This is a genomic window from Stenotrophomonas sp. RIT309, from assembly GCF_000632045.1.
In the GTDB taxonomy this organism is placed as follows: domain Bacteria; phylum Pseudomonadota; class Gammaproteobacteria; order Xanthomonadales; family Xanthomonadaceae; genus Stenotrophomonas; species Stenotrophomonas indicatrix.
The window spans coordinates 1-56,655 of the sequence record NZ_JFYS01000018.1 but is presented as its reverse complement, the minus strand read 5'-3'; the positions used below and the strand labels follow the sequence as shown (position 1 = coordinate 56,655).

The following is a 56,655-nucleotide window of genomic DNA, read 5'->3' as shown; positions in this document are numbered from 1 at the left end:
TAGCGTGCCAACTTTATTTCCTTTTCCATCAATGAGTTGAACATGTGTCGCTACTGTCCGGGTGTCCGCGGACACCTTTCCGGACACTTTCATTAAGCGGACAGGAGGGGGCTGGCGGACACGCAGGCTAGAATGCGGCGACCGTCTTCAAGGAAATGCGTGACATGTGTGGAATCGTGGGTGCGATCGCCGGGCGCGACGTGGTGCCGCTGCTGATCGAAGGACTGAAGCGACTGGAATACCGCGGCTACGATTCCTCCGGCATCGCCGTGATCGATCAGGCCGAACGGCCCGAGGTGCGCCGCGTACGCCGCACCGGTCGTGTCTCGGAGATGGCCACTGCTGCCGAGGCTGAAGGCTTCAACGCCAGCCTCGGTATCGGCCACACCCGCTGGGCTACCCATGGTGGTGTCACCGAGGCGAACGCGCATCCGCACATCAGCCATGGCGTGGCGCTGGTGCACAACGGCATCATCGAGAACCATGAGGAGCAGCGCGAGAAGCTGCGCGCGCTGGGCTACACCTTCGAGTCGCAGACCGACACCGAAGTGATCGCCCACCTGATCCACCACCATCTGAAGAAGGGCGATGACCTGCTGGTGGCGCTGCAGCACACGGTGAAGGAACTGACCGGTGCCTATGCGCTGGCCGTGGTCAGCCGTGCCGAGCCGGAACGCTTCGTCTGTGCCCGCATGGGTTGCCCGCTGCTGGTCGGGCTGGGCGAGGGCGAGAACTTCGTGGCGTCCGATGTGTCGGCCGTGCTGTCGGCCACGCGCAAGGTGATCTTCCTGGAAGAGGGTGACACCGCCGAGATCCGCCGGGATGGCGTGAGCATCTTCGATGGCAACGATCAGCCGATCGAGCGCGATGTACATCTCTCCGATGTCTCGCTGGCATCGCTGGAGCTGGGCCCGTACCGCCACTTCATGCAGAAGGAGATCCACGAGCAGCCGCGTGCGCTGGGCGACACCATCGAAGCGGCGATCGATGCTGGTGGCTTCCCGGCCGAACTGTTCGGCAAGAATGCCGAAGCGGTGCTGTCGGGAATCGAGGGCGTGCAGATCCTGGCCTGTGGTACCAGTTACTACTCGGGCCTGACCGCGCGCTACTGGATCGAGGCCATCGCCGGCCTGCCGTGCAGCGTGGAGATCGCCAGCGAATACCGCTATCGCGCCGCGTATGCCAATCCGAAGCACCTGATCGTGACCATCTCCCAGTCCGGCGAAACGCTGGATACGATGGAAGCGCTGAAGTACGCCAAGTCGCTGGGGCACACCCACACGCTGTCGATCTGCAACGTGCCGGAAAGCGCAATTCCGCGCGCCAGCGAACTGGTCTGCTACACCCGTGCCGGCGCCGAGATTGGCGTGGCCTCGACCAAGGCGTTCACCACCCAGCTGGCCGCGCTGTTCCAGCTGACCGTGGTGCTGGGCAAGCTGCATGGCCGCGTTGATGCCGCACAGGAAGCGGACTACCTGGAGCAGCTGCGTTTCCTGCCGGGCAGCGTGCAGCATGCGTTGAACATGGAACCGCAGATCGCCGCATGGGCCGAGCGCTTCGCACGCAAGAGCAGTGCGCTGTTCCTCGGCCGTGGCCTGCACTATCCGATCGCTCTGGAAGGCGCGCTCAAGCTGAAGGAAATCTCGTACATCCACGCCGAGGCCTACCCGGCCGGCGAGCTCAAGCACGGGCCGCTGGCGCTGGTGGACGAGGACATGCCGGTGGTGGTGATCGCACCCAACGACAGCCTGCTGGAGAAGGTCAAGTCCAACATGCAGGAAGTGCGCGCGCGTGGCGGCGAGCTGTTCGTGTTCGCCGACCAGGACAGCAACTTCAACGAGTCCGAAGGCGTGCACGTGATCCGCACCCCGCGCCATGCCGGCGTGCTCAGCCCGGTGGTGCACACCATCCCGGTGCAGCTGCTGGCGTACCACACCGCGCTGGCGCGCGGCACCGACGTGGACAAGCCGCGCAACCTAGCCAAGAGCGTTACGGTGGAGTAACACTCGGATCCATTGGATGCTGCATGCGAAAGGGGCCCACGTGGCCCCTTTCGTTTACGACGCTGGCGCTGCCAAGTGGGACAGCTGCCGGGTTTTCTGTCCGCAGTCGGCAGCAGGCAATCAATCTTTAATGCGCGACATCGCCTGTATTCAGCGGCGGTTTCAGCCGCGGTGCCATTCTCTGGATCGTCAGTTGGTTCCTACGACGAACTGTCCCATCGATGCCGCTAGTGACCGATGGTCGCAGTCGTAGAATCGAGTTGACCGAGATCCGGGTTGAGCCGTTGAACCCCCTCGTTCGTGTTGCAGCACGACGTCTGCCGATCCATTCCAAGCGGCAGGTGGGTGCGCCAGACGTGCACTGAAAGGTCTGTTCCCGGGGAGGGGGCGAATCGGCAGAGCACACTTTTTTGACTTGAGTGACCTGCACCAGGAAACAAGAATGAACGTCCGCGAGCTCCTGCAATCCAAGAAAGAAGCTGTCATCACCATCGACACGGAAGACACGATCGGTGCCGCCGCGCACAAGATGAGCGCGAATAAAATCGCCGCACTGGTAGTGATGAAGGATGATGCGCCGTTCGGCATCATTTCCGAAAAGGACATCGTCCGCAGCCTGGCCGATGATGGCCCGCAGGCCGGTCGCCGGGTGATTTCCAGCCTGCCGTCCACCGGCCTGGAAGGCATTGCGCCGGACGCCACGTTGAAGCAGGCCATGTCCCTGATGACCTACTCGCGTCGTCGCCACCTGATGGTCACCGACGGCAGCAAGCTGGTCGGCATCCTCAGCCTGGGTGACATCGTGAAGAACCTGCTGGGCGAGCTGGAGCTGGAAAAGGCCGTGCTGCAGGACATCTACATGGCGGCCCACTGAGGCCTGCGCTGTGTGATGAAACGAAGCCGGGCATTGCCTGGCTTCTTCGTTGGTAGCGCCGGGCCATGCCCGGCGAGCGCGTAGCGCAGGAATCAGAAGCTGACCTTCACCGAATCGGCGCTGTAGTTCGCCGGGCCGTGGTAGACGACCTCGATGTTGTTGCCATCCGGATCGAGCACGAAGGCGCCGTAGTAGCCGGGATGGTACGGGCGCTCGCCGGGCGCGCCGTTGTCCTTGCCGCCAGCCGCCAGCGCTGCGCTGTGGAAAGCATCGACGGTGGCGGTATCGCGTGCCTGGAACGCCAGATGGTGGCGACCGGTCAGCTGGCCGGCAGCGGCCTCGCTGCTGGCGCTGGAAATGAACAACTCGTCGGCCCAGAAGTAGTCATCGCCTTCGCCGGCCACCGGGATGCCGATCGTGTCGAACACCGCCTGGTAGAAGCGGCGGCTGGCGGCCAGATCGCGTACGACCAGCTGGATGTGGTCGATCAATCGCCCGCGGTGCAGTTCCATCGTTTCCATACGAACCTCGCAAAAAAGGGGGACGGAGTCGGTAGCGCCGGGCCGGGCCCGGCGAGCGCGCAGCGCGGCCTGCTCAAGGCCGCCGGGCATGGCCCGGCGCTACCGGAATTGTGCCCCTTTCTGGGTCAGGCGTTGGCGATGATCTCGACCCAGTAGCCGTCCGGGTCCTTGATGAAGGCCAGGTTCTTCATGCGGCCGTCGGTCAGGCGCTTCTGGAAGGTGACGCCCAGTTCTTCGAAACGCTGGCAGGCCGCTTCGATGTCCGGCACCGACACGCAGATGTGGCCGAAGCCGCGCGGGTCGCTGTTGCCGTCGTGGTAGACGGAGCCTTCCTGGTTCTCGGTGCCATGGTTGTGGGTCAGTTCCAGCACGCCCGGCAGGCCGGCCATCCACAGGCGGCGGGTGTTGTCATCTTCCGGTACTGCGGTGCCGGCCGGTACGTAGGCCAGGAAGTACAGGCTGAACTGGGCTTCGGCGAAGTCGCGCTTGTCGATCAGCTGGTAGCCCAGCACGCGGGTGTAGAAGTCCAGCGAGGCGGTGGCGTCCTTGACCCGCAGCATGGTGTGGTTGAAGACGAAGCCGGTGGTCTCGGCCGGGGCCTGGGTGGCGACGCCGGGGACATCGCGCAGGGCGGGAATGGTCATGGGGGAGGTCCTTCAGACAGGGCCGTTGCCGGCCGGATGGGTGTCATTCTACGGGCCGGCAGCTGACGGCACCGCGACGTACAATGGCCGGATCGCACCGTTCCGTCCTGATGACCATTGCCCGCCATGTCGCAGCGTGAATGGGTGGCCGCCGCCATCCGCAAGATCGAAGCCGATTTCAACCGTTCCGCCGATACCCACCTGATCCCGCTGGCGCTGCCCGGGTTCGAGGGCATCGAGGTGTACCTGAAGGATGAATCGAGCCATCCCACCGGCAGCCTCAAGCACCGGTTGGCGCGTTCGCTGTTCCTGTATGCGCTGGCCAACGGCTGGCTGCGTGAAGGGCGGCCGGTGATCGAGGCCTCCAGCGGCTCCACCGCCGTTTCCGAGGCCTACTTCGCGCGCCTGCTCGGCCTGCCGTTCATCGCAGTGATGCCGGCCACGACGTCGCCGGAGAAGATTGCCGCGATCGAGTTCCACGGTGGCCGCTGCCATCTGGTCGAGCGCGCCTGCGACCTCAACTGCGATTCGGAAAAGCTGGCCCGCGAAACCGGCGGCCACTTCATGGACCAGTTCACCTATGCCGAGCGCGCCACCGACTGGCGTGCCAACAACAACATCGCCGAATCGATCTTCAAGCAGATGGCCGAGGAGCCCAGCCCGATTCCGGACTGGATCGTGTGCAGCCCCGGCACCGGCGGTACCGCAGCAACGCTCGGGCGCTACGTCAGCTATCGCCGGCATGACACCCGCATCCTGTGTGCGGACCCGGAAGTCTCGGTGTTCTACGATGGCTACCAGGCTGCCCTGGCCGGCGGCAACGAGTGGCGCGACATGACCTGCAACGGCGGCTCAAGGGTGGAAGGCATCGGCCGGCCGCGGGTGGAGTCCAGCTTCATCCCGACCAGTGTCGATGCCATGGTGAAGGTGCCCGACGCCTTGAGCCTGGCTGCGATGCGTCATGTCAGCCGCCAGCTGGGGCGCCGCGTCGGTGGCTCCACCGGCACCAACTTCATTGGCGTGCTGCAGGCCGCGCAGTGGATGCGCGAGGCCGGCCGCCAGGGCAGCATCGTCAGCATCCTGTGCGACAGCGGCGATCGCTACGCGCACAGCTATTACGACCCGGCCTGGTATGTGCGGCAGGGAATCGATGTGGACGCTGCCGACGCGCAGGTAGCGGCGGCGGTGGCCGGGCAAGGCCTGCCTGGATTGCCGTGGTGCAGTCTGGAAGCGCTGTAAGCCCGTCAGGCATCCGCCGGGCATGGCCCGGCGCTATCAGGACAGGTCGGCAGCGCCGGGCCATGCCCGGCGAGCGCAGCGGCGCATTGGATCGCGCTCAATACCCGGCGGCCATGAAGGCATCCAGTACCGCATCGCGCAGCGCGTCGGGCAGGGCCTCGATCTCCACGGCGCGGTCGTCCAGGTGCAGGCGTGGGTCCAGGCTGCTGGCCCGGCCCTGGGCCAGAGCCTGCAGCCACAGCAGCACGCAGATGACGAATTCGCGCTCGTGGCCCAGCCGCACCTGGCTGGCACCGCGCTCGATCACTTCAAAGGGATACCATTCCTGCTCGTCGCTGAACCTGCCGCCTTGGCGCTGCAGTGCCTGCAACTGCTGCAGGTGGCGCGGCGCATCATCGCCCGCATCGCACAGTGCGGCGATCCAGGCCAGTTCAGTCGGGCTGGCCGACAGCGCCAGCGTTGGTGAACGTACTGCGGATGGAGCTGGAGCCAGACCTTCCATGTGGGGCCTCCTCGACACGTTCCGCTGCGGTCTCCCCCGCGCCGCAAGCTTCAGCCGGCGGCCGTAAGGCCGACGTGAACAATGGCCCGCCGCCCCTTGTCTGCCGGCCCGGCCAGCGCCATATCGATCTGGCTGCCCGCGCTGCCGGGCCCGTACTCTGGAGACCTGCCGTGACCGTTGCCAACCCCCTGCTCGATTTTTCCGGCCTGCCGCGCTTCGAGGCGATCCGCCCCGAGCATGTGGCGCCGGCGCTGGACGTGCTGCTGGCGCAGGCCGAAGCGGCGGTCAGCGCTGCCGAGCAGGTGCAGCCGGTAACCTGGCAGACCTTCGTCACCCCGCTGGACGACGCCACCGAACGCCTGTGGCGCGCCTGGGGCCTGGTGGGCCACCTGCAGGGCGTGGTCAACACGCCGGAACTGCGTGAGGCCTACAACAGCAACCTGCCGCGGGTGACCCGCTTTGCCAGTGCGCTGGGCCAGAATCTGGCGCTGTATCGCCAGTACCAGGCGCTGGCGGCCAGCACCGAAGCGGCCGGTTTTGATGAGGCGCGCCGCAAGGTGCTGGACAACACCCTGCGTGATTTCCGCCTCGGCGGTGCTGAACTGGATGCGGACGCGCAGCAGCGTTTTTCCGCCATCAAGGAGGAACTGTCGGCGCTGTCGGCGAAGTTCTCGCAGAACGTGCTCGACGCCACCGATGCGTGGTCGCTGATCGTCGAAGACCCGGCGCGCCTGGCCGGCGTGCCGGACGATGTGAAGGCTGCTGCACGCGCCGCTGCGGAAAAAGACGGCAAGACAGGCTGGAAGCTGACCCTGCAGATGCCGTGCTACCTGCCGGTGCAGACCTGGGGCGAGGACCGCGACCTGCGCGAGATCCTGTACCGCGCCAGCGCGCAACGCGCCTCCGAGTTCGGCGACGATGCGCTGGACAACGGCGGCAACATCGATCGCATCCTTGCACTGCGTGCCGAGCTGGCCGCGCTGCTGGGCTTTGATTCCTACGCCGACTATTCGGTGGCCACCAAGATGGCCAGCGACCCCGCCGAAGTGCTGGGCTTCCTGCGTGACCTGGCCGCGCGCGCCAAGCCGTTCGCCGCCAAGGACCGCGCCGAGCTGGAGCAGTTCGCCCGCGAGCATCTCGGTATCGACAGCCTGCAGGCCTGGGATCTGGCGTTCGCCGCCGACCGCCTGAAGCAGGCGCGTTACAGCTACTCCGAGCAGGAAGTGAAGCAGTATTTCACCGAACCGAAGGTACTCGGCGGCCTGTTCTCGGTGATCGAGCAGCTGTACGGCCTGCGCGTGCAGGAAGACAGTGCGCCGGTCTGGCATGAGGACGTGCGCTTCTTCCGCCTGGTGGATGCGCAGGGCGCCCTGGTCGGCCAGTTCTACCTGGACCTGTACGCCCGCGAGGGCAAGCGTGGCGGCGCGTGGATGGATGACTGCCGCAACCGCCGCGAGCGCGCCGATGGCAGCGTACAGACGCCGCTGGTGTACCTGGTGTGCAACTTCGGCCGTGGTGCCGATGGCAAGCCGGCAACCTTCAGCCACAATGAAGTGACCACGCTGTTCCATGAAATGGGCCATGGCCTGCATCAGCTGCTGACCCGCATCGGCGAACTGGGCGTGGCCGGCATCAACGGCGTGGAGTGGGATGCGGTGGAGCTGCCCAGCCAGTTCATGGAGAACTTCTGCTGGGAATGGGACCACCTGCAGGGCATGACCGCGCATGTGGAAACCGGCGAGCCGCTGCCGCGCGCGCTGTACGAGCGCATGCTGGCCGCACGCAACTTCCACAGCGGCATGGCCACCGTGCGCCAGTTGGAATTCGGTCTGTTCGACATGCTGCTGCACAGCCAGTTCGAGGCGGCGCAGGACAGCGTGCTGGCACTGCTTGAGCGGGTGCGTGCGGAAGTGGCGGTGAACCATCCGCCGAGCTGGAATCGCTTCCCGCACCAGTTCAGCCATATCTTCGCCGGTGGCTATGCCGCCGGTTACTACAGCTACAAGTGGGCCGAAGTATTGAGCGCCGATGCCTACGCCGCGTTCGAGGAAGCGCCGCAGGCGCTGGCCGCGACCGGCGCGCGTTTCCGCGACGAGGTGCTGTCGCGCGGCGGCAGTCGCCCGGCCGCCGAGAACTTCAAGGCCTTCCGCGGCCGTGCGCCGCAGATCGACGCGCTGCTGCGCCATTCGGGCATGGCGTAAGCAGGTTGCCGCCGTAAACGCAAAAAAGGGCAGCGCTCCGGTAGCGCCGGGCCATGCCCGGCGAGCACGTAGCGCGGCGTAGGAAAGCCGCCGGGCATGGCCCGGCGCTACCGGGGCGTCCCGCTTTCAATCGGCGTAGATCATCTTCCGGGTCATGCCGCCGTCGACGATGAAATCCTGGCCGGTGCTGAAGCCGGACAACGAGGACAGCAGGTACACCGCCAGTGCGCCGATGTCCTCGGGTTCGCCGACGCGGCCAACCGGATGCTGGGCGTGGTCGGTGGCCGAGTACTGCGGCACGTGCCGGCGTGACGGCGCCTGCCAGGCATCGGTGCTGATCCAGCCGGGGCTGATGCTGTTCACCCGCACCGCCGGTCCCGCACTGATGGCCAGCGCATGGGTGAAGGCCACCAGCCCGCCCTTGGCCGCAGCGTAGGCTTCGCTGTGGGCCTCGGACTGCCAGGCGCGCGTCGATGCGATGTTGATGATCGCGCCTGCGTCGGCCGACAACGCCGGCAATGCGTGCTTGCTGCACAGGAACGCGCCATGCAGCGATGACAGCCGGCGCTGCCATTCTTCCCAGTCCATGTCCTGCAGCAGGGTGCCGTGCGGCCCGGCGATGCCGGCATTGTTGACCAGGCCGTCGATGCGCCCGAAGCGTTGCAGGGCCACTGCGATGAAGTCGCGCACGCTGCTTTCGTCGGTGATGTCCAGCCGCTGGAACGCGGCATCATCGCCGCGCTGCCATTCGGCCAGGCAGGCCTGGCCCGCCTCTACGTCCAGATCGCCGATCAGCACACGGCCGCCGGCCCCGAGCACCGCCTGGGCGATGCCGCGGCCGATGCCGTTGGCACCGCCGGTGACCAGCACCACCCTGCCGTGCAGCGGCGCAGCCGGCCAGGTGGCAATCGGCGGCACCGTGCTCATGACAGGTCGTCGCCGCGCAGGCGACGGTGCCAGCCCTCGACACCGATCCGGTCCAGGGTCTGGATGTTGCGCTCGACGATCACGTCCGGGTCCGGGTAGACATCCACCGCGCGTGCCACGCTGTCTTCGCGCAGCAGGTGCAGGGTGGGGTAGGGCGCGCGGTTGGTGTAGTTGCTGGCGTCATCGGCGGCGACGCCATCGAACTGGTAGTTCGGATGGAAGCTGGCCACCTGCAGGATGCCCTGCAGGTCCAGCGCCTCGATCGCCGCATCGGCGTTGTCGAGGAAGTCGTTGTAGTCGAGGAAGTCGGTCAGCACCTGCGGGTGCACGATCAGGGTGGTATCGATCTGCTCGGCCGGCGTGTCGCGCAGCAGCACCAGTTCTTCGGCCAGTTCTTCCACCAGGGCTTCGGGTGTGGTCGCGTCGCTCAGCACGATGCGGACCTGGTCCTTCACGTACACCGCCTTGGCGAACGGGCACAGGTTCAGGCCGATGACGATGCGCTCCAGCCACAGGCGGGTGGCGGCGATCGGGTCATCGGTGGGCAGGGGGGTGTCGGTCATGGCGGGCGCATCGGCTGGCGGGGGTGGCCATTGTAGGCGGGCCGCTGCAGGGGCGCCGTTCACTGTGCAGGAACTGGACAACGGCGATGCTGGAAATTCCCATTGATTCAATCCCTTGCCGATATCACGCCAATGGCCGATTGCCGACGCTGCGGGCCAGGCGTGCAATGGCGGCACGACACAGGAGGACTTTTCATGACTGCATCTTCCCCATGGCTGCCGGACGCACTCTGGTCAGGCGCCTTCTTCGACGGTCAATGGAGCGCCGCTGCACAGCGCCAGCCGGTGATCGAGCCCGCCACCGGGCACTCGCTTGGCGAAATCGGCCTGGCCGATGCGGCGCAGGTCGCACGTTCGGCGGCCGCTGCGGCGCAGGCGCAACAGGCATGGGCGGCAGCGCCGTACGAACAGCGCGCCGAGGTGCTGCGCAAGGCTGCACGCCTGGCCGAAGAAAACATCGATACGCTGGTCGACTGGCTGGTCCGTGAAAGTGGCTCCACCCGCCTGAAGGCCGGTTTCGAAGCCAAGGTGACCATCAAGGCGCTGCATGAGGCCGCCGCGCTGCCTTCGCGCAGCGTGGGTGAGATCCTGCCGTCCGAACCTGGGCGGCTGAACCTGGCGCGGCGCCGTCCGCTGGGTGTGGTGGGGGTGATCTCTCCGTTCAATTTCCCGCTGTACCTGGCGATGCGCGCGGTGGCGCCGGCGATCGCGCTCGGCAATGCCGTGGTGCTCAAGCCGGACCCGCGCACGGCGGTGTGTGGTGGTGCGGTGATCGCACGCCTGTTCGAGCAGGCTGGTCTTCCGCAGGGTGTGCTGCAGATGTTGCCCGGCGACGGCGCCGCCGGTGCCGCGCTGACCAGCGACCCGCATGTGGCGATGATCCAGTTCACCGGCTCGACGGCGGCCGGACGCAAGGTTGGCGAAGCCGCCGGCAAGCACCTGAAAAAGGTGTCGCTGGAGCTGGGCGGCAAGAACGCGCTGATCATCCTTGACGATGCGGATCTCGACCTGGCCGTGGCCAACACCGCCTGGGGGGTGTACCTGCACCAGGGCCAGATCTGCATGGCCACCGGCCGTGTGCTGGTACAGCGCAGCATCCACCAGGCCTTCCTGCAGAAGCTGGTGGCCAAGGCGAAGTCGCTGAAGGTGGGTGACCCGGCACGCGAGGATGTTGCGCTGGGCCCACTGATCAATGCCGCGCAACGCGACCATGCGGCGCGTGTGGTCGACGACGCGGTGAAGGCGGGTGCCACGCTTGAAACCGGCGGCACCCACCAGGACCTGTTCTTCGCACCCACCGTGCTCGGCAACGTCAGTGTCGACAATCCGGCGTTCAACGAAGAGATCTTCGCGCCAGTAGCGGTGGTGGTGCCGTTCGATGACGACGACGAAGCCGTGCGCCTGGCCAATGACAGCGAGTACGGCCTGTCGATGGCGATCGTCTCCCGCAATGTCGGCCGCGCGCTGAAGCTGGGCGAGCGCCTGCGCACCGGTCTGCTGCACATCAACGACCAGACCGTGAACGACGAGGTCATCAATCCCTTCGGTGGGGTAGGGGCGTCCGGCAACGGCACCAGCATCGGCGGCCCGTCCAACGTGGAGGAATTCACCCAGTGGCAATGGATGACGGTCAAGGGCGAAGCCCCGGCCTATCCCATCTGATCGAGGAGAACGCAACGATGAGCAGCAACAGTGGATCGCGTGACATCACCGCAGCGGTGGTGCGCGGCAAGGAACAGCCCTTTGTCATCGAGCAGGCGCGCCTGCGCGGCCCGCAGGACGACGAAGTGCTGGTGAAGATCGTAGCGACCGGCCTGTGCCATACCGATCTGATCGTGCGTGACCAGTACTATCCGGTGCCGCTGCCGGCGGTGCTGGGCCATGAGGGTGCGGGCATCGTCGAGGCGGTCGGCCCCAACGTGCGCGAACTGAAGGCCGGCGACCATGTCGTGCTGACCTACGGCCAATGCGGCCACTGCAATCCCTGTCGTGGTGGCCACGGTGCGTACTGCCGCGATTTCTTCGCGCTGAATTTCGGTGGTGATGATGGCCACGGCCATACCGCCATCACCGATGCACAGGGCCAACCGCTGCACGATCACTTCTTTGCACAGTCGTCGTTCGCCACGTTTGCGCTGGCGCGCGAGATCAATGCGATCAAGGTGCCTGACGATGCGCCGCTGGAGCTGCTCGGCCCGCTGGGCTGCGGCATCCAGACCGGTGCCGGTGCGGTGCTCAACTCGCTGCAGGTGCGATCGGGCAGCAGCTTCGCCAGCTATGGCGCCGGTGCGGTCGGCCTGAGCGCGGTGATGGCGGCCAAGGTGGCCGGGGCGACCACCATCATCGCCATCGACGTGGTGCCCTCGCGGTTGCAGCTGGCCATGGAGCTGGGCGCCACCCATGTGGTCAACAGCCGCGAGACCGACGTGATCGAGGCGGTGCGCGCGATCACCGGGGGTGGCGCCGATTTCGCGCTGGAATCGACCGGGCGCCCGGAAGTGCTGTCGGCCGGCATCGAAGCGCTCGGCGGGCTTGGCATGATGGGCGTGGTCGGTGCGCCGAAGCTGGGCACCACTGCCAGTTTCGATGTGAACAACCTGCTGCTGGGTGGCCGCAGCATCCGTGGCATTGTCGAGGGTGACAGCGTGCCGCAGGTGTTCATTCCGCAGCTGGTGACGCTGTACCAGCAGGGGCGCTTCCCGTTCGACAGGCTGGTGAAGTTCTATCCGCTGGAGCAGATCAACCAGGCGGCCGAGGACAGCACGCGGGGGATTACGCTGAAGCCGATTCTGCGGATCGCGGCGTGAGGTGAGGGTGGGGTGGGTTTGCAGGGCTGCGCCCTGCACCTGCCGAATCAACGGCAACGGCAACGGCAACGGCAAAAGCGGGCATTCCGTGGGATGGCGGGGTGGGTCCGGTTGCGGGGGACGCTGCAAGTACGTCCATGTAAGCTCGGTCGCCGCTTGCTCGTGTGCGCTGTCCTGCGCACACGGCAAGGCCCGGGTTGGGCGTCCTGCCCAACCCGCCCGAGGCATGCCTCGGGCCCATGCGGCTCACGCCCCCGCAACCGGACCCACCCCGCCTTCGACAGGTTCCCGCTGCTGTTGGTGGGTGGGGACCGTTGGTCGGCACGCGGCTGTTGGCGGGTGTCGACCACGCTGCTGTTGGTGGGTGTCGACCTTGGTCGACACGTAGATCCACGCCATGCGTGGATGAATGCCGGACGAGAGTGGAAAAGCATTTCCCGGCTTGGCGCTGTGCTGGGGTGATCGTGGGCTCCCGCGATCTGTCGTAGCAGCATGGGCTGCTCTTGGTGGGTGTCGACCATGCGGCTGTTGGTGGGTGTCGACCTTGGTCGACACGTAGATCCACGCCATGCGTGGATGAATGCCCGACAAAAATGGAAACGCTCCGTTGTTGGCACGTAACGCGGGCATGGCGTGTGTGGGTGTACGCTGCATGCATGATGGCCACGACAGTCGGGCAACAGCAGCTGGTGGCGGCTCGGGCCGCCTTCGCCGAGGGCGACGTGCAGTCGCTGGCGATGCTGCCCCTGCCGTTGCAGCAGTCCTGGCAGCGCTCGCATGCGGCGGGTGTGCGCCCCGGGCAGGAGCCGTATTACCCGCCGTTGCAGGGCAATGGACACCGCTTGGAGTCCCGCGATGACCGCCGCCTGGCGCGTTGCGTGCAGCCGGAACTGGAGCAGTTGTGGGCCGCGTTCGGTGCGCGTGGGTGGACGATGTTCTGCGCCAACCGTGAGGGCATGGTGATCGTGCATCGCGCCCATGGCCTGGAAGATGCAGCGCTGCTGCGGCCGATCCAGGTGGGCCGGCGGCTGGGCGAGGCCGAGATCGGTACCACCGCGCCTGCGGTCAGCCTGGCCGACGACCTTCCCGCATTGGTACGCGGCAATGAACACTATCTGCAGCGGTTCGCCCCCGTGTTCTGCCTGAGTGAGCCGCTGCATGACCTGCAGGGGCAGGTCTGTGGTGCGATCGACATCACTGGGCTGGGGGAGCGCGATCCGGCGTTGCTGCAGGGCTATTTCCGGCAGGCAGCGCTGGCCATCGAGAACCGCTTGATGCATACGCTCAGCGATGTGCATCTGCTGGCGGTTCAGCATGATCCGCGCTGGTTGGCATCACCGCTGCAGGGCTTGTTGGCGGTGCAGGAAGACGGCCAGTTGCTTTGCGCCAATCGCGTCGCCCGGCGCCTGCTCGGCCTGCCGCGGCGTGGGCCGCTGCCGCTGCTTTCGCTGGACACGCTGTTTGCCGGCGCCAGCGCAGCACAGCGACGTCGACTGCTGCAGCCCGGCCCTGCGCATCGGGTGCGACTGGGCGAGGGCAGTGCGGTCCATCTGCAGCATCTGCAGGCACCGCGCGCCGCACGGACACGTTCACCGGCTACGGCCGCAGCGCCCGTGCAGGCGGCACCATTGCGTGACCAGCAGCGCGATGCGGCACGGCGAGCCGCCCATACCGCCGAAGGCAACCTCAGCCTCGCCGCACGCCAGCTCGGCATCTCGCGGACAACGCTGTACAAACTGCTGCGCGAGTGAGGCCGGCCACCGAGGCCGGCGCTACATCGCGGTGTCGATCAATCGCGGAAGTTGTTGAACTGCAGCGGCAGTTCGAACTTGCCGGCCTTCAGCACGGCGATGGCGTCCTGCAGGTCGTCGCGCTTCTTGCCCATCACCCGCAGCTTGTCGCCGTTGATCTGGGTTTCCACCTTCAGCTTGGCTTCCTTCAGCGCCGCAGCGATCTTCTTGGCGATCTTCTGCTCGATGCCCTGCTTGACGGTGATCTTCTGCCGGGCCTGCGCAAGGTTGGTTTCCACGTCGCCATATTCCAGGCTGAGCACGTCGATGCTGCGGGCGGCCAGGCGAGCGCGCAGGATGTCGTTCATCTGCTTGAGCTGGAACTCGCTCGGTGCGGACTGGGTGATCACTTCGCCGTCGCGCTCGAACTTGGCGTCCACGCCCTTGAAGTCGAAACGGGTGGCAAGCTCACGGTTGGCCTGGTCGAGCGCATTGGTCAGTTCGTGGGTGTCGACTTCGGACACAACGTCGAAGGAAGGCATGGGCGTTACTCCGCAGAAATCAGTGGCGGCCATTCTATCGCGCCGGTCGCGGCGGCAACGCCCGTGGTCGGCGATAATGGGCCATGAATGTGCAACGCTCCCCTTCGCGCGCCGTGGCCTGGATGGTCGCTGCTGTCGCCTGTTTCTCGCTGATGGACGCCGGCATGAAGCAGCTCTCGGCCGGCTATCCCTCGCTGCAGGTCACCTTCCTGCGTGGCGCGGCGTCGCTGCCCTTCGTGCTGGTCTGGGTGCTGGCCAGTGCCGGGCCACGCTCGTTGATCCCGCGCCGCTGGGGGCTGCACCTGCTGCGCGGCGGGCTGGGCATGGCGATGATCGGCTGCTTCGTGTTCGCCCTGCGCGACCTGCCGCTGTCCACCGCCTACACCATTTATTTCGTCGCGCCGCTGCTGATTGCCGCACTGTCGGTGCCGCTGCTGGGCGAGCGGGTCGGGCCGCGGCGCTGGGTCGCCATCGGCATCGGCCTGGTCGGCGTGCTGGTGGTGCTGCGGCCGGGCGTGGGCGGTTTCATCTCGGTGCCGGGCCTGATGGTGCTGGCCGCCGCCACCGCCTATGCCATCGCCGCGATCACCGTCAGCCTGTTGACCCGCACCGATACCTCGCAGTCGATGGTGGTCTGGTTCCTGGTCATCATGGCCATCGGCGCCGGGCTGCTGGCTATCCCCGGCTGGGTGCCGCTGCAGATGGCGCATGCGCCGTTGATCGCCGGCATGGGCCTGGCCGGGGCGCTGGGCCAGATCGCGCTGACCAAGGCCTTCCAGTTGGGTGAGGCATCGATGATCGCACCGCTCGAATACAGCGGCCTGGTCTGGGTGATCGGCTGGGACCTGGCCTTCTGGGGACAGCTGCCCGATGGCTACACCTGGGCGGGCGCGGCAATCATCGTCGCCTCGGGCCTGTACCTGCTGCACCGCGAACGGGTGAACCGGCAGGAGCCGCCGAAACCGTTGGACCATCCCTGAACCGATCTGGCTGGGGACGGGGCCGCCGATGTGCCGATGCGGGCGTCTTAGAACCAAAAGGAATAACATTCTGGCCCATGGCGCGGGCGCGCGAGCGCCAGCGCTGGTAGGCTGCACGCCCCTTCCATCGCCCTCCCGGTGAGCTGATCCCGTGATCGAGTTCCAGCGCCTGCACAAATCCTATGCCGTTGCCGGCCGCGCGGTCAGCGCGCTGCAGCCGCTGGACCTGACCATCGAGGCCGGCGAGGTGTTCGGCATCATCGGTCATTCCGGTGCGGGCAAATCGACGCTGATCCGCATGATCAACCGCTTGGAGGAGCCCAGTGGTGGCCGCCTGCTGATCGCCGGCGAAGATGTCACCGCGCTGGATCCGGAAGGCCTGCGCGCGCTGCGCCGCCGGATCGGCATGATCTTCCAGCACTTCAACCTGCTGTCCTCGCGCACGGTGGCCGGCAATGTCGCCTTTCCGCTGGAGCTGGCCGGCACGCCGAAGGCCGAGATCGATGCGCGCGTGGCCGAGCTGCTGCAGACCGTGGGCCTGCAGGCGCATGCGGACAAGTACCCGGCGCAGTTGTCGGGCGGCCAGAAGCAACGTGTGGGCATCGCCCGCGCACTGGCCACCCGCCCGCAGATCCTGCTGTGCGATGAGGCCACCAGCGCGCTCGATCCGCAGACCACCGCGTCGGTGCTGGCGCTGCTGTCGAAGATCAACCGCGAACTGGGCCTGACCATCGTGCTGATCACCCACGAGATGGACGTGATCCGTCGCGTCTGCGACCGCGTGGCCGTGCTTGATGCCGGCCAGCTGGTCGAGACCGGCCCGGTAACGAAGGTGTTCCTGCACCCGCAGCACCCGACCACCCGCCGTTTCGTCAGCGAATCGGAGCAGGTGGACGAGGGCACCCTGCACCGCGACTTCGACGCGGTCGGTGGCCGTGTCGTGCGCCTGACCTTCCTCGGCGCCGACACCTACGAACCCCTGCTCGGCAGCGTCGCGCGGCAGACCGGGGTCGACTACAACATCCTGTCCGGGCGTATCGACCGGATCAAGGACACCCCGTATGGCCAGCTGATCGTCGCCCTGGTGGGCGGTGACCAGTCCGCCGCGCAGGCCGCATTCGTGGCTGCCGGCGTGCATGTTGAGGAACTGCGTCGATGATCATCGCCACCGCCGGCGGCTTCTTCCGTCACCTGGATGCAGGCAAGTGGGCCGACATCGGCCAGGCCACCATCGACACCCTGCTGATGCTTGCCGGTTCGCTGCCGCTGACCCTGGCCATCGGCCTGCCGCTGGGCGTGCTGCTGTACCTGTTCGGTGCGCCACAGCTGAAACGCCGGCCGGTTGCCTACGGCGTGCTGGCGCTGGTGGTGAACCTGCTGCGCTCGGTGCCCTTCATCATCCTGATGATCGTGCTGATCCCGGTGACCCTGTTCATGATGGGCACCTCGCTGGGCGTGCGTGGCGCGATCGTGCCGCTGGTCATCGGCGCTGCGCCGTTCTATGCGCGGCTGGTGGAAACCGCGCTGCGTGAAGTGGACCGCGGGGTGATCGAGGCGACCCAGGCAATGGGTGCCACCACCTGGCAGCTGGTCACCCGCGTGCTGCTGCCCGAAGCACGGCCGGGCCTGATTGCCGGTGCCACGGTGACCACCGTGGCCCTGATCGGCTTCACCGCGATGGGCGGTGCGATCGGTTCCGGTGGCTTGGGCGACCTGGCCTTCCGCGACGGCTACCAGCGCTCGCACACCGACGTGGCGCTGGTCACGGTGGTCCTTTTGCTGGTGCTGGTGCAGCTGCTGCAGATGCTGGGCGACCGCCTGGTCGCGCATTACAGCCGCAGATAACAGAATGCCGGGCGGCGCCCGGCATCGTTCAGGGTAGTGCCGGCCGCTGGCCGGCAACCTCATGTCTGGTAGTGCCGGCCGCTGGCCGGCAACCTCATGAACGCGGGAAGCACCGTGCAGTTGCCGGCCAGCGGCCGGCACTACCACCGTGTGCAGTCAACGCACGTTCGGTACTTCGTAGCCCAGCTTGCCGACCTGCTCGGCGTGCTGCGGCACGCGCTTGAGCTTGTCGGTGTTGACCCCGTACTCGTCGCGCAGGCGTTCGGCCAGGTCCTTGTACAGGGCCTTGTCCATGTCAGGCGTGCGGGCGAAGATCCAGGCCATCTCGCGGCCCGGGTAGCCGATCAGCGCCCAGGAATAGTCCGGCGCTACTTCCAGTACCCGCGAATGGGTCGGCACGACCCGGTAGAACCAGGTGCGCCAGCCGTGGTTGCCACTGTCGGGATCGACGCTGGCGCGCGCACGGATTTCCTGCAGCGGTTCACCGAAACCATCGCGGTAGCGATAGGTGATGGCGACCTTGTGGTCCTCGCGCAGCTCGTACTGGTTGACGCTGGCGACGTGGCCGCGCTCGATGAAGTTCGGCACGCGGCCGATCACGTACCAGGTCCCCATGAAGCGCTGCAGGTCGATCACCCCATCTGCAGAGGCTTCCGCGGCGCTGTTGCGGGACGACGGTGGGGAATTGGCAGCCACTGCCGGACCGCCCAGGGACAGGGCCAGCAACACAGCGCAGAGCGGGCGGATCGAGGTCATGCGGGAGCGGGCTCCAGTGGGCTTGCCCGCGCATGGTCACTGTGTGCACGCCATCCGTCAATGGTGTCGCAGCCGGTGAGAAGCCCCGCAGCCAAGCTGACCGGCATCGACCACCGGAGAATCCGCATGCGCACACGTCCCCGCCACCGCCCGCCAACTGAACGCGTCAGCGAACGCGCCGATCCGCGCCTGTTGCGGGTGGTGCCGCAGCTCGCCCTCGCTGGCTTGGCCGTGGTGCTGGTGTGGCCGGCCGCGCGCGGCAGCAGTGCCTGGCTGGGCTGGTTGCCGCTGTGGCTGGTCGGCATGCCGTTGGCGGCCTGGTGGGCACTGCTGCGCTGCCCGTTGCCAACGCTGGCCGCGCTCCGCTCGCTGCGACGCGACCATGGGCAGGCCCGGCGGCGCTCCCCCACGCGTACGCGCAAGGCGCACACCGCCACGGCCTGACCTTCGACACGGGGGCGGCCCCGGTGATCCATGCTAGCGTTTCACGGCTAATGACTGCCTGGAGCTGCAATGTCACGATTCGCTTCCGCCTGCCTGCTGGCCGGCATGATGACCGCTGCCTCGGTGGGTACCGCCGTGGCCGCTGAAGACACCGACCGTTACGCCTGGCTGGAGGACGTCACCGGCGACAAGCCGTTGTCCTGGGTCAAGGAACAGAACGCCAAGTCCGAGGCGCGCCTGGCGCAGACCCCGGCCTTCAAGCAGATGGAGAGCAGCATCCGCGAGGTGCTCGACTCGGACGCCAAGATTCCCGGCGTGCAGAAGATCGGCGATTACTACTACAACTTCTGGAAGGACAAGCAGCACGAGCGCGGCCTGTGGCGTCGCACCACCCTGGCCGAGTACCGCAAGGCCTCGCCGACCTGGGAAACCGTGCTCGACCTGGATGCGCTGAACAAGGCCGAAAACGAGAACTGGGTCTGGCACGGCGCTGACTGCCTGCGTCCGGATTACAGCCGCTGCCTGATCGCGCTGTCGCGCGGCGGTGCCGACGCCGATGTCACCCGCGAGTTCGACCTGGCCAGCAAGAGCTGGATCAAGGACGGCTTCTTCCGTCCCGAATCGAAGGGCGGCCTGAGCTGGATCGACCGCGACACCGTGTTCGTCTACACCGATTTCGGCAGCGGCTCGATGACCACCTCCGGTTACCCGCGCGTGGCCAAGCTGTGGAAGCGTGGCACGCCTATGTCCGCCGCCAGCCTGGTCTACGAAGGCAAGCCGGAAGACATGTACATCGCGGCGATGCACGATGACACCCCGGGCTTCGAGCGCAACCTGGTCAGCCGTACGCTGGCCTTCTACAACAACGAGATCTACCTGCGCGGCGACGATGGCAAGCTGACCAGGATCGATGCGCCGAACTCGGCCGAGAAGGGCCTGCACAAGCAGTGGCTGACCCTGGAACTGCGCGATCCGTGGACCGTGGGTGGCAAGACCTACGCCTCCGGCGCACTGCTGGTGACCAAGCTGGATGATTTCCTGGCCGGCAAGCGTGACTTCGAGGTGCTGTTCACCCCGACCGCGACCACCTCGCTGGCCAGTGCCTCGTGGACCAAGAACCACCTGGTGCTGAATGTGCTGGACGACGTCAAGAACCGCCTGTCGGTGCTGACCCCGACCGCCAAGGGCTGGCAGAAGAACGATTTCGTCGGCGCGCCGGCCTTCGGCACCCTGGGCGTCAGTGCGGTCGACAGCAATGACAGCGATGCAGTGTGGCTGACCGCCACCGATTACCTGACCCCGACCACCCTGGCGATCGCCGACATCGGCAAGGCACCGGAAGTGCTCAAGACCATGCCGGCGTTCTTCGATGCCGACGGCAAGGTGATCGAGCAGCATTTCGCCACCAGCAAGGACGGTACCCGCGTGCCGTACTTCGTGGTGCACGACAAGGCGATGAAGCTTGACGGCTCCAACCCGACCCTGCTGTACGGCTACGGTGGTTTCGAGATTTCGCTGACCCCGTCGTACTCGGGCGGCATGGGCCGCGCCTGGCTGGAGAAGGGCGGCGTGTACGTGGTCGCCAACATCCGTGGTGGTGGCGAGTACGGCCCGCGCTGGCACCAGGCGGCGCTGAAGCAGAACCGTCACAAGGCCTATGAAGACATGGCCGCGGTTGCCCAGGACCTGGTCACCCGCAAGATCACTTCTGCCAAGCACCTGGGCGTGCAGGGCGGCAGCAACGGTGGCCTGCTCACCGGCAACATGCTGACCCAGTACCCGGAGCTGTTCGGTGCGGTGGTGGTGCAGGTTCCGCTGCTGGACATGAAGCGTTACAGCCACCTGCTGGCCGGCGCGTCGTGGATGGCCGAGTACGGCAACCCGGACACCAGCGACTGGGAGTTCATCAAGACCTTCTCGCCGTACCACCTGTTCGACGCGAAGAAGAGCTACCCGCCGGTGCTGTTCACCACCTCCACCCGCGATGACCGCGTGCATCCGGGCCACGCCCGCAAGATGGCCGCGAAGATGATCGATGCCGGCAAGGACGTGACCTACTACGAGAACATCGAAGGCGGTCATGGCGGTGCAGCCAACAACGCGCAGGCCGCGCACATGTCCGCACTGGCCTACAGCTTCCTGTGGGAGCGGTTGGGCGGTAAATGATGAAATGAAAAACGCCGCCCTCGGGCGGCGTTTTTCGTTGGTTATTCGTTGAACGGTAGCGCCGGGCCATGCCCGGCGCTACCGGAATCGTTTCAATCCGCGCGCGATACGCTCCACCGCTTCCTGCAGCCGCGGCACTTCCTGGGTATAGGCCAGGCGTACGTGCTGGTTCGATCGATGGAAGCCGAAATCCAGGCCCGGGGTGAACGCCACGTGCTCGGTTTCCAGGAAGTGTGCGCAGAACGCCTGCGCGTCATCGGTGAACGCGCTGACGTCGGCGTACAGGTAGAACGCCCCCTGCGGCTCCACTTCGATGCGGAAGCCAAGCTCGCGCAGCGCCGGCAGCAGGAAGTCGCGGCGCTGCTGGAAGGCCTGGCGGCGTTGCTCGAAGATCGCCATCGCCTCGTCGCTGAAACAGGCAAGGGCCGCGTGCTGGGCGATGCTCGAAGCGCTGATGTACAGGTTCTGCGCCAGCTTCTCCAGGTCGGGGACCGCCGCCGGTGGCGCCACCAGCCAGCCCAGTCGCCAGCCGGTCATGCCGAAGTACTTGGAGAAACTGTTCAGCACGAACGCGCTGTCATCGACCTGCAGCACGCTCGCTGCATCCAGGCCGTAGGTCAGGCCGTGATAGATCTCGTCGACCACCAGGTGGCCGCCGCGCGCATGCAGTGAAGCCGAGAGGGCCGCAAGTTCATCGGCTGACAGCACGGTGCCGGTGGGATTGGCCGGCGACGCCACCAACGCGCCGACGCTGTCGGCGTTCCAGTGCTGCTGCACCAGCGAAGGGGTCAACTGGTAGGCCGTTTCGGGGCCGACCGGAACGAGCTGCGCGCCGCCTTCCACCAGCCGCAGGAAGTGGCGGTTGCACGGATAACCGGGATCGGCCAGCAGCCAGTGGCGGCCGGGGTCGACCAGCAGGCTGCTGGCCAGCAGCAGCGCGCCGGAGCCGCCCGGCGTGACCAGGATGCGTTCGGGGTCGATATCCAGGCCGTAATGACTGCGATAGAAACCGCTGATCGCCTGGCGCAGGGCGGGCAGGCCGCGTGCGGCGGTGTAGCGGGTGTGGCCGGCGGCCAACGCCGCCTGGCCGGCACGCACGACCGGCTCGGCGGTGGTGAAGTCCGGTTCGCCGATCTCCAGATGGATCACATCGTGACCGGCCTGTTCCAGCGCCTGTGCGCGGGCCAGCAGGGACATCACATGGAAGGGAGCGATTTCGTGGCTGCGCCGGCTGTAGCCCGGCGTGTGGGGCAGGGTACTCATGCCCCACATGGTACGCCGGGTGTCCCGGTAGTGCCGGCCGCTGGCCGGCAACCTCGGGATGAACAGTCTGCTGCCGTTGCCGGCCAGCGGCCGGCACTACCTCCGCGCGTCCATGACGATCCGCAGGGTTGCCCGCAGCCCCCCTGCCACCCAGACTCAGGCGCAAGGACGCCATTGCATTGCCGATCAAGGAGCCTTATTTCATGAAATCCACTCTCTGCCTGTTGCTTGCGAGCCTGATGACCAGCACCGCTACCGCCGCCACCCCGCCCGTTCCGCCGGATGTTGAGAAGCGTCCGCACGTGGTCAAGGCGCCGTTCGGCGCGACCCGCAACGATGACTATTACTGGCTGCGCGACGACAAGCGCGAGGACAAGGCCATGCTGGCCTACCTGCAGGCCGAGAACGCCTACGCCGACCAGCTGCTGGCACCACTGAAGCCGCTGGAGGATGCGCTGTACGGCGAGATCGTCGGCCGCATCAAGCAGGACGATGCCAGCGTGCCGGCGCGCGAGCGCGGCTACTGGTACTACAGCCGCTACGAGACCGGCCAGGACTATCCCATCCATGCGCGCCGCAAGGCCAGCATGGACGCGCCGGAAGAGGTCCTGCTCAACGTCAACACGATGGCTGCCGGCAAGGGCTATTTCAGCGTCGGCTCGATGGAGGTCAGCCAGGACAACCAGCTGCTGGCCTGGGCCGACGATGACGTGGGCCGCCGCCAGTACGTCATCCGCTTCAAGGACCTGCGCACCGGCGCGGTGCTGCCGGATACGATCACCGGCACCTCGGGCGACCTGGTCTGGGCCGACGACAACCGCACCGTGCTGTATGTCGAGAACGATCCGGAAACCCTGCTGACCGTGCGGGTGAAGAAGCACGTGCTGGGCACCCCGGCCAGCGCCGACACCGTCGTCTACGAAGAGAAGGACGACAGCTTCTACATGGGCATCGGCCGCACCCGCGACGATCGCTTCATCACCATCGGCGTGCACAGCACCGTGTCCTCCGAAGAGCGCTACGCGCCGGCCAGCGACCCGACCACGTTCACCGTGCTCGCCCCGCGCCAGCGCGACGTGGAGTACGACGCCGACCACTATGATGGCCGCTGGGTGATCCGCACCAACGATGGCGCGAAGAACTTCAAGCTGGTGACCGCACCGACCGATGCCACCTCGCGTGCGCAGTGGAAGGACTGGATCGCCCATGACGATGCGGTGTTCATCGAAGGCTTCGAACTGTTCGATACCTACACCGCCATCGCCGAACGTTCCGAAGGCCTGGAGCGCATCCGCCTGCTGTTCAAGGACGGTCGCAACGACTACGTGAAGGCCGACGAACCGGCCTATTCGATGGGCCTGGGCGACAACACCGAGGCTGACACCACGTGGCTGCGCTACGTGTACACCTCGATGACCACGCCGACCACGGTGTACGAACTGAACACCGCCACCGGCGAGCGTCGCCAGCTGAAGCAGCAGCCGGTGATCGGCTATGACCCCTCGAAGTACGAGACCGACCGGGTGTGGATCACCGCGCGCGACGGGGTGAAGGTGCCGGTGTCGCTGGTCTATCGCAAGGGCTACAGGAAGGATGGCACCGGCGCGCTGTTCCAGTACGCCTACGGCAGCTACGGCATGTCGATGGACCCCTACTTCAACCAGACGGCGGTGAGCCTGCTCGACCGTGGCGTGGTGTACGCCATCGCCCACATCCGCGGTGGCCAGGAAATGGGCCGCGACTGGTACGAGAACGGCAAGCTGCTGCACAAGCAGAACACCTTCAACGACTTCATCGACGTCACCCGTGGCCTGGTGGCACAGGGCTGGGCGGCGAAGGACCGTGTCGCCGCGTCCGGTGGCAGCGCCGGTGGCCTGCTGATGGGCGCCATCGCCAACCAGGCGCCGCAGGACTACCGCGTGCTGGTGGCGCAGGTGCCGTTCGTGGACGTGGTCACCACCATGCTCGACCCGACCATCCCGCTGACCACCAACGAGTACGACGAGTGGGGCAACCCCGAGCAGAAGCCGTACTACGAGTACATGCTGTCCTACTCGCCCTACGACAACGTGAAAAAGCAGGCCTATCCGTCGCTGTTCGTGGGTACCGGCCTGTGGGATTCGCAGGTGCAGTACTGGGAACCGGCCAAGTGGGTGGCCAAGCTGCGTGATGACAACACCAGCACCTTCCCGATCCTGTTCCGCACCAACATGGAAGCCGGCCACGGCGGCAAGTCCGGGCGCTTCCAGCGTTACCGCGAACTGTCCGAGTCGTATGCATTCGTGCTGCAGCAGCTGGGCATCGAAACGCCCGCGGCCGGTGCTGCGACGGAATGACGCATCGTGGCGGCGGTGATATCGCCGCCGCCACCTGCGCTCGGTATCCTTGCGCGATGCGCCCGCCCGAACCGCCCGCCACCAAGGACCTGCCAACGCCCGCCCGGCCGGTGCGGTTCCGTTGGGCGTGGTGGCTGCTGGCCTATGCCAGCCTGGGCACCGGCATCGTCGGCATCTTCGTGCCGGGGCTGCCTACCACCGTATTCATCCTGATCTCGGCCTGGGCCGCCTCGCGCGGCTCCGAGCGCCTGCACGGCTGGCTGCTGCAGCACCCGCGCTTCGGCCCGGCCATCGCCAACTGGCAGGCACATGGTGCGGTGAGCCGCTACGGCAAATGGATGGCCACGATCACCATGGCGGTGTGCGCCGGCATCATGCTGTGGTGCGTGCCGGTGGCCTGGGTGAAGTGGTTCTCCATCGGCAGCATGACCGTGGTGGCGATCTGGCTGTGGACCCGGCCGCTGCCGCCGGCCGATTGATCTCTCCCGCCGGGCATGGCCCGGCGTTACCGCGGTGCCGGGTTGCGGTGGCGCCGGGCCATGCCCGGCGGATGCCTGACGCGGCACCCTGTACCAACCGCTCAGCCGCCAATGGCTATACTCGGGGCATGAACATCCCCCATCGCAATGTCATCCTGATTCCGCTGGCAGCGGCCTCGCTGCTGTTCCTCGCCGCATGCGGCAACAAGGGCCCGCTGGTGCTGCCGCAGAAGCCGGTGCCGGTGGAAGAAACCGTCGAACCGGCCGCTGATGCCGACGCCACGCCTGCTGCCACCCAGGCCCCGCGCGACGGCAGTCCGTCCGTCACTCCTGATCCGGCCAAGAAGGTGGACGACGGGAATGAGTAAGGCCGGTACCAACGGCCTGCGCTTCAGCAAGATGCACGGCGCGGGCAACGATTTCGTAGTGATCGACCTGCGCGACGGCACCCCGCCGCCCACCCCGGAACTGGCCGCGCGCCTGGCCGACCGCCATACCGGCGTCGGCTGCGACCAGATCCTGACCATCGAGCCGCCGCGCGCCGAAGGCTCCGTCGCCTCTTACCGCATCTGGAACGCCGATGGTTCCAATTCCGAGCAGTGCGGCAACGGCGCGCGCTGCATCGCTGCCTGGCTGGTGCGCGAGGGCAGTGCGCAGGGCGACCGCTTCGTCATCGACAGCCCGCTGGCCAGCCACGCCGTGGATGTCCTCGGCGATGGCCAGTACGCGGTGGCGATGGGCGTGCCGCTGTTCGATCCGGCGCAGGTGCCGCTGATCGGCTTCGCCCACCCGCGCGAAGAGTACCTGCTGCCACTGCAGGGTGAGACCGTGCGCTTCGCGGCGGTGTCGATGGGCAATCCGCACGCGGTGATTGAAGTGGGCCTGGTCGATGCCGCACCGGTCGAGCGCGTGGGCGGACTGCTGCAGCAGCATGCCTCGTTCCCGAAGTCGGTGAACGTGGGCTTCGCTCAGGTAATGGGCCCGGAACATGTGCGCCTGCGCGTGTTCGAGCGCGGCGTCGGTGAAACCCTGGCCTGCGGCAGTGGCGCCTGCGCGGCGGCAGTGACCCTGATGCATCGCGGCCGCCTGCAGCGCGATGCGCGCATCAGCCTGCCTGGTGGCGACCTGCGCATCCAGTGGCCGGGCGATGGCCAGGCGGTGGTGATGGCGGGCCCGACCGCATTCGTCTTCGAAGGGGAGTGGATCGCATGACTGAGACCGTCGACAAGCTCGGTGCCCATGAAGTCGCCGCCTGGTTGCGGCGCCATCCGGGTTTCCTCAAGCAGTTCCCGGACCTGGCGCTGACCCTGGTGGTCCCACGCGATGACGGCCCGACCGCATCGCTGGCCAGCTACCAGCTGGAAGTGCTGCGCGAGAAGAACCGCGAGCTGGCGCGACGGTTGGCCGACCTGGGCGCGACCGCGCAGGTCAACGAGCGGCTGGCGGTACGCACGCATCAGCTCACCCTGGCCCTGATGAAGCAGGACAACGCCGCCGATACGCTGCGCGCGATGGCGGCGTCACTGCAGGAAGATTTCGCCGGCGATCTGGTGCGGCTGGTCGTGCATGCGCCGGTGGCCGGGCTGGAGCAGGCCGAGTGGCTGCAGGTGCTGGCTGCCGATGATGTGCAGCTGGGCCCGTTCCGCGACTGCCTGAAGGATGGTGAGCCGATCTGCGGCCGCCTGCACAGCGACAAGAACGCGGTGCTGTACGGCGCGCGCAGCGAGGAAGTGCAGACCACCGCGCTGCTGCCGCTGCCGGGTGTTGGCCTGATCGCGGTGGGCAGCCATGATCCGAACCGCTTCTATCCCGGCATGGGCACGCTGTTCCTGCGGATGATGGGCGAGGCCCTGGTGACCGGGCTCAAGCGCTTCGCGGATTGAGCGGGAAACGACGACGATGAGCGCGGTGCAGGCGTTCCTTCAGCACCTGCAGGTGGAGCGGCGGATGTCGGCGCATACGCTCGATGCCTATCGCCGCGACCTGGACGCGTTGTCGGTGTGGGCCGAACCCCGCGGGGTGGCCGTGGAGGCGCTGGATACCGACGCGGTGCGCCAGTTCGTTGCCGATGAACACCGCCGTGGCCTGTCGGCCAAGAGCCTGCAACGCCGGCTGTCGGCCTGCCGCAGCTTCTATGCCTGGCTGCTCAAGCATGGCCGCATCGAGGCCAGCCCGGCAGCGACGCTGAAGGCGCCGCGTGCGCCGCGACGGCTGCCGCAGGTGCTCGACGCCGATGAAGCCGTGCAGCTGGTTGAACTGGAACCGGAAGGCGAGCTGGGTCGTCGTGACCGCGCGCTGCTGGAACTGTTCTATTCCTCCGGCCTGCGCTTGAGCGAAGTCTGTGCGCTGACCTGGCGCGATCTGGATTTCGCCAGTGGCCTGGTCAACGTGATGGGCAAGGGCAACCGGCAACGTCGCGTCCCCTTCGGAAAGCCGGCACGCGAAGCGCTGCTGACCTGGCGCAGCGAAAGCGGTGGTAGTGGCGCCACACCGGTTTTCCCCGGCCGCAACGGGCCGATCAGCCAGCGCGCGGTGCAGATCCGCATCCGCCAGCTGGCGCAGCGCCAGGGCCTGTTCAAGCACGTGCACCCGCACATGCTGCGGCACAGTTTCGCCAGCCACATCCTGGAATCCTCCGGTGACCTGCGCGGTGTGCAGGAACTGCTCGGCCATGCCGACATCGCCACCACGCAGATCTACACCCATCTGGATTTCCAGCATCTGGCCAAGGTCTACGATGCGGCGCATCCGCGCGCGAAACGTCGCAAAGACCCGCCCGACACGGTGGGGTAGCGCCGGGCCATGCCCGGCGGCTGTGCGATCCATGTGTCGTGTACGCGACACCGCCCGCGCTGCGCGCTCGCCGGGCATGGCCCGGCGCTACCGGAACGGCCGCCGCTTGATCTGGATCAGGGCGGGGCAGTGGTCGCCGGTGCATCGTGGCCGCAGGCCACGACGAGATGCCGACCATGGCAAAGCCCATTCCGCTGCGCCCCAAGCACCCCGAGCGCATCTGCTGGGGCTGCGACCGTTACTGCGCTGCCGACGCACTGGCCTGTGGCAACGGCTCGGGCCGCACCCAGCACCCGATCGAGACGCAGGGTGAGGACTGGTACGTGGCGTGGGGCATTGAACCCAATCCGGACCGGCCTTCGCAGGCCAAGCGCTGAACGGCAGCTATCGGCACGGGCTTGATCGCTTCGGCGGCTGTCCCCATGTCCCGTGAACAGCTATCGGAGGCCGCATGGACCCCAGTCAGAATCCCACCGTTTTCCACGCCACCACCATCGTCTGCGTTCGTCGCGGCGAGCACGTGGCCATTGCCGGCGACGGCCAGGTCACCCTCGGCCACACGGTGATGAAGGGCAACGCACGCAAGGTCCGCCGCCTTGGCCGCGATGGCCAGGTACTGGCCGGCTTTGCCGGTGCCGCCGCCGATGCCTTCACCCTGTTCGAGCTGTTCGAAGCCAAGCTGGAAAAGCATGGCCAGCTGCAGCGTGCCGCGGTGGAACTGGCCAAGGATTGGCGCACCGAGCGCCGCCTCGGCAAGCTCGAAGCCCTGCTGGCGGTGGCCGACAAGGAAACCTCGCTGATCATCAGCGGCACCGGCGACGTGATCGAGCCGGAGGACGGCATCATCGCCATCGGTTCCGGTGGTTCGTATGCGCTGTCCGCTGCACGTGCGCTGATGGCGCACACCGAACTGGATGCACGCACCATCGCCAGCGAAGCGATCAACATCGCCGGCGACATCTGCATCTACACCAACCGCAACGTGGTGGTCGAGGAGTTGTGACGGGGAACCGTCACACGCATTCCTGATCCGCCGGGCATGGCCCGGCGCTACCGACAACGCATTCGTGAGCACACCCATGCCGCACAAGATCGAAGTTTCCTCCGCCACCATGACCCCGCGCGAGATCGTGCAGGAGCTGGACCGGCACATCGTCGGCCAGCATGACGCCAAGCGCGCGGTCGCCATCGCCCTGCGCAACCGCTGGCGCCGCATGCAGCTGCAGCCCGAGCTGCGCAACGAGGTCATGCCCAAGAACATCCTGATGATCGGCCCGACCGGCGTCGGCAAGACCGAGATCGCGCGCCGCCTGGCCACGCTGGCCAACGCGCCGTTCGTCAAGGTCGAAGCGACCCGCTTCACCGAAGTCGGCTATGTCGGCAAGGATGTCGAGCAGATCATCCGTGACCTGGCCGATACCGCCGTCAAGCTGTACCGCGAACAGGCCAAGGTGCGCGTGCGCACGCAGGCCGAAGAGCGCGCCGAAGACCGCATCCTCGATGCGCTGCTGCCGCGCCGCAGCGGTGGCATCGGCTTCGACCCGGAGGCTGCGCGCAACGAACCGTCGGCGCAGGACAACGAGACCCGCATCAAGTTCCGCAAGATGCTGCGCAATGGCGAGCTGGACGATCGCGAGATCGAGCTCGACCTGACCGCCAACGTCAGCATGGACATCATGACCCCGCCGGGCATGGAGGAAATGGGCCAGCAGCTGAAGTCGATGTTCGCCAACCTCGGTGGTGGCGCCAAGGCCCACAAGCGCACGCTGACCATCAAGGCCGCGCGTCCGCTGCTGCAGGAGGAAGAGGCCGGCAAGCTGGTCAACGAGGACGACATCCGCACTGCCGCGATCGAGGCCTGCGAGCAGCACGGCATCGTGTTCATCGACGAGATCGACAAGGTCGCCAAGCGGGGTGACAACGTGGGCGGTGGCGATGTCTCGCGCGAAGGCGTGCAGCGCGATCTGCTGCCGCTGGTGGAAGGTTCCAACGTGTCCACCAAGTACGGCACGATCAAGACCGACCACATCCTGTTCATCGCATCGGGTGCGTTCCACCTGGCCAAGCCCAGTGACCTGATCCCGGAACTGCAGGGTCGCTTCCCGATCCGCGTGGAGCTGGGTGCGCTGAGCAAGGCTGATTTCGTGCGCATCCTGACCGAGCCGAAGGCTGCGCTGACCAAGCAGTACGAAGCGCTGCTGGCCACCGAAGGCGTCAAGGTCAGCTTCACCACCGATGCCATCGACCGCCTGGCCGAGATCGCCTTCCAGGTGAACGAGCGCCAGGAGAACATCGGTGCGCGCCGCCTGCATACCGTGCTGGAGCGCCTGCTGGATTCGCTCAGCTACGAAGCACCGGACCGCGATGGTGAAACCCTGGCCATCGACAGTGCCTATGTCGATGCGCACCTGGGTGAACTGGTGCAGGACCCGGACCTGAGCCGTTACATCCTGTAACCGGGAATGCGAAAAGGCCGCCGAAAGGCGGCCTTTTTCGTTATGCAGGGTCGGATCCCTCGCCATGGCGAGGGCTCCGACCCGTTACGTACTCGCCGGGCATGGCCCGGCGCTACCTTTGTGGCCGAATCTGCGGTAGCGCCGGGCCATGCCCGGCGGCGCCGTCACGCCTCCGGCAGCGGCTCGGGCACCGAACCCGGTACGAACACGCCTTCCTTCACGTAGGCGGCCAGGGTCATGTCCAGCGCCAGCATGCCGTCGCGCTTGAGGTCCATCAGGTCCGGTTCGACCATCGCCCCGTGCAGCACGCCGAGCACGGTGGCGTGCAGCATGCGCGCGGCGATCTTCGGGTCGGCGCCGTCGCGCAGCTGGCCCAGGTCCTGGGCACGGCGCAGGGCGCGTTCCATCCGGTCGAGGGCATCGCGGAAACCGCTCTGCTGCAGTTCGGTCAGCACCCTGGTGTCGGCCGAGGCATCGCTGCGCAGCATGATCTCCATGGTCTTGCGCAGGCGCTCGTCCTCGGACAGCTCGATGAACGAGTGGATCATCACCGCCCGCAGGTCATGCACCGGCGTGTCGCGCTGGTCGGTGGAGGTGCGCTCCAGCTCCTGCATGAAGGGCAGGTGCACCCGTTCGACGATCGCGGTCAGCACCTCGCCCTTGTTCTTGAAATGCCAGTACACGGCGCCGCGGGTATAGCCGGCGCGGGCACCGATCATCTCCAGCGTGGTCCGGGCCACGCCGTGTTCGTGGAAACAGGCTTCGGCGGCATCCAGGATGCCTTCGCGGGTTGCCTGGGTGTCCTCTTTGGTTTTGCGGGCCATGAGCGGGTACGAGTGCGGGTGAAACGTGGCTGAATTGTACCGCTTTACAAACAAACACGCATGTATGTATATTTCCCTCCCATCATTCCCGTCGTGTGCGTGGCAGGCCTGTCCTGGCTCCCACTTCACGCGGGTGGGCGCTGTCCGCGCGGTCTTCACTCCTGCAAGGGGAGGGGCCGTCGTATCAGCACCTGCTGAGATCCCTCCCTTCAAGAGCCATTCCCATCATGTTGCTGAGCCGAATCCGACCCTTCGCGTTGTCGCTGGCGATCGCTGCCACCGTCGCTGCCTGTGGCGGCCAACCCCAGGCACCCGAACAGGGACCGGGCCAGGTCAGCGTGGTCACGCTGAAGTCCGAGACCGTCGGACTGACCCGTGAGCTGCCGGGCCGCACCAACGCCTTCCTGGTGGCCGAAGTGCGCCCGCAGGTCAACGGCATCGTCGCCAAGCGCCTGTTCACCGAGGGTGGGATGGTCAAGGCCGGCGAGCCGCTGTACCAGATCGAGGACGCCAGCTATCGCGCCCAGGCCAACAGTGCGCGTGCACAGCTGGCCCGCGCCGAAGCCACCGCCAATGCGGCGCGGCTGAGCGCCAAGCGCATCACCGAGCTGGCCAAGGTCGACGCGGTCAGCCAGCAGGATCTGGAAAACGCCGTGGCTGCGCAGAAGCAGGCAGAGGCCGATGTCGGCGCCGCCAAGGCCTCACTGGATGCCGCCAACGTGACCCTCGGCTATGCGCGCATCACCGCGCCGATCAGCGGCCGCATCGGCAAGTCCAGCGTCACCCAGGGCGCGCTGGTCAGCGCCGGCCAGGCCACGGCGCTGGCAACCGTGCAGCAGCTGGACCCGATCTACGTCGACCTGACCCAGTCCTCGGCCGAGCTGCTGCAGCTGCGCCGCGAACTGGCCGCCGGCCGCCTGCAGGACAACCAGCAGACGCCGGTCAGCATCCTGATGGAAGACGGCAGCACCTTCGAACACAAGGGCACGCTGGAGTTCTCCGAAGTCAGCGTCGATCCGGCCACCGGCAGCTTCGCGCTGCGGGTCAGGGTCGACAACCCCGATGGCCTGCTGATGCCGGGCATGTACGTGCGCGCGGTGATCGGCGGCGGTGTGCGCAGCGATGCGGTGCTGGTGCCGATGCAGGGCATCGCCCGCGATCCGAAGGGCGATACCAGTGCAATGGTGGTCGGCAAGGACAACAAGGTCGAAGTGCGCCCGGTCAAGGTCAGCCGCACCGTCGGCGACAAGTGGCTGGTCGAGGACGGCCTGAAGGCCGGCGACAAGGTCATCGTCGAAGGCCTGCAGAAGATCGGCCCGGGCATGCCCGTGAATGCCACCGAACAGGGCGCCGCCCCGGCCAAGCCGGCCGCCGCCCAACCTGCAGCTGCGGCCGCAGGCGCGAAGTAAGCGGAGAACTCCATGGCACGTTTCTTCATCGATCGACCCATCTTCGCGTGGGTCATCGCGATCATCATCATGCTCGCCGGCGGCCTGGCCCTGTTCAAGCTGCCGATCTCGATGTACCCCAACGTCGCACCGCCGGCGGTGGAAATCAGCGCCAGCTACCCGGGTGCTTCGGCCAAGGTGGTCGAAGACTCGGTGACGCAGATCATCGAGCAGAACATGAAGGGCCTTGATGGCCTGATCTATTTCTCCTCCAACAGTTCGTCCAATGGCCAGGCCACCATCACCCTGACCTTCGAGAGCGGGACCAACCCCGACATCGCCCAGGTGCAGGTGCAGAACAAGCTGCAGCTGGCGATGCCGCTGCTGCCGCAGGAAGTGCAGCGGCAGGGCATCAACGTGGCCAAGTCCAGCTCAGGCTTCCTGAACGTCATCGCGTTCGTGTCCGAAGACGGCAGCATGGATGCCAACGACATCGCCGACTACGTCGGTTCCAATGTCGTGGACCGTCTCAGCCGCGTTCCGGGCGTGGGCAACATCCAGGTGTTCGGTGGCAAGTACGCCATGCGCATCTGGCTGGACCCGAACAAGCTGCACACCTACGGTATGTCGGTGCCGGAAGTGGTCGCTGCGGTGAAGGCACAGAACGCGCAGGTGGCCATCGGCCAGCTGGGTGGTGCGCCGTCGGTGAAGGGCCAGCAGCTCAACGCCACCATCAACGCGCAGTCGCGCCTGCAGACCCCGGAACAGTTCCGCAACATCATCGTGCGCGGTGCGCAGGACGGTGCCGAACTGCGCTTGGGCGATGTTGCCCGCGTCGAGCTGGGCGCCGAGTCGTACGACTTCGTCACCCGCTACAACGGGCAGCCGGCCAGCGGCCTGGCGGTCACGCTGGCCACCGGCGCCAACGCGCTGGATACCGCTGCCGGTGTCGATGAAACGCTGAAGGAACTGGAAGGCTTCTTCCCGGCCGGCCTGAAGGCCGAGATCCCGTACGACACCACCCCGTTCGTGCGCGTGTCGATCAAGGGCGTGGTGCAGACCCTGCTCGAAGCGATCGTGCTGGTGTTCGTGGTGATGTACCTGTTCCTGCAGAACTTCCGCGCCACCCTGATCCCGACCATCGCGGTGCCGGTGGTGCTGCTGGGTACCTTCGGCGTGCTGTCGGTGCTGGGCTTCTCGGTGAACATGCTGACCATGTTCGCGATGGTGCTGGCCATCGGCCTGCTGGTGGACGATGCCATCGTGGTGGTGGAGAACGTCGAGCGCATCATGTCCGAAGAGGGCCTGTCGCCGCTGGAAGCCACCCGCAAGTCGATGAGCCAGATCACCGGCGCGCTGGTGGGTATCGGCCTGGTGTTGTCGGCGGTGTTCGTGCCGATGGCCTTCATGAGCGGTTCCACCGGCGTGATCTACCGGCAGTTCTCGGCGACGATCGTCTCGGCGATGGCGTTGTCGGTGCTGGTCGCGATCGTGCTGACGCCGGCGCTGTGCGCCACCATGCTCAAGCCGCTGAAGAAGGGTGAGCACCATGTCGCCCACCGCGGTTTCGCCGGTCGCTTCTTCAACGGTTTCAACCGTGGCTTCGACCGCACCAGCGAGAGCTACCAGCGTGGCGTGCGCGGCATCCTGCACCGTCCGTGGCGGTTCATGGGCATCGTGGCCGCGCTGTTCCTGCTGATGGGCGTGCTGTTCGTGCGCCTGCCCAGCTCGTTCCTGCCCAACGAAGACCAGGGCGTGCTGATGGCGCTGGTGCAGGCGCCGGTGGGCGCAACCCAGGAGCGCACGCTGGAATCGATCGCCGCGCTCGAAAAGCACTTCATGGAAAACGAGAAGGGTGCCGTCGAGTCGGTGTTCTCGGTGCAGGGCTTCAGCTTCGCCGGCATGGGCCAGAACGCGGGCATGGCCTTCGTCAAGCTGAAGGACTGGAAGGATCGTGACGCCGACAACGGTGTGATGCCGATCACCGGACGCGCGATGGCCGCGCTGGGGCAGATCAAGGATGCCTTCATCTTTGCCTTCCCGCCTCCGGCCATTCCGGAACTGGGTACGGCCTCCGGCTACACCTTCTTCCTGAAGGACAACAGCGGCCAGGGCCACGAGGCATTGCTGGCGGCCCGCAACCAGCTGCTGGGCCTGGCGGCCGGCAGCAAGAAGCTGGCCAACGTGCGACCGAACGGCCAGGAAGACACCCCGCAGTTCCGCATCGATATCGATGTGGCCAAGGCCAGCTCGCTGGGCCTGTCGATCGACCAGGTCAACACCACCCTGGCCACCGCGTGGGGCAGCTCGTACATCGATGACTTCATCGATCGCGGCCGCGTCAAGCGCGTGTTCGTGCAGGCTGACCAACCGTTCCGCATGGTGCCGGAGGACTTCGATCTCTGGTCGGTGAAGAACGACAAGGGCGAGATGGTTCCGTTCAGCGCCTTCGCCAGCAAGCATTGGGACTACGGCTCGCCGCGCCTGGAACGCTACAACGGCGTGTCGGCTACCGAAATCCAGGGCGAACCGGCCCCGGGCGTGGCGTCCGGTGATGCCATGGCCGAGATCGAACAGCTGGCCAAGCAGTTGCCGGCGGGCTTCGGTGTCGAGTGGACGGCGATGTCCTACCAGGAACGCCAGGCGGGCTCGCAGACGCCGCTGCTGTACACGCTGTCGCTGATGATCGTGTTCCTGTGCCTTGCCGCGTTGTACGAAAGCTGGAGCGTGCCGACCTCGGTGCTGCTGGTGGCGCCGCTGGGCATCCTCGGTGCGGTGCTGGCCAACACCTTCCGTGGCATGGAGCGCGACATCTATTTCCAGGTGGCGATGCTGACCACGGTGGGCCTGACCAGCAAGAACGCGATCCTGATCGTCGAGTTCGCCAAGGAGCATCTGGAGAAGGGCGCGGGGCTGATCGAAGCGACGATGCACGCGGTCCGCGACCGCCTGCGCCCGATCATCATGACCTCGCTGGCCTTCGGCATGGGCGTGCTGCCGCTGGCGATCTCCAGCGGTGCCGGCTCCGGCGCCAAGCAGGCGATCGGCACCGGCGTGCTCGGCGGCATGGTGGTAGGCACCGTGCTCGGCGTGTTCTTCGTGCCGCTGTTCTTCGTCGTGGTGCAGCGCGTGTTCAAGAAGCGCAACGCCACCGAGTGATGAAAACCGGTAGCGCCGGGCCATGCCCGGCGGATGCCTCACCGCATGGTCGCCGGGCCCGGCCCGGCGCTACCACCGTGACCCCCAAGGTGTCGCTATGAAATTCTCTTCTCTTGCAGTATCCCTTGCCACCGCGCTGGCGCTCAGCGCGTGCGGCACCCTGGCGCCGAAGAACACCGCAGTGGCCCCGGCCATTCCGTCGCAGTGGCCGGCTGAAGCCGCGCAGGGCGAAGTGGCCGATGCGGCCGCGGTCGGCTGGCGTGACTTCTTCACCGACGAGCGCCTGCAGCAGGTGATCGGCCAGGCGCTGGACAACAACCGCGACCTGCGTGTGGCCGTGCTCAACGTCGAAAAGGCGCGTGGCCAGTATCGCGTGCAGCGCGCAGACCGGGTGCCGGGCGTGGCCGTGACCGGGCAGATGGACCGCCGCGGTGGCGACGTGCCGGTCACCGAGCAGTTCAGCGCGGGCGTCGGCGTGGCCGAGTTCGAACTGGACCTGTTCGGCCGCGTTCGCAACCTGAGCGAAGCCGCGCTGCAGCAGTACTTCGCTGTAGCCGCCAACCGCCGCAACGCGCAGCTGAGCCTGGTGGCCGAGACCGCCACCGCGTGGTTGACCTACGGTGCCGACGCGCAACAGTTGAAAATCGCCGAAGCCACGGTGAAGACCTATGAGGATTCGCTGCGTCTGGCCGAAGCACGCCATGAACGCGGTGGCAGTTCGGGGTTGGAACTGACCCAGACCCGCACCCTGGTCGAGACTGCGCGTACCGATGCCGCACGCCTGCGTGGGCAGCTGGCCCAGGACCGCAACGCGCTGGCGCTGCTGGCCGGTGGCCAGCTGGATCCGGCGCTGCTGCCGGACAGCATCGCGCCGCAGGTGCTTGCGTTGGCACCACCGCCGGCTGGCCTGCCCAGCGACGTGCTGCTGCAGCGCCCGGACATCATGGCGGCGGAGCATCAGCTGTTGGCGGCCAATGCCAACATCGGTGCCGCACGCGCTGCCTTCTTCCCCAGCATCTCGCTGACCGGCAGCATCGGCAGTGGCTCGGGTGAATTGTCCGGCCTGTTCGACAGCGGTACGCGGGTGTGGAGCTTCCTGCCGAAGATCACCTTGCCGATCTTCCAGGGCGGCAAGCTGCGCGCGAACCTGGCCGTGGCCAACGCCGATCGTGATATCGCACTCGCGCAGTACGAAAAGTCGATCCAGAGTGGTTTCCGCGAAACCGCCGATGCGCTGGCATTGAATGTCAGCCTGGATGAACAGGCGGCCTCGCAGCAGCGCCTGGTGGAAGCGGCCGAGCAGGCCAACCGCCTGTCGCAGGCGCGCTATGACGCGGGCCTGGACAGCTTCGTCACCCTGCTGGATGCACGTCGTACCGCCTACAACGCGCAGCAGAGTCAGCTGCAGACGCAGCTTGCGCAGCAGGCCAACCGCATCACGCTGTACAAGGTGCTGGGCGGCGGCTGGCACGAGCACGGGTAAGTCGCTCTGGTTCCGGTAGCGCCGGGCCATGCCCGGCGGTTTTCCCGTTCGGTGTTCACAGTGTCTGCTGCGTTCCGCGCTTGCGGCTAAGCCGCTCTGATTCCGGTAGCGCCGGGCCATGCCCGGCGGCTTTCCCGTTCGGTGTTCACGGTGTCTGCTGCGTTCCGCGCTTGCGGCTAAGCCGCTCTGATTCCGGTAGCGCCGGGCCACGCCCGGCGGCCTTCTCGTTCGGTGTTCACGGTGTCTGCTGCGTTCCGCGCTTCGCGCTCGCCGGGCATGGCCCGGCGCTACCGCATCGACCAGCGGCACCACGCAAAGGGATACTCATCCAACTGGCTGGTGAGTCCCGCCCGAATGGGATTGCCCAGGATGTAGGTAGCGCCGGGCCATGCCCGGCGGCTTTCCCGTTCGGTGTTCACGGTGTCTGCTGCATTCCGCGCTTCGCGCTCGCCGGGCATGGCCCGGCGCTACCGCATCGACCAGCGGCACCACGCAAAGGGATACTCATCCAACTGGCTGGTGAGTCCCGCCCGAATGGGATTGCCCAGGATGTAGGTAGCGCCGGGCCATGCCCGGCGGCTTTCCCGTTCGGTGTTCACGGTGTCTGCTGCGTTCCGCGCTTCGCGCTCGCCGGGCATGGCCCGGCGCTACCGCATCGACCAGCGGCACCACGCAAAGGGATACTCATCCAACTGGTTGGTGAGTCCCGCCCGAATGGGATTGCCCAGGATGTAGAGAGCGTGACGCCTCAAGGCTTCCTCATGACGCACCGCATGGTCAAAGTAGCTGGGCTGCCAAAGCGGTGTATCCACTCCGAACTGTTGCCCCAAGTGTCTGCTGCTGCGTGACTTCACTGTTCCCATCAGTCGGGCAAGTGTTCCACTGCGCAGTTGCACCAGCCAATGGAGATGATCGGGCATGATGACCCAGGCAAAGGAGTGGCTCATGCCTGCACGTTCCACGAACCGCAGCGCTTCCAGCAGGCATGCGGCATGGTCGGGGTCTTCGAAAACTCGACGCCGCTGCCGTACGACAGTGGTGAGCACATAGCAGCTATCGACCCGGGAATCGCGGCCACGAGCAAGATGACGACTGGACATGAAGCCAGTCTGTTGGAACAGCCTGTCTGATGGCATCGGCAATCGCCACTGATTCTTGTGGGGATCCTCCAGTCTGCGCGCTGGTTGAGTGCCATCCGTATGTGCACACTGCGGTAGCGCCGGGCCATGCCCGGCGGCTTTTCCGTTGGGTGTTCACGGTGTCTGCTGCGTTCCGCGCTGCGCACTCGCCGGGCATGGCCCGGCGCTACCAGAGGGGGAATTCCCGGTAGCGCCGGGCCATGCCCGGCGGCTTTCCCGTTGGGTGTTCACGGTGTCTGCTGCATTCCGCGCTGCGCGCTCGCCGGGCATGGCCCGGCGCTACCAGAGGGTGGGAATTCCCGGTAGCGCCGGGCCATGCCCGGCGAGCGTTGCTGCCGTCACACCGCTTCGTCGTCGCGCCGCTCGGTGCGGCAGGCGCGTACACGCGTCAGCGCGTCGCCGGCTTCGCGCGCCATCCTTTCGTACTCGGCGCGGATCTCTTCCAGGCGCTCTTCGTCCAGTTCTTCTAGGTCCAGCAGCTCGTTGTTGGCCTCGGCGGTGGCGCGGATCAGCTCGTCCAGCTTGATCTGCATCGCCGCGGTATCCGAGTTCTGCGTGTGCTGGATCAGGAACACCATCAGGAAGGTGATGATGGTGGTGCCGGTGTTGATCACCAGCTGCCAGGTGTCGTTGAACTTGAATATGGGGCCACTGATGCCCCACAGCACGACGATCGACACTGCGGCCAGGAAGGTCCACGGCGAGCCGGTGGCGGCCGCGGCCTTCTTGGCGATCGTATTGAACAGGTTCCTTGCGCTCATCGTCATCGTTCCACGGGAATGGCGACGATCATCGGCACATGGCCGTGCAGGTACCGTGCAGCAGGCGTGGACTCAGGCGCGCAGGCGCGGTGCTTCCTGGCTGCGCACCGGGCTGGCCAGGTAGACGTGCTGCCAGCAGCGTTCGACGAATTCGCGGGCCTGCGCTTCACTCAGGCGCGGCATGATCTGCAGGGCGTACTGGGTCTGGAACAGCTCATCGCGCTGGGCGTTGCTGGCGCGTGGCTGGGTGATCAGCGAATCACAGGCGAACTTGATCCACGGTACATAGGTGCCGAACGAGGTGTGCGCGAGTGCGCCATCGGCGTGCTGGCGGCGCCAGTAATCCAGCTCCGCATCGACATTGATGACAGGGGGAATGGCGGGAACTTCAGCGTGCATGACGATCCAATCGGTTGGAGGTGAAGGGAGTGGGGGCCCTTTACAGTGTGGCCCGGGCGGCGGTGCATGCCGCGTCAGCGTGATGTGCAGCCAGCGTGGCGATGGCGCAGCAGCTGTGCGTGTTCAACCGCACCCAGGCGTTCGGCCATGGCGGCCATCGCATTGCACAGGCGCACCAGGTCGCGGGGATGGTCGTGCGGCAGATCCTGCTGCATGTCCTGGTAGGCGCTCCAGAACGGGGCACTGCGCTGGTGCAGTGCGTATTGCTGCTGCAGTCGGCTCCAGATCGCGGCCAGGGCCGGGTCACTGCGAGGACGTACGGCATGCGCTTGCATGGTCGGCTCCAATCCGGGGCGGGGGCCCGGTTGCATTCCACCCTAGACGTCGCTGCGCAGCAGGATGTTAGTGGCGCGTGTTGACCGCACGCAGCTGACTGCGCAGCAGTTCACGTTGAAGCGTGCAGACGCTGCCGGCACAAGGCTGTGCCGGCACTGAAGCGTTCATCAAGGCGGGCTCATCAGCCGTGGCGGATGCTCATTCGCCGATGTCTTCGTTCCAGATTTCCGGATGTTGCGCAATGAAACCGCCAAGCAGGTCCACGCATTCCTGGCTGTCCAGGTCGATCACGTTGACGCCGTTTTCCCGCAGCCAGTCGATGCCGCCCTGGAAAGTGCGCGATTCGCCGACCACCACCGTGCCGATGTTGAACTGCCGCACCAGGCCCGAGCAGTACCAGCACGGGGCCAGGGTCGTGACCATGATGGTGTCCTGGTAGCGGCGCTGGCGGCCGGCCTTGCGGAAGGCATCGGTCTCGCCATGCACGGACGGGTCACCTTCCTGCACGCGGCGGTTGTGGCCGCAGCCGAGCAGGCGGCCGTCGTTGTGGTACAGCGCCGCGCCGATCGGCACGCCGCCTTCGGCCAGCCCCTGGCGGGCTTCGGCAATGGCGGTCTGCAGCAGGGCCTGGTAGTCGGGCGTGGTGATCATGCGGGGCTCCGGTAGGTCGTGGGGCGCCATGATACGGCCAGCGTTCCCCGCGGGGGCCCGGCGGTGCGATAATCGGGGGCATGAGCGAATCCCCCTACAAATCCGGTACCACCCATTTCGGGTTCCGCGACGTTGACGCCAAGGACAAGCAGAAGCTGGTCGGCCAGGTGTTCACGTCGGTCGCGCGCAACTACGACCTGATGAACGACCTGATGAGCATGGGCGTGCACCGGGCATGGAAGCGCTACTACGTCGCCACCGCGCAGGTGAAGCCGGGTGACCGCGTGCTCGATCTGGCCGGTGGCACCGGCGATATCGCCGCGCTGCTGAAGGAGCGCGTCGGTGCCGAGGGCTCGGTGGTGCTGGGCGACATCAACGCCGGCATGCTGTCGGTCGGCCGTGACCGCCTGACCAACCGCGGCCTGGTGCTGGGCCTGGACTACGTGCAGTGCAACGCCGAGGCCCTGCCGTTCCCGGACAACAGCTTCGACCTGGTGACCATCGCCTTTGGTCTGCGCAACGTGACCGACAAGGACGCCGGCCTGCGCGAGATGTACCGCGTGCTGAAGGTGGGTGGCCAGGCCCGCGTGCTGGAGTTCTCCGAAGTCACCGCCGACTGGTTCAAGCCGATCTACGACTTCCACTCGTTCAAGATCCTGCCGAAGCTGGGCAAGCTGTTCGCCAACGATTCGGACAGCTACCAGTACCTGGCCGAGAGCATCCGCAAGCATCCGCCGCAGGAAGAGCTGAAGGCGATGATGGGGCAGGCCGGCTTCGAGCGCTGCCACTACAAGAACCTGACCGGCGGCATCGTCTCGATCCACTCCGGCTACAAGCTGTAAGCCTTGACGGTCGCCGGGCATGGCCCGGCGCTACCACGCAACGTCCCGGCACGGTCCTGGTAGGTGCCAACCTTGGTTGGCACACGCCCGTCCGCGAGCGCTGACCGGTCCGTTCCAACCAAGGTTGGCACCTGCCAGAAGCAGCAAGGTCGGCACGTGGCGCGAGCGATGATGGATCCGTGCCAACCAAGGTTGGCACCTGCCGGGCCATCGCGGGGCCGGCCATTACCCCGCACCGCGCAACGCTTCCCGGCCGGGGGAGAGGTACCATTGGGGTTTGTTCCCCGTAACGGTCCCGATTCATGCGCAATCCGCTGATGCTCCTTCCGCTGGCCGTGGCCCTGGCCGCCGGCTGCTCCCAGGAGGCGGCCGCACCCGCCGCCGCCCCGACTGCCCAGAAGGCTCCCGCCACTCCCGTGAACGCCGAAAACCGCAGCCACGATGAAAGCTCGTACGCCGAGCCGGACAAGGTCGTCGTCAAGGACATCGCGCTGGACCTGAAGCTGGACTTCGACCAGAAGCAGATCGGCGGCACCGCCACCTACACCCTGGAATGGAAGCAGAAGGACGCCAAGCAGCTGGTGCTGGACACCCGCGAGCTGAGCATCGCCAAGGTCGAAGCGATCGCCGCTGACGGTGCGCGCAGCCCGCTGCAGTTCGTGCTGGCCCCGGCCGACAAGGTGTTCGGCAGCAAGCTGACCATCGAAACCCCGGAACAGCCGGCCAAGGTCGAAGTGACCTACCACACCGCACCGACCGCTTCGGGCCTGCAGTGGCTGGCGCCGCCGATGACCGAGGGCAAGAAGCTGCCCTTCATGTTCAGCCAGTCGCAGGCGATCCACGCCCGTTCCTGGGTACCGCTGCAGGACACCCCCAGCGTGCGCTTCACCTACAGCGCGCACGTGGTCTCGCGCCCGGACGTGATGGTGCTGATGAGCGCCGACAACGATCCCAAGGCCGCGCGTGACGGTGACTACACCTTCAAGATGCCGCAGCCGATTCCGTCCTACCTGCTGGCCATCGCCGCCGGCGACCTGGTGTTCGAGCCGATCTCCGGCCGCTCCGGCGTCTGGGCCGAGCCGACCATGGTCAACAAGGCCGCCAAGGAATTCGAAGACACCGAGAAAATGATCGGTGCCGCCGAAAAGCTGTACGGCGAATACCGCTGGGGCCGCTACGACATGCTGGTGCTGCCGCCGTCGTTCCCGTTCGGCGGCATGGAAAACCCGCGCCTGACCTTCGCCACGCCGACCGTGATCGTCGGCGACAAGTCGCTGGTCTCGCTGGTCGCCCATGAACTGGCGCACAGCTGGTCGGGCAACCTGGTGACCAATGCCAGCTGGAAGGACATCTGGCTCAACGAAGGCTTCACCACCTACGTCCAGGGCCGCATCACCGAAGCCCTGTATGGCAAGGAGATGGCCGAAATGGAAAAGCAGATCGACCAGACCGATCTGCTGGCCGAAGTGAAGGACATGAGCCCGGCCGACCAGGCGTTGGCGCTGCCGCCGCTGAACGAACGTGACCCGGACGAAGCCCTGAGCCAGGTGGCTTACGTCAAGGGTTCTTGGTTCCTGGAATTCCTGGAACAGCGCTTCGGCCGCGAAACCTTCGACCCGTTCCTGCGCGGCTGGTTCGATGACCACGCTTTCCAGAGCGCCAACACCGACCAGTTCGTCGAGTACCTGAAGAAGAACCTGCTGCCGAAGAATCCGTCGGCGGTGACCGAGGCCGAACTGAAGGCGTGGCTGGACGAGCCGGGCATTCCGGCGTTCGCAGCCAAGGCGCAGTCGCGCAATTTCAGCAGCGTCGATACCGCGCGCATCGCCTTCGCCAGCGCCGGCACCGTGCCGAGCAGCCAGGTGATTGCCGAGTGGAGCACCCAGGAATGGGTCCGCTTCATCGACGGCCTGGGCACCACCCAGCCGCTGGACAAGCTGGCCACGCTGGACAAGGCGTTCCACTTCACTGGCACCCCGAATGGCGAGATCGCCATGCGCTGGTACCCGCTGACCATCCGCAGCGGCTACGAGCAGGCCAATGAAGCGGCCGCTGCGTTCATCGAGCGTGTCGGCCGTCGCAAGCTGATCCTGCCGATCTACGCTGAACTGGTGAAGACCCCGAAGGGGCTGGAGCTGGCCAAGCAGGCGTTCGAGAAGGCCAAGCCGGGCTACCACCCGATCACCACCGCCTCGGTCCAGGACATGCTGGCCAAGGCTGAAGCCAAGTAAACGGTAGTGCCGGCCGCCGGCCGGCAACCTGATGCTGCTTCACCAGCAACGGCGGGGAAACCCGCCGTTGCTGTATCCGCTTTTCGCTGCCGATAGAATCGGGATGCACCCGTAAAGGACTCCGCCATGAAACGACTGATCCTGCTCACCGCCTGCACCCTGGCCCTGGCCGCCTGCAGCAACCCCGAGGAAGAACGCAAGGCGCAGGAGGCCGCTGCGGCCGCCGTGCAGGCGCAGAAGGAAGCCAAGGCCGAGGACGTGGCCAAGCAGTACGACATGGCCGTGGCCGCGCAGGATTGGGAGCGCGCGCGCCTGCACGGTGCCTCGCTGCTGGACCAGTACAAGGACACTGCCGCCGCCGAGCGCATCGCCGCCGGCTTCGACGAGGTCAAGGCCAAGGGCGATGCCGCGCGCGACCTGCGCCGCATGCAGGCGCTGTGGCAGTACAACCAGATTCCGGTCGGCAGCAAGGGCAACCAGGTGTCGGCGCAGATCTTCAGCAAGGAGCGGGTGGATGTGGATGGAAGCGGCGCCAAGCCGGTGCAGCTGGTGTTCCGCGACCACCCCGAATGGAAGCGTCATGCCTACCTGGTGCTGCAGGCCGGCGATTTCCGTTGCCCGCAGTGCACGGTGAAGGTCACGGTGGACGGCGGCAAGCCGGTCTCCATGGCGGCCTGGCGGCCGAAGACCGACGAGGCGATCGCCATGTTCATCACCGACCAGAAGGCGTTGTGGAAGCTGGCAGCCAAGGGCAAGTCGATCAGCATCGAGTTCCCGGTCAAGGCCGGTGGCACGCGCACGGCCGTGTTCGAGACCGGTGGCGTGGATGCCAGCCGCATGCCGGCGTGGTGGCGTTGACCGTGCAGGCACCGGCGGCTGCGTCGTCGCTGTCGGCGATCCGCCACTGGGTGTTCGACATGGATGGCACGCTGACCGTGGCGGTGCATGATTTCGCGCGGATCAAGCGCGAACTGGCGATTCCGCAGGAGGATGACATCCTCACCCACCTGGCCGGGTTGCCGGCCGCAGAGGCCAGCGCCAAGCACGCCTGGCTGCTGGCGCACGAGCGTGCGCTGGCCGCTGCTTCCCAGCCGGCAACGGGAGCGGTGGCGCTGGTACGCGCGCTGCAGGGCGCCGGCTGCCGGCTGGGCATTCTGACCCGCAACGTGCGCAGCCTGGCTCAGGTCACCCTGCAGGCGATCGGGCTGGGCGACGTCTTTGCCGAAGACGACATCATCGGCCGCGACGAGGCCGAGCCGAAACCCTCACCGGCCGGGCTGCAGTACTTCCTGCGGCGTTGGCAGGTGGAACCTTCGCAGGTGGTGATGGTAGGCGACTACCGCTTCGATCTGGAATGCGGCCGGGCGGCGGGCAGCCGTACGCTTCTGGTCAATGCTCCGGACAACCCGTGGCCGGGCATGGCCTGTTGGCACCTGGCCGATTGCGGGGCGGTGCTGGAGCGCTGGGGAGGCTAGCGCGGCGCTCTGTGCGCGCGCTGGCAGGTAGCCAGGGGCCGCACCTGCAGTCAACTGCCGACTGTCATCACAGTGTATTGTGCGCGGTCGGTTGAAGCTGAGGTGGATGCTGAAGGTGCCGGCGGGAAGTTCCGCTGCGCTGGCGGTTGTGTCGGGTAACACGTTGTCCGGTGTGGCCCGCTGCCAGGGATGGGGCATGGGTGTCCTTTGCTCCATTTCTGGATTCCTTTCATGCTCCGAGCTGCGTGGGTGTCGCTGTACCGGCGTCTGTGTCCGATTGCCGCCTTCTTCCTGTTTGGCCTGGTCGCCCTGTCGTTGTCCCGGCTGGGGCTGTCGCTGTGGCATGCCGCGCGGGTGAGTGCTGCCGACGGCTGGTCCACGGTGTTGCTGCAGGGGCTGCGGGTGGATGTGTCGACCCTGTGCCTGCTGTACGGCATCCCTGCGGTGCTGGCGCTGCTGTTGCCGCTGGAGGGACGCGTGGGCCGCGCGTGGCGCCATCTGTTGCGGTGGTGGCTGATCCTGGCAAGCGTGCTGCTGGTGTTCATGGAACTGGCCACGCCGAGCTTCATGGCCGAGTACGGCCTGCGCCCCAATCGCCTGTTCCTGGAGTATCTGATCTATCCCGAAGAAGTCGGGATGACGCTGCTGCGCGGCCATCTGCTGGCCGTGGTGATCGAAGTTGCCGCTGTGATCGTGCTGTTCTGGGCATTGCTTCGCGGGTCGCGGCGCTGGGTCGGCAACAGCCCGGCGCTCGCAGTCGAAGCCGGATGGCTGTGGCGGCTGCCATTGGCGTTGCTGGTGCTGCTGCTGGCGGCGCTGGGCGTGCGTTCCAGCCTGGGTCATCGGCCCTTGAATCCGGCGCTGGTGGCGTTCTCCACCGACCCCACCATCAACGCCTTGCCGCTGAATTCGCTGTACACCGTCGGCTATGCCGCGCGGCAACTGGCGACCCGCAGCGAAACCTCTCGCGTCTACGGTGACCTGCCGCTTGCCGAGGTGGTCAGCGAACTGCGCGCCAGCAGCGGCCTGCCGGCATCGGCGTACGTCTCCGACGCACTGCCGAGCCTGGCGCTGCGTCCGCCGCAGTACCAGGGCAAACCGCGCAATCTGGTGATCGTGCTGGAGGAAAGCCTGGGCGCGCAGTTCATCGGCAGTCTCGGCGGACGACCGTTGTCGCCCAACTATGACCGCCTGAGCAGGCAGGGCTGGGCGTTCGAGCGGCTGTATGCCACCGGCACGCGTTCGGTGCGCGGCATCGAGGCGGTCCTGACCGGGTTCCCGCCGACCCCGGCCGAATCGGTGGTGAAGCTGCCTGCCAGCCGCCAGCGCTTTTTCACCCTGGCCGATGTGCTGGGGCGGCATGGCTACGACACCGGCTTCTACTACGGCGGTGAAAGCCACTTCGACAACATGCGCGAGTTCTTCCTCGCCAATGGCTTCACCCGCATCGTGGACCGCAAGGATTACCGCAAGCCGGCCTTCGTCGGCTCCTGGGGCGCGTCGGACGAGGATCTGTTCGCTCGCGCCGACCAGCAGTTCCGGCAGCTGAAAGCGCAGGGCACGCCGTTCTTCGGCGTGGTGTTCACCTCCAGCAACCACGATCCCTTCGAGTTCCCCGACGGCCGAATCGACCTGTACGAGCAACCGAAGCAGACCCGCGACAACGCCGCCAAGTACGCCGACTACGCGCTGGGCGAGTTCTTCCGCAAGGCGATGGCCTCACCGTACTGGCAGGACACCGTGTTCCTGGTGGTGGCCGACCATGATTCGCGGGTGTTCGGCAAGAACATGGTGCCGATCGGCAACTTCCATATTCCCGGGTTGATCCTTGGCGGCGGCATCGAGGCGCGCCGCGATGCCCGCATCGTCAGCCAGATCGATCTGCCGCCGACGCTGTTGTCATTGCTGGGCATTGCCGATGCCACCCCCACCGTTGGCCAGGACCTGACCGACCTGCAGCGGCTGCAGCCCGGACGCGCGCTGATGCAGTACGACCGCAATCTGGCGTGGATGGAGGGCAACGACGTGGCCATCCTGCAGCCGGACAAGCCAGCGCAGGGCTTCCGCTACGACCCGGCCAGCGACCAGCTGCAGCCACGGCCGCTGCGGCCGGAACTGGCACGGCGCGCACATGCCTACGCGATGTGGGGCACGCTGGCCTACGAGAAAGAGCTGTACCGCTTGCCGAAGGCCAGGCCCTGAGCCGGAAGGGCGGGGCGGCGATGCGGTGCCGGCCGTTGGCCGGCAGTGTCGACCAAGGTCGACACCTACCAGAGGCATTCCCGCCAGAAGCATTCCCGATAGCGCCTCGGGTGGAGAGCCCCCTTGTTGTTCAAGGGGGCGCGCCGAAGGCGCGGGGATAAGGAGAAATGCGCGGGCAGTTCGTTTACACGTTCAACGCGTAACCGAACTGCTGCTTGAACTGCTCGTTGAACTCATCGAAGGTGAAGCGCTGGTTCTGGGTGCCCGGGTGCTCGACCTTCAGCGCGCCCATCAGGTTGCCCATGCGGCCGATGGTCAGCCAGTCGAAGCCCTTCTGGATGCCGTAGATCAGGCCGGCGCGGAACGCGTCGCCACAGCCGGTCGGATCGACCACGCGGCGCTCGTGCGCCGGCGGGATGTCGTAGCTCTTTTCCGGGGTGTGGATCACTGCGCCCTTCGGGCCGCGGGTGGTGATGTAGGCCTTGACCCGGCTGACGATCTCTTTTTCGTTCCAGCCGGTGCGTTCCTGCAGCAGGTTCGACTCATAGTCGTTGACCACCACGTAATCGGCCTGCTCGATGAACTCGCGCAGTTCCGGGCCGTTGAACAGCGGCATGGCCTGGCCCGGGTCGAAGATGAACGGCACGCCGTCTTCGTGGAATTCCAGCGCGTTCTGGATCATGCCTTCGCGGCCGTCCGGGCCGACCAGGCCCAGGCTGACGCCCGGCACGTCGCGCACGTGGTTTTCGTAGGAACGCATCATCGCGCCCGGGTGGAAGGCGGTGATCTGGTTGTTGTCGTGGTCGGTGGTGATGAACGCCTGCGGGGTGAACAGCTCATCGATCACGCGCACGCGGGTGAGGTCGATGCCCAGGGCATCGAAGTGCTCGCGGTACGGGCCGAAGTCCGAACCCACCGTGCCCATCGGGATCGGATCGCCACCGAGCAGGTGCAGGTTGTAGGCGATGTTGCCGGCGCAGCCGCCGAATTCGCGGCGCATGCGCGGCACCAGGAAGGACACGTTCAGGATGTGCACCTTGTCCGGCAGGATGTGATTCTTGAACTGGTCCGGGAACACCATGATGGTGTCGAAGGCAAGAGAACCACAGATCAGAGCGGACATCGATGTAAGCCTATGCGGTGAATTTTGGGGTGGGCCTGCCCACTTAGGCAGGCAAGCAAACGGCGCCCTTGGGCGCCCGACGGCGCAAAGGTTACCCGCTGGTGCCGCTCAGGGCCAGAACCGGGTGATGCCCGATCAGGCCGAAAGCCTGTGAAGGCGCGGGTTCAGCTAGTTTTCTCCTTGCTCGGCGGCAGGCAGGTTGCTAGGCTTGTCGACCTCGATTTCTGCCCATTTTTTCGCCATCCCGCGTTGGGCGCGACACCCCTCAGGATCAACTCCCAGATGTTCAAGAAACTGCGCGGCATGTTCTCCAATGACCTGTCCATCGACCTGGGCACGGCCAACACCCTCATCTATGTGCGTGGGCAGGGAATCGTGCTGAACGAGCCGTCCGTGGTCGCTGTGCGCCAGGATCGCGCCATTGGTGGTACCCGGTCGGTGGCAGCCGTTGGCGCCGAGGCCAAGCAGATGCTTGGCCGTACCCCGGGCCACATCACCACCATCCGCCCGATGAAGGACGGTGTCATCGCCGACTTCACCTACACCGAAGCGATGCTCAAGCACTTCATCAAGAAGGTGCACAAGTCGCGCTTCCTGCGCCCGAGCCCGCGCGTGCTGGTCTGCGTGCCGGCCGGCTCGACCCAGGTCGAGCGCCGCGCCATCAAGGAATCGGCCGAGGAGGCCGGTGCCCGTGACGTGTTCCTGATCGAAGAGCCGATGGCGGCTGCGATCGGTGCCGGCATGCCGGTCACCGAGGCCCGTGGCTCGATGGTCATCGATATCGGCGGCGGCACCACTGAAGTGGCGGTGATCTCGCTCAACGGCATCGTCTATTCCGCCTCGGTGCGTATCGGCGGCGACCGCTTCGACGAATCGATCACCAACTACGTGCGCCGCAACCACGGCATGCTGATCGGTGAAGCCACCGCCGAGCGCATCAAGGTCGAACTGGGCTGTGCCTACCCGCAGGCGGAAGCGATCGAGATGGAAATCTCCGGCCGCAACCTCGCCGAGGGCGTGCCGAAGATGATCAAGATCAGCTCCAACGAAGTGCTTGAAGCGCTGCACGAGCCGCTGTCCGGCATTGTCAGCGCGGTCAAGCTGGCACTGGAACAGACCCCGCCGGAACTGTGCGCCGACGTCGCCGAGCGCGGCATCGTGCTGACCGGTGGTGGCGCCCTGCTGCGCGACATGGACCGCCTGATTTCCGAGGAAACCGGTCTGCACGTGCAGGTGGCTGATGACCCGCTGACCTGCGTGGCCCGCGGTGGCGGTCGTGCGCTGGAACTGGTCGACATGCACGGCAACGAGTTCTTTGCGCCGGAATAAGCCGTCCCGGCTGCCTGCGCCCGCAGCGCCCCTCCGGGGTGCGGCCCGCCACATCGGCGGGTCGGCACCGGCGGGGCGCCCGCGTGTTTCCCTTCCGCCTTCTGCCAGTTGAATCGCTGCCGTGCCGCCCTACGCCGGACCTCCCGTCGCTTCCCGATCCGGTGATGCCGCCAGCCCGCTGCGGCTGCTGGCCTATCTCGCACTGGCAATCACCTTGATCGTCCTCGACGACCAGGCTGGCTGGCTGGCGCGTCTGCGCGAGCAGGCCAACAGCCTGGTGCAGCCGGTGTGGGCCCTGGCCGGCCTGCCCGGCAAGCTCGGCGGCCAGGTGCGCGACACCGCCGCCAGCCACGGCCAGCTGGTGACCGAGAACCGCGAGCTGCGCAACCAGCTGCTGCTGGCCAACGCCCGCCTGACCCGCCTGCAGACCGCCGCACTGGACAACGCGCAGCTGCGCGAACTGCTGAACGTGGCCGAGCGCAGTGGCCTGGACGTGCAGCTGGCGCCGATCCTGGACATCGACCTGGACCCGGTCAAACAGCGCCTGGTGCTGGACGCCGGCAGCCGCGAAGGCGTGCACGTCGGCCAGGCGGTGATCGATTCCGGCGGCCTGATGGGCCAGGTGATCAGCGTGACCGCGGGCAGCTCTACCGTGCTGTTGCTGACCGACCCCGACCACGCGGTGCCGGTGACCGTGGCCCGCAATGGCGTGCGCCTGATCGTCTACGGCCGCGGCGACAAGCTGGAACTGCGCGACATCCCGCTCAGCGCCGGCGTGGAAGTGGGCGATGAGATCGTCACGTCCGGTCTCGGTGGCCGCTTCCCTGCCGGATTCCCGGTCGGCACCATCACCGGGCTGCGCCCGGACGATACCCATGCCTTCCTGGTGGGCGAACTGAAACCGGCCGCGCAGCTTGATCGCGGTCGCGACGTGCTGCTGCTGCGCCCCGGCGCTGCGATCCGCATTCCGCCGAACCTGCGCCTGCAGATGGAACAGGCCGCTCCCGGTGGCCCGGCCGATGCCACAGCGCTGCCGACCGGCCCCGCGCCTGCAGCAACGCAGGCTACCCCGGTAGTGCCGGCCGCTGGCCGGCAGCCGTCCCCTTCTGCGACGAACTCGTCGGCCCCCGCGCCTTCGACGATGCAGCCCTCCCCGGTAGTGCCGGCCGCTGGCCGGCAACCGCAGCAAACTCAACCGCAGCCCACCCAACCGCAGCCGGAGGCGCAGCGATGAGCCGCCTTCGCGACAACCGATGGGTGCTGCCGGCCAGCCTGGTGGTGGCCCTGCTGCTGGGCCTGCTGCCGTTGCCCGCGCTGCTGCAGCCGCTGCGTCCATATTGGCTCGCACTGGTGCTGGCCTACTGGGTCATCGAAGCACCCGAGCGCGTCGGCCTCGGCATCGCCTTCGCCAGCGGCGTCGTCGCCGACCTGCTGTATGGCGGGGTGCTGGGCGAGCAGGCGCTGCGCCTGGTGATGCTGGCCTTCATCCTGCAGCGCTTCCGCGCGCGCATCCGCTTCTTCCCGATGTCGCAGCAGATGCTGGCCATCGGCGGCCTGCTGTTCAACGATCGCATCGTCAGCGCGCTGGTCCATATCCTGGTGGGCGAGCCGACCCTGCCGTGGTCGTACTGGTGGGCACCGTTGCTGGGCATGGGCCTATGGCCGCTGGTGTTCGTACTGCTGGACGCGGTGCGCTTCGGCAAGCGCGGGCGCTGAGCCATGCTGCCGCGCCGCCAGGTCAAGAATCCGCACGCCGAAGCCGAACAGTTCCGGCGCCGTGCGGCGTTGGGCTTCTTCGGCGTGCTGGTCTGCCTGCTGGGCCTGGGCGGCTGGTACTTCAAGCTGCAGGTGCTGGACCACGACATCTACGCCACCCGATCCGAAGCCAACCGCATCAAGCCGCGGCCGGTGGTGCCCGGGCGCGGCATGATCTATGACCGCAATGGTCGGTTGTTGGCCGAGAACGTGCCGGCATTCCGCCTGGATGTGACCCCGGACAAGGTCAAGGACATGGACGCCACCCTGGAAGGGCTGGCGAAGATCATCCAGATCAGCCCGGAAGAGCTGGAAGCGTTCAACAAGTCGCGCAAGGCGCGCCGCAAGTTCCTGCCGGTCACGCTGAAGCTGCGCATGAGCGATGAGGAAATGGCGCGCTTCGCGGTGGACCGCTGGCGCTTTCCCGGCGTCGAGCTGGAACCGTACCTGACCCGTCGCTATCCCTATGGCGACCTCTTCGCGCACATCATCGGCTACGTTGGCCGGGTCGATGACAAGGATCTGGAGATCCTCGGCGAGGGCAATGCCGCATTGACCCACATCGGCAAGTCCGGCCTGGAGCGTTATTACGAGCAGGAACTGCGCGGCAAGGTCGGCTACGAGCAGGTCGAGACCAACGTGCAGGGCCGCGCGATCCGCACCATCGGTCGTGTCGCTGCGCAATCCGGCGCCGACCTGCGGCTGTCGATCGACGCCGACCTGCAGCGGGCGATGGTGGCTGCCTTCGGTGATCAGGAAGGTTCGGCCGTGGCGATGGACCCGCGTACCGGTGAAGTGCTGGCGATGGTCAGCCTGCCGTCCTACGACCCGAACCTGTTCGTCAACGGCATCTCGCATGCCGATTTCAAGGCGCTGAACGACAACCCGTCGCGCCCGCAGTTCAATCGCCTGGTACTCGGCGGCGTTGCCCCCGGTTCGACCCTGAAGCCGCTGATCGGCCTGGCCGGCCTCGATTCGGGCGTCCGCCGTCCGGAGGACAAGGTGCTGTCGACCGGCATGTTCTACCTGCCGGGCACCTCGCGTGGCTGGGGTGATTCACATCGTGGCGGTCACGGCTGGACCGATCTGCGCAAGTCCATCGCGCAGTCGGTCAATACGTACTACTACCGGCTGGCATTGGACCTGGGCATCGAGCGGTTCGACCATTACATGGAGTACTACGGCTTCGGCCAGCCGACCGGCATCGATCTGACCGGCGAGATCTCCGGCATCCTGCCGTCGCCGGCCTACAAGCGGAAGAGCCGCAAGGAAGCCTGGTATCCCGGCGACACGGTGAACATCAGCATCGGCCAGGGCGACTGGAAGGTTACCCCGCTGCAGCTGGCCCGTGGTGTCAGCGGCCTGGCCAATGGCCAGCTGCGCACGCCGCATCTGGTGATGCAGCAGCGTGCTGGTTTCGACAGCGACTGGGTGGCGGCGGAGCCCGGCCCGAGCAAGCCGGTCAGCCCCAACCCGAACAATCTTCAGGCCGTGCGCGAAGGCATGATGGCCACCATGCTTCCCGGCGGCAGCGCCGCACGCATGGCGGCCGGCGCGCCGTACACGATGGCGGGCAAGACAGGCACGGCACAGGTCGTCAGCCGCAAGGGCACGGCCGCGGTCAATCCCAGAAGCCTGCCGATGCACCTGCGCCACCGTGCGCTGTTCGTCGGCTTCGCGCCGGCCGAGCAGCCGGTGATCGCGCTGGCCATCGCCGTGGAAGGCGGCGGTTACGGCGGCGCGGCGGCCGCACCGATCGCGCGCAAGATCTTCGATGCCTGGCTGCTGGGCAAGATGCCTGAAGGCATGCAGCCGCTGGACAGCGAACGCGGCACCACCGCCATCGGCATCACCGCCTTCGACAATGAGGACGTGAACGCGCGCCCGGCCGGCGACGCCGCCGCCGCCGAGCTGGGCGAGCACCCGGTGCTGATCGGCATGCCCGCACCGCCACCGGCGCCGGCACCGGTTCCGGGTTCGCCATCTGCTGCGGCGTTGCCCGTCGGTCCTCGCCCGACCGTCGCGGCGGAGGCCAGCCGATGAGCGCCTTCCTGCGCTGGGCCGGGGAAATGCTGCAGCGGTTCTTCAGCAGCCTCGACTGGCTGCTGTGCCTGGCGCTGGGCGCGCTGATGGTGATCGGCCTGGCAACGTTGAAGAGTGCTGGCGGCGATGGCCTGGTGATGGCGCAGGGCGTGCGTTTTGCCGTGGGTCTGGCGGCGATGTGGGGCATTTCGCGGGCGCCGATCCTGCGCATCCGCTCGGCCACGCCACTGATCTACGCCATCTCGATGATCCCGTTGCTGGCGGTGTTCGCGCTGGGAACGGGAAAATACGGCCGGCAGTGGCTGGACCTCAAGTTCTTCTACCTGCAGCCGGCCGAACTGCTCAAGGTCAGCCTGCCGATGATGGTGGCCTGGTACCTGCACAAGATGCCGCTGCCGCCGCGCTTCAACACGGTGCTGGTGGCGATGGTGATCATCGGTGTGCCGACCGGGCTGGTGATGCTGCAGCCGGACTTCGGCACCGGCGTGCTGATCGCCGCCAGTGGTGTGTTCGTGCTGCTGCTGGCGGGCCTGCCGTGGTGGTGGGTGGGGCTGGGCGTGGGCGGCGTGGCAGCGGTGGCGCCGGTCGCCTGGTTCTGGTTGCTGCGGCCGTACCAGAAGGACCGCATCATGATGTTCCTCGACCCGGAAATGGATGCGCTGGGCGCGGGCTGGAACATCATCCAGTCGAAGATCGCCATTGGTTCCGGCGGTTTCGACGGCAAGGGCTGGGGCGAAGGCTCGCAGTCGCACCTGAATTTCATTCCCGAGCAGACCACCGACTTCGCGTTCTCGGTGCTGAGCGAGGAGTTCGGCTGGATCGGCGTGGCGCTGGTGCTGACGCTGTACCTGGTGGTGATCGGGCGCTGTCTGTGGATCGCCAGCCAGTCGCGCGATTCGTACTCGCGCCTGCTGGCCGGTGCCACGGGTCTGGCGTTCTTCGTCTATGTACTGGTGAACGGCGGGATGATTTCCGGCCTGCTGCCGGTGGTGGGTGTGCCGATGCCGTTGATCAGTTACGGCGGTACGTCGGCGGTGTCGCTGCTGGCGGGGTTCGGGTTGGTGATGGCGGTGCGTCGTCACAATCCGGTGCATGGCGGTTACGGGTAGTTTCCAGCCATCGGCGCAGCCCCTCGTGGGTGGTTGCTGAAAGCAACAGCCGTGGTTGGCCGGGCGGGGTGGATTCGCGGGGGACGCCGTGAACCCATCCCTGGGGGCTTGGCCGCGGCATCCATGCCGCGGACACCCCCGCGAACCCACCCCGCCCGGCCTCTGACAGTTTCCTGCGGTGGCCACCCACGCAAAGAGAAATAAAGCAGAGCAGAAGCGGGTCGCTTCGCTCTTTGTAGTGCCGAGCCATGCTCGGCTCAGGGCCGGCATGCGCTGTACGAGAGGCAGGCGAGGGCACAGCGACGTGCGCATTACGCGGCCTGCAACTGCACAGCCACGTATTCCGACAGGCCTCGGCAGGCCAGCAGCAGGCCTTCGCGGGCGTCGTCGGGCAGGTGCTGCGTGTCGTCCCCGTCCACGCGCACGCGTTCGCTGGCGTGCAGCAGTTCCAGCAGGAAGGTCAGCCCGGCATTGGCGCGGTCGATGCGCGCCATCGCCATGCACTGCGCCTGCGTTCGCCCTTGGCTCGGCCACGGCTGGCCATCTGCCGCTTCCACCTGGCGGATGCGCTGCAGGCAGTCCAGCAGGGTAGGGCCGCCAGGCGCGTTGGCGGCCTGCGTTGCAGTGAGCGTGGTTTCCAGCGCGCGGGCGATGTCATGCGGCAGCTGGTGAGCAGCCTCGCCCAGCGTGGCGAACAGGTACGGGTAGGTGGAAGCGGACATGGCGGGGGCCTCGTGCGGTCGGCAAGGGCCACCCCGCGTGGAGGCGAGGGTGGCAGGCGATGCGTGGCTCCAATACCGGTGATAGACGCTGGAACGCCGGCGGGCACGAGGCCCTCCACGCACCGCCCGCCAAAGACGCACGGACGGATTGCCAGCCGACGCCGCTCAACAAGAAAAAGCGACGCCGGCTGGCAAGCGTAAACAACGCATCTATCAAACGGGATTGGAGTCCCGTGCCACCCGTTGTCGGTGGCCGCACATGATGTGCACGGGGCCCTTGCGGCTCCAATCAGAATTGTTTGAAACCCGAAAAATCCGGGCGCCCAAGGCAGTTGTCGCCGAAGGAGTCGATAGCGTCAAACAGCGCTGACAGCTTCGCGAAAGCGCCGGTTGCTACCGTGCCGCGGGTGAAATGGAAACGAATGCTTGGTGGCTGCCGTGAGGCGCTGCGCACGATCGATCTGCCGTTGCTGATCGCGTTGTTGATCCTGATGGGCGCAGGCCTGGCGGTGCTGCACAGCGTGAACGGGCCGGTGCACGGGCAGGCGATGCGCTTTGCCGGTGGCCTGGCAGCGATGTGGCTGCTGTCGCGGGTTTCGCTGCTGCGCCTGCGCGCGTGGACGCCGGCGATCTATGCACTGTCGATGCTGCCGCTGATGGCGGTGTACGTGATCGGCACCGGCAAATACGGGCAGCGCTGGCTCAACCTCGGCGTGTTCTACCTGCAGCCTTCGGAACTGCTCAAGCTCAGCCTGCCGTTGATGATGGCCTGGTATCTGCACCGCCAGCCGCTGCCGCCATCGCCGCGCACGGTGCTGACGGCAGCGGTCCTGATCGGGGTGCCAGCCGTGCTGATCCTGATGCAGCCCAACCTGGGTACCGCCACCCTGGTGACGGCCAGTGGCGTGTTTGCGTTGCTGCTGGCTGGACTGCAGTGGCGCTGGGTGGTGGCCGGCTTGAGTGCGGTATCGGTGGCTGCGCCACTGGCGTGGTTCGGGCTGCTGCGGCAATACCAGAAGAATCGCGTGCTGACCTTCCTGGATCCGGCTGCCGATCCGTTGGGCACCGGCTGGAACATCCTGCAGTCGCGCATCGCCATCGGCTCGGGTGGCATGCAGGGGCGCGGCTGGGGCCACGGCACACAGGCCACGCTGGATTTCCTGCCCGAGTACACCACCGATTTCGCGTTCTCGGTTTTGGCCGAGGAATTCGGCTGGATTGGCGTGGTGGTGGTGTTCGCCCTGTATCTGTTCGTGGTCGGGCGTTGCCTGTCGATCGCGGTGCAGGCACGCGACACGCACGCGCGGTTGTTGGCCGGCAGCCTCGGCCTGGCGTTCTTCGTGTACGTGCTGGTCAACGGCGGAATGATTTCCGGATTGCTGCCGGTGGTGGGCATTCCGATGCCGTTGATCAGTTATGGCGGCACCTCGGCGGTGTCGTTGCTGGCGGGGATCGGGCTGGTGATGGCGGTGCGGGGGCATCGGCCGGTGCACGCGTAGGTTTCCAGCCAACGGCGCAGCCCCTCGTGGGTGAGCGCTGAAAGCAACAGCCGGGGTTGGCCGGGCGGGTGGGGTTCGCGGGGGACTATCCACCCGCCCGGCCAACCACGGCTG

51 protein-coding genes are annotated in these 56,655 nt (G+C 66.6%); 35 read left to right on the top strand and 16 right to left on the bottom strand.

Annotation, left to right across the window (positions count from 1 at the left end; all coding sequences use genetic code 11):
- The first annotated feature begins 164 nt into the window (after positions 1-164).
- Positions 165-2,003, top strand: a complete 1,839-nt coding sequence (gene glmS, locus BW38_RS09070) for a glutamine--fructose-6-phosphate transaminase (isomerizing) (protein ID WP_032976564.1) — start codon at positions 165-167, stop codon at positions 2,001-2,003.
- Positions 2,004-2,445: 442 nt separating this feature from the next.
- A complete protein-coding gene (locus BW38_RS09075; protein WP_032976563.1) occupies positions 2,446-2,877 on the top strand; it encodes a CBS domain-containing protein in 432 nt (143 codons plus the stop codon).
- Between the two features lie 92 nt (positions 2,878-2,969).
- Here BW38_RS09075 and BW38_RS09080 read toward each other — a convergent pair whose 3' ends face one another.
- Together BW38_RS09080 and gloA are read right to left on the bottom strand one after the other, a co-directional pair.
- Positions 2,970-3,398, bottom strand: a complete 429-nt coding sequence (locus tag BW38_RS09080) for a VOC family protein (protein ID WP_025877330.1) — start codon at positions 3,396-3,398, stop codon at positions 2,970-2,972.
- Between the two features lie 125 nt (positions 3,399-3,523).
- On the bottom strand, positions 3,524-4,042 hold the full coding sequence (gene gloA / locus BW38_RS09085; protein ID WP_032976562.1) for a lactoylglutathione lyase: 519 nt from the start codon (positions 4,040-4,042) through the stop codon (positions 3,524-3,526).
- A 126-nt stretch (positions 4,043-4,168) separates the two neighbouring features.
- Between gloA and BW38_RS09090 the strand changes: the two genes are divergently transcribed.
- On the top strand, positions 4,169-5,281 hold the full coding sequence (locus BW38_RS09090; protein WP_032976561.1) for a PLP-dependent cysteine synthase family protein: 1,113 nt from the start codon (positions 4,169-4,171) through the stop codon (positions 5,279-5,281).
- A 97-nt stretch (positions 5,282-5,378) separates the two neighbouring features.
- Here BW38_RS09090 and BW38_RS09095 read toward each other — a convergent pair whose 3' ends face one another.
- Entirely contained in the window at positions 5,379-5,783 is a 405-nt protein-coding gene (locus BW38_RS09095) for a hypothetical protein (protein ID WP_032976560.1), read from the bottom strand.
- A gap of 170 nt (positions 5,784-5,953) precedes the next feature.
- Here BW38_RS09095 and BW38_RS09100 point away from each other — a divergent pair, with 170 nt between their 5' ends.
- Positions 5,954-7,984, top strand: coding sequence for a M3 family metallopeptidase (locus BW38_RS09100; protein ID WP_032976559.1), 2,031 nt, complete (start codon positions 5,954-5,956; stop codon positions 7,982-7,984).
- Positions 7,985-8,110: 126 nt separating this feature from the next.
- Here BW38_RS09100 and BW38_RS09105 read toward each other — a convergent pair whose 3' ends face one another.
- Both BW38_RS09105 and BW38_RS09110 read right to left on the bottom strand, forming a co-directional pair.
- Complete coding sequence (locus BW38_RS09105) at positions 8,111-8,911, bottom strand: SDR family oxidoreductase (RefSeq protein WP_032976558.1); 801 nt, start codon at positions 8,909-8,911, stop codon at positions 8,111-8,113.
- Positions 8,908-9,474, bottom strand: a complete 567-nt coding sequence (locus BW38_RS09110) for a DUF1415 domain-containing protein (protein ID WP_032976557.1) — start codon at positions 9,472-9,474, stop codon at positions 8,908-8,910. The genes BW38_RS09105 and BW38_RS09110 overlap by 4 nt, the downstream gene beginning before the upstream one ends.
- 195 nt (positions 9,475-9,669) lie before the next feature.
- Between BW38_RS09110 and BW38_RS09115 the strand changes: the two genes are divergently transcribed.
- The 3 genes from BW38_RS09115 to BW38_RS09125 all read left to right on the top strand — a co-directional run bounded on the left by BW38_RS09115 (position 9,670) and on the right by BW38_RS09125 (position 14,032).
- The gene (locus BW38_RS09115) at positions 9,670-11,136 is read left to right on the top strand and encodes a benzaldehyde dehydrogenase (RefSeq protein WP_032976556.1); all 1,467 of its coding nucleotides are present in this window, start codon (positions 9,670-9,672) and stop codon (positions 11,134-11,136) included.
- A 17-nt stretch (positions 11,137-11,153) separates the two neighbouring features.
- On the top strand, positions 11,154-12,281 hold the full coding sequence (locus tag BW38_RS09120; protein ID WP_025877316.1) for an NAD(P)-dependent alcohol dehydrogenase: 1,128 nt from the start codon (positions 11,154-11,156) through the stop codon (positions 12,279-12,281).
- A gap of 659 nt (positions 12,282-12,940) precedes the next feature.
- Positions 12,941-14,032, top strand: a complete 1,092-nt coding sequence (locus BW38_RS09125) for a helix-turn-helix domain-containing protein (protein ID WP_223483514.1) — start codon at positions 12,941-12,943, stop codon at positions 14,030-14,032.
- Between the two features lie 38 nt (positions 14,033-14,070).
- Here the strand turns inward: BW38_RS09125 and BW38_RS09130 are convergent, their stop codons facing one another.
- The gene (locus BW38_RS09130) at positions 14,071-14,553 is read right to left on the bottom strand and encodes a YajQ family cyclic di-GMP-binding protein (protein ID WP_025877313.1); all 483 of its coding nucleotides are present in this window, start codon (positions 14,551-14,553) and stop codon (positions 14,071-14,073) included.
- An 83-nt stretch (positions 14,554-14,636) separates the two neighbouring features.
- On the opposite strand from BW38_RS09130, the gene BW38_RS09135 reads away from it, so the two are divergent.
- The 3 genes from BW38_RS09135 (at position 14,637) to BW38_RS09145 (ending at position 17,378) form a co-directional block, all read left to right on the top strand.
- On the top strand, positions 14,637-15,533 hold the full coding sequence (locus BW38_RS09135; protein ID WP_025877311.1) for a DMT family transporter: 897 nt from the start codon (positions 14,637-14,639) through the stop codon (positions 15,531-15,533).
- A 151-nt stretch (positions 15,534-15,684) separates the two neighbouring features.
- Entirely contained in the window at positions 15,685-16,692 is a 1,008-nt protein-coding gene (locus tag BW38_RS09140; protein WP_025877309.1) for a methionine ABC transporter ATP-binding protein, read from the top strand.
- Positions 16,689-17,378, top strand: coding sequence for a methionine ABC transporter permease (locus BW38_RS09145; RefSeq protein WP_025877307.1), 690 nt, complete (start codon positions 16,689-16,691; stop codon positions 17,376-17,378). The genes BW38_RS09140 and BW38_RS09145 overlap by 4 nt, the downstream gene beginning before the upstream one ends.
- Positions 17,379-17,534: 156 nt before the next feature.
- Here BW38_RS09145 and BW38_RS09150 read toward each other — a convergent pair whose 3' ends face one another.
- Positions 17,535-18,134 (bottom strand): lipocalin family protein, encoded by a 600-nt coding sequence (locus BW38_RS09150; protein ID WP_025877305.1) that lies wholly within the window; start codon positions 18,132-18,134, stop codon positions 17,535-17,537.
- Positions 18,135-18,260: 126 nt separating this feature from the next.
- Here BW38_RS09150 and BW38_RS09155 point away from each other — a divergent pair, with 126 nt between their 5' ends.
- Positions 18,261-18,578, top strand: coding sequence for a hypothetical protein (locus BW38_RS09155; RefSeq protein WP_032976554.1), 318 nt, complete (start codon positions 18,261-18,263; stop codon positions 18,576-18,578).
- Positions 18,579-18,647: 69 nt separating this feature from the next.
- Positions 18,648-20,744 carry a prolyl oligopeptidase family serine peptidase gene (locus BW38_RS09160; RefSeq protein WP_032976553.1) on the top strand — a complete coding sequence of 699 codons (2,097 nt, stop codon included), beginning with the start codon at positions 18,648-18,650 and terminating at the stop codon, positions 20,742-20,744.
- Positions 20,745-20,822: 78 nt separating this feature from the next.
- Here BW38_RS09160 and BW38_RS09165 read toward each other — a convergent pair whose 3' ends face one another.
- Positions 20,823-22,007 (bottom strand): pyridoxal phosphate-dependent aminotransferase, encoded by a 1,185-nt coding sequence (locus BW38_RS09165; protein ID WP_025877299.1) that lies wholly within the window; start codon positions 22,005-22,007, stop codon positions 20,823-20,825.
- 203 nt (positions 22,008-22,210) lie between these two features.
- On the opposite strand from BW38_RS09165, the gene BW38_RS09170 reads away from it, so the two are divergent.
- The 9 genes from BW38_RS09170 (at position 22,211) to hslU (ending at position 30,071) form a co-directional block, all read left to right on the top strand.
- Positions 22,211-24,343: a S9 family peptidase gene (locus BW38_RS09170; protein WP_032976552.1), complete on the top strand. Its 2,133-nt coding sequence runs from the start codon at positions 22,211-22,213 to the stop codon at positions 24,341-24,343.
- Between the two features lie 56 nt (positions 24,344-24,399).
- Positions 24,400-24,822, top strand: a complete 423-nt coding sequence (locus BW38_RS09175; RefSeq protein ID WP_032976551.1) for a YbaN family protein — start codon at positions 24,400-24,402, stop codon at positions 24,820-24,822.
- 128 nt (positions 24,823-24,950) lie between these two features.
- Complete coding sequence (locus BW38_RS09180) at positions 24,951-25,190, top strand: lipoprotein (protein ID WP_025877294.1); 240 nt, start codon at positions 24,951-24,953, stop codon at positions 25,188-25,190.
- A complete protein-coding gene (gene dapF / locus BW38_RS09185; protein WP_032976550.1) occupies positions 25,183-26,034 on the top strand; it encodes a diaminopimelate epimerase in 852 nt (283 codons plus the stop codon). Before BW38_RS09180 ends, dapF begins: the two co-directional genes overlap by 8 nt.
- Complete coding sequence (locus BW38_RS09190; RefSeq protein ID WP_032976549.1) at positions 26,031-26,705, top strand: DUF484 family protein; 675 nt, start codon at positions 26,031-26,033, stop codon at positions 26,703-26,705. Before dapF ends, BW38_RS09190 begins: the two co-directional genes overlap by 4 nt.
- 16 nt (positions 26,706-26,721) lie before the next feature.
- Entirely contained in the window at positions 26,722-27,615 is an 894-nt protein-coding gene (xerC, locus tag BW38_RS09195; RefSeq protein WP_032976548.1) for a tyrosine recombinase XerC, read from the top strand.
- A 176-nt stretch (positions 27,616-27,791) separates the two neighbouring features.
- Positions 27,792-27,992, top strand: coding sequence for a DUF3079 domain-containing protein (locus BW38_RS09200; protein WP_032976581.1), 201 nt, complete (start codon positions 27,792-27,794; stop codon positions 27,990-27,992).
- Between the two features lie 74 nt (positions 27,993-28,066).
- On the top strand, positions 28,067-28,618 hold the full coding sequence (hslV, locus tag BW38_RS09205; protein WP_025877284.1) for an ATP-dependent protease subunit HslV: 552 nt from the start codon (positions 28,067-28,069) through the stop codon (positions 28,616-28,618).
- A gap of 76 nt (positions 28,619-28,694) precedes the next feature.
- Positions 28,695-30,071 carry an ATP-dependent protease ATPase subunit HslU gene (hslU, locus tag BW38_RS09210; protein WP_025877282.1) on the top strand — a complete coding sequence of 459 codons (1,377 nt, stop codon included), beginning with the start codon at positions 28,695-28,697 and terminating at the stop codon, positions 30,069-30,071.
- A gap of 164 nt (positions 30,072-30,235) precedes the next feature.
- On the opposite strand, the gene smeT is transcribed toward hslU, so the two are convergent.
- Positions 30,236-30,895, bottom strand: a complete 660-nt coding sequence (gene smeT / locus BW38_RS09215; RefSeq protein WP_025877280.1) for an efflux transporter SmeDEF transcriptional repressor SmeT — start codon at positions 30,893-30,895, stop codon at positions 30,236-30,238.
- A 227-nt stretch (positions 30,896-31,122) separates the two neighbouring features.
- Here smeT and smeD point away from each other — a divergent pair, with 227 nt between their 5' ends.
- From smeD to smeF, 3 genes are all read left to right on the top strand, one after another.
- Complete coding sequence (smeD, locus tag BW38_RS09220; protein WP_032976547.1) at positions 31,123-32,304, top strand: multidrug efflux RND transporter periplasmic adaptor subunit SmeD; 1,182 nt, start codon at positions 31,123-31,125, stop codon at positions 32,302-32,304.
- 12 nt (positions 32,305-32,316) lie between these two features.
- A complete protein-coding gene (gene smeE, locus BW38_RS09225) occupies positions 32,317-35,442 on the top strand; it encodes a multidrug efflux RND transporter permease subunit SmeE (RefSeq protein ID WP_032976546.1) in 3,126 nt (1,041 codons plus the stop codon).
- 97 nt (positions 35,443-35,539) lie between these two features.
- Positions 35,540-36,925: a multidrug efflux RND transporter outer membrane subunit SmeF gene (gene smeF / locus BW38_RS09230; protein WP_032976545.1), complete on the top strand. Its 1,386-nt coding sequence runs from the start codon at positions 35,540-35,542 to the stop codon at positions 36,923-36,925.
- A gap of 647 nt (positions 36,926-37,572) precedes the next feature.
- Here the strand turns inward: smeF and BW38_RS0120730 are convergent.
- From BW38_RS0120730 to BW38_RS09250, 5 genes are all read right to left on the bottom strand, one after another.
- Positions 37,573-38,025 (bottom strand): transposase, encoded by a 453-nt coding sequence (locus BW38_RS0120730; protein ID WP_081794573.1) that lies wholly within the window; start codon positions 38,023-38,025, stop codon positions 37,573-37,575.
- Positions 38,026-38,402: 377 nt separating this feature from the next.
- The gene (locus BW38_RS09235) at positions 38,403-38,825 is read right to left on the bottom strand and encodes a low affinity iron permease family protein (protein WP_025877275.1); all 423 of its coding nucleotides are present in this window, start codon (positions 38,823-38,825) and stop codon (positions 38,403-38,405) included.
- Positions 38,826-38,897: 72 nt separating this feature from the next.
- The gene (locus BW38_RS09240) at positions 38,898-39,224 is read right to left on the bottom strand and encodes a hypothetical protein (RefSeq protein WP_025877273.1); all 327 of its coding nucleotides are present in this window, start codon (positions 39,222-39,224) and stop codon (positions 38,898-38,900) included.
- A 74-nt stretch (positions 39,225-39,298) separates the two neighbouring features.
- Positions 39,299-39,559, bottom strand: coding sequence for a hypothetical protein (locus tag BW38_RS09245; protein ID WP_032976542.1), 261 nt, complete (start codon positions 39,557-39,559; stop codon positions 39,299-39,301).
- Positions 39,560-39,758: 199 nt separating this feature from the next.
- Positions 39,759-40,211 carry a nucleoside deaminase gene (locus BW38_RS09250; protein WP_005411083.1) on the bottom strand — a complete coding sequence of 151 codons (453 nt, stop codon included), beginning with the start codon at positions 40,209-40,211 and terminating at the stop codon, positions 39,759-39,761.
- Positions 40,212-40,291: 80 nt separating this feature from the next.
- On the opposite strand from BW38_RS09250, the gene ubiE reads away from it, so the two are divergent.
- From ubiE to BW38_RS09275, 5 genes are all read left to right on the top strand, one after another.
- Positions 40,292-41,053: a bifunctional demethylmenaquinone methyltransferase/2-methoxy-6-polyprenyl-1,4-benzoquinol methylase UbiE gene (ubiE, locus tag BW38_RS09255; protein ID WP_032976541.1), complete on the top strand. Its 762-nt coding sequence runs from the start codon at positions 40,292-40,294 to the stop codon at positions 41,051-41,053.
- Positions 41,054-41,355: 302 nt separating this feature from the next.
- A complete protein-coding gene (locus tag BW38_RS09260; protein ID WP_032976540.1) occupies positions 41,356-43,284 on the top strand; it encodes a M1 family metallopeptidase in 1,929 nt (642 codons plus the stop codon).
- Between the two features lie 126 nt (positions 43,285-43,410).
- Complete coding sequence (locus tag BW38_RS09265) at positions 43,411-44,142, top strand: lipoprotein (RefSeq protein WP_032976539.1); 732 nt, start codon at positions 43,411-43,413, stop codon at positions 44,140-44,142.
- Positions 44,130-44,759, top strand: a complete 630-nt coding sequence (locus BW38_RS09270) for an HAD family hydrolase (protein WP_099785438.1) — start codon at positions 44,130-44,132, stop codon at positions 44,757-44,759. The genes BW38_RS09265 and BW38_RS09270 overlap by 13 nt, the downstream gene beginning before the upstream one ends.
- Positions 44,760-44,990: 231 nt before the next feature.
- Complete coding sequence (locus BW38_RS09275) at positions 44,991-46,961, top strand: LTA synthase family protein (RefSeq protein WP_051585031.1); 1,971 nt, start codon at positions 44,991-44,993, stop codon at positions 46,959-46,961.
- Between the two features lie 184 nt (positions 46,962-47,145).
- Here the strand turns inward: BW38_RS09275 and BW38_RS09280 are convergent, their stop codons facing one another.
- Complete coding sequence (locus BW38_RS09280; RefSeq protein WP_025877257.1) at positions 47,146-48,084, bottom strand: carbohydrate kinase family protein; 939 nt, start codon at positions 48,082-48,084, stop codon at positions 47,146-47,148.
- A 282-nt stretch (positions 48,085-48,366) separates the two neighbouring features.
- Here BW38_RS09280 and BW38_RS09285 point away from each other — a divergent pair, with 282 nt between their 5' ends.
- The 5 genes from BW38_RS09285 (at position 48,367) to rodA (BW38_RS09305) (ending at position 54,320) form a co-directional block, all read left to right on the top strand.
- Entirely contained in the window at positions 48,367-49,413 is a 1,047-nt protein-coding gene (locus tag BW38_RS09285; RefSeq protein ID WP_025877255.1) for a rod shape-determining protein, read from the top strand.
- A 121-nt stretch (positions 49,414-49,534) separates the two neighbouring features.
- Positions 49,535-50,647: a rod shape-determining protein MreC gene (gene mreC / locus BW38_RS09290; RefSeq protein WP_051585030.1), complete on the top strand. Its 1,113-nt coding sequence runs from the start codon at positions 49,535-49,537 to the stop codon at positions 50,645-50,647.
- Positions 50,644-51,129 carry a rod shape-determining protein MreD gene (mreD, locus tag BW38_RS09295; RefSeq protein WP_025877251.1) on the top strand — a complete coding sequence of 162 codons (486 nt, stop codon included), beginning with the start codon at positions 50,644-50,646 and terminating at the stop codon, positions 51,127-51,129. The genes mreC and mreD overlap by 4 nt, the downstream gene beginning before the upstream one ends.
- Before the next feature lie 3 nt (positions 51,130-51,132).
- Positions 51,133-53,211, top strand: a complete 2,079-nt coding sequence (gene mrdA / locus BW38_RS09300) for a penicillin-binding protein 2 (protein WP_032976538.1) — start codon at positions 51,133-51,135, stop codon at positions 53,209-53,211.
- Positions 53,208-54,320 carry a rod shape-determining protein RodA gene (gene rodA / locus BW38_RS09305; RefSeq protein ID WP_025877247.1) on the top strand — a complete coding sequence of 371 codons (1,113 nt, stop codon included), beginning with the start codon at positions 53,208-53,210 and terminating at the stop codon, positions 54,318-54,320. The genes mrdA and rodA (BW38_RS09305) overlap by 4 nt, the downstream gene beginning before the upstream one ends.
- Positions 54,321-54,631: 311 nt before the next feature.
- On the opposite strand, the gene BW38_RS09310 is transcribed toward rodA (BW38_RS09305), so the two are convergent.
- Positions 54,632-55,042, bottom strand: coding sequence for a hypothetical protein (locus tag BW38_RS09310; RefSeq protein ID WP_032976537.1), 411 nt, complete (start codon positions 55,040-55,042; stop codon positions 54,632-54,634).
- A gap of 422 nt (positions 55,043-55,464) precedes the next feature.
- Here BW38_RS09310 and rodA (BW38_RS09315) point away from each other — a divergent pair, with 422 nt between their 5' ends.
- The gene (rodA, locus tag BW38_RS09315) at positions 55,465-56,541 is read left to right on the top strand and encodes a rod shape-determining protein RodA (protein ID WP_032976536.1); all 1,077 of its coding nucleotides are present in this window, start codon (positions 55,465-55,467) and stop codon (positions 56,539-56,541) included.
- Positions 56,542-56,655 lie beyond the last annotated feature (114 nt).

Bases quoted from the DNA above. Each gene is read 5' to 3' on its own strand.
- BW38_RS09235 (WP_025877275.1), bottom strand. From the start codon at position 38,825: ATGAGCGCAAGGAACCTGTTCAATACGATCGCCAAGAAGGCCGCGGCC.
- mreD (WP_025877251.1), top strand. From the start codon at position 50,644: ATGAGCCGCCTTCGCGACAACCGATGGGTGCTGCCGGCCAGCCTGGTG.
- BW38_RS09275 (WP_051585031.1), top strand. From the start codon at position 44,991: ATGCTCCGAGCTGCGTGGGTGTCGCTGTACCGGCGTCTGTGTCCGATT.
- xerC (WP_032976548.1), top strand. From the start codon at position 26,722: ATGAGCGCGGTGCAGGCGTTCCTTCAGCACCTGCAGGTGGAGCGGCGG.
- BW38_RS09125 (WP_223483514.1), top strand. From the start codon at position 12,941: ATGGCCACGACAGTCGGGCAACAGCAGCTGGTGGCGGCTCGGGCCGCC.
- hslU (WP_025877282.1), top strand. From the start codon at position 28,695: ATGCCGCACAAGATCGAAGTTTCCTCCGCCACCATGACCCCGCGCGAG.
- BW38_RS09095 (WP_032976560.1), bottom strand. From the start codon at position 5,783: ATGGAAGGTCTGGCTCCAGCTCCATCCGCAGTACGTTCACCAACGCTG.
- BW38_RS09110 (WP_032976557.1), bottom strand. From the start codon at position 9,474: ATGACCGACACCCCCCTGCCCACCGATGACCCGATCGCCGCCACCCGC.
- BW38_RS09075 (WP_032976563.1), top strand. From the start codon at position 2,446: ATGAACGTCCGCGAGCTCCTGCAATCCAAGAAAGAAGCTGTCATCACC.
- dapF (WP_032976550.1), top strand. From the start codon at position 25,183: ATGAGTAAGGCCGGTACCAACGGCCTGCGCTTCAGCAAGATGCACGGC.
- smeT (WP_025877280.1), bottom strand. From the start codon at position 30,895: ATGGCCCGCAAAACCAAAGAGGACACCCAGGCAACCCGCGAAGGCATC.
- BW38_RS09150 (WP_025877305.1), bottom strand. From the start codon at position 18,134: ATGACCTCGATCCGCCCGCTCTGCGCTGTGTTGCTGGCCCTGTCCCTG.
- BW38_RS09260 (WP_032976540.1), top strand. From the start codon at position 41,356: ATGCGCAATCCGCTGATGCTCCTTCCGCTGGCCGTGGCCCTGGCCGCC.
- BW38_RS09080 (WP_025877330.1), bottom strand. From the start codon at position 3,398: ATGGAAACGATGGAACTGCACCGCGGGCGATTGATCGACCACATCCAG.
- hslV (WP_025877284.1), top strand. From the start codon at position 28,067: ATGGACCCCAGTCAGAATCCCACCGTTTTCCACGCCACCACCATCGTC.
- glmS (WP_032976564.1), top strand. From the start codon at position 165: ATGTGTGGAATCGTGGGTGCGATCGCCGGGCGCGACGTGGTGCCGCTG.
- BW38_RS09145 (WP_025877307.1), top strand. From the start codon at position 16,689: ATGATCATCGCCACCGCCGGCGGCTTCTTCCGTCACCTGGATGCAGGC.
- BW38_RS09135 (WP_025877311.1), top strand. From the start codon at position 14,637: ATGAATGTGCAACGCTCCCCTTCGCGCGCCGTGGCCTGGATGGTCGCT.
- BW38_RS09155 (WP_032976554.1), top strand. From the start codon at position 18,261: ATGCGCACACGTCCCCGCCACCGCCCGCCAACTGAACGCGTCAGCGAA.
- BW38_RS09200 (WP_032976581.1), top strand. From the start codon at position 27,792: ATGGCAAAGCCCATTCCGCTGCGCCCCAAGCACCCCGAGCGCATCTGC.
- BW38_RS09190 (WP_032976549.1), top strand. From the start codon at position 26,031: ATGACTGAGACCGTCGACAAGCTCGGTGCCCATGAAGTCGCCGCCTGG.
- BW38_RS09165 (WP_025877299.1), bottom strand. From the start codon at position 22,007: ATGAGTACCCTGCCCCACACGCCGGGCTACAGCCGGCGCAGCCACGAA.
- BW38_RS09160 (WP_032976553.1), top strand. From the start codon at position 18,648: ATGTCACGATTCGCTTCCGCCTGCCTGCTGGCCGGCATGATGACCGCT.
- BW38_RS09240 (WP_025877273.1), bottom strand. From the start codon at position 39,224: ATGCACGCTGAAGTTCCCGCCATTCCCCCTGTCATCAATGTCGATGCG.
- BW38_RS09310 (WP_032976537.1), bottom strand. From the start codon at position 55,042: ATGTCCGCTTCCACCTACCCGTACCTGTTCGCCACGCTGGGCGAGGCT.
- BW38_RS09175 (WP_032976551.1), top strand. From the start codon at position 24,400: ATGCGCCCGCCCGAACCGCCCGCCACCAAGGACCTGCCAACGCCCGCC.
- smeE (WP_032976546.1), top strand. From the start codon at position 32,317: ATGGCACGTTTCTTCATCGATCGACCCATCTTCGCGTGGGTCATCGCG.
- mrdA (WP_032976538.1), top strand. From the start codon at position 51,133: ATGCTGCCGCGCCGCCAGGTCAAGAATCCGCACGCCGAAGCCGAACAG.
- BW38_RS09170 (WP_032976552.1), top strand. From the start codon at position 22,211: ATGAAATCCACTCTCTGCCTGTTGCTTGCGAGCCTGATGACCAGCACC.
- BW38_RS09130 (WP_025877313.1), bottom strand. From the start codon at position 14,553: ATGCCTTCCTTCGACGTTGTGTCCGAAGTCGACACCCACGAACTGACC.
- gloA (WP_032976562.1), bottom strand. From the start codon at position 4,042: ATGACCATTCCCGCCCTGCGCGATGTCCCCGGCGTCGCCACCCAGGCC.
- BW38_RS09180 (WP_025877294.1), top strand. From the start codon at position 24,951: ATGAACATCCCCCATCGCAATGTCATCCTGATTCCGCTGGCAGCGGCC.
- smeF (WP_032976545.1), top strand. From the start codon at position 35,540: ATGAAATTCTCTTCTCTTGCAGTATCCCTTGCCACCGCGCTGGCGCTC.
- BW38_RS09090 (WP_032976561.1), top strand. From the start codon at position 4,169: ATGTCGCAGCGTGAATGGGTGGCCGCCGCCATCCGCAAGATCGAAGCC.
- ubiE (WP_032976541.1), top strand. From the start codon at position 40,292: ATGAGCGAATCCCCCTACAAATCCGGTACCACCCATTTCGGGTTCCGC.
- BW38_RS09285 (WP_025877255.1), top strand. From the start codon at position 48,367: ATGTTCAAGAAACTGCGCGGCATGTTCTCCAATGACCTGTCCATCGAC.
- smeD (WP_032976547.1), top strand. From the start codon at position 31,123: ATGTTGCTGAGCCGAATCCGACCCTTCGCGTTGTCGCTGGCGATCGCT.
- BW38_RS09280 (WP_025877257.1), bottom strand. From the start codon at position 48,084: ATGTCCGCTCTGATCTGTGGTTCTCTTGCCTTCGACACCATCATGGTG.
- BW38_RS09120 (WP_025877316.1), top strand. From the start codon at position 11,154: ATGAGCAGCAACAGTGGATCGCGTGACATCACCGCAGCGGTGGTGCGC.
- BW38_RS09250 (WP_005411083.1), bottom strand. From the start codon at position 40,211: ATGATCACCACGCCCGACTACCAGGCCCTGCTGCAGACCGCCATTGCC.
- rodA (WP_032976536.1), top strand. From the start codon at position 55,465: ATGCTTGGTGGCTGCCGTGAGGCGCTGCGCACGATCGATCTGCCGTTG.
- BW38_RS09265 (WP_032976539.1), top strand. From the start codon at position 43,411: ATGAAACGACTGATCCTGCTCACCGCCTGCACCCTGGCCCTGGCCGCC.
- BW38_RS09245 (WP_032976542.1), bottom strand. From the start codon at position 39,559: ATGCAAGCGCATGCCGTACGTCCTCGCAGTGACCCGGCCCTGGCCGCG.
- BW38_RS0120730 (WP_081794573.1), bottom strand. From the start codon at position 38,025: ATGTCCAGTCGTCATCTTGCTCGTGGCCGCGATTCCCGGGTCGATAGC.
- BW38_RS09105 (WP_032976558.1), bottom strand. From the start codon at position 8,911: ATGAGCACGGTGCCGCCGATTGCCACCTGGCCGGCTGCGCCGCTGCAC.
- rodA (WP_025877247.1), top strand. From the start codon at position 53,208: ATGAGCGCCTTCCTGCGCTGGGCCGGGGAAATGCTGCAGCGGTTCTTC.
- BW38_RS09115 (WP_032976556.1), top strand. From the start codon at position 9,670: ATGACTGCATCTTCCCCATGGCTGCCGGACGCACTCTGGTCAGGCGCC.